Here is a 57,671-nt window from a genome sequence, read left to right as displayed (position 1 = left end):
TTTGTGACCTGGCTGATATCAAGAAACGCCACGACGTGTTCATTTTCGTATACTTTTGAAGACGGAATGTCACCGGCAATGATTTTGCAGAAAATACAATCGTCCGCTTTGTGCATAGATAGTTTTCCTCCCTGAAAAGAAATATATGTATATTCTCATCGTACCACAAAAACGGCCAAAACAAAAAACAGGATGAACGGCTGCGCGTTCACCCTGATGCAGAAGTACGAGCTTTATCACAGAAAATTGAATATGCCTTTTGTAAGCACCTCATTTGTTTTTAAAATGAAGACTTATGGGTCTGCTTAATCATTCCTGGGACAAACACCTCATTTGATTATTTCATCATGAATGAAGAACATCATCAAAGCAGTGTGTGAAGAAATTGTAAGCACAGGACATGTTGATTTTCATCCAACTGTTCTAAGACGTCTTTTATAAACACCTCATTTTCAGTTGATTAAAGCTGTTTCCTTCTACATACATTATGATGTCCGCCAAAACGATAACTATGCACACTTTTCACGTGAGAAAAAAAGGGAATCGTTTCAAATCAGACTTTATTTTTGGTACTATGAAGAAAAACGAATCAGAAGGGGAGAAATTATGTCTCTGCTATCGGTAAAAGACTTAACCGGCGGTTATACGAGAAACCCGGTCTTAAAAAATGTTTCATTCACCCTTGAGCCGAACCAGATTGTCGGACTCATCGGATTAAACGGCGCGGGCAAAAGCACGACGATCCGGCATATTATCGGATTAATGGACCCGCATAAAGGCTCGATCGAGCTGAACGGCAAGACGTTTTCGGAGGATAAGGAAAGCTACCGCTCGCAATTTACGTACATCCCCGAAACGCCGGTGCTGTATGAAGAACTGACGCTCAAAGAGCATCTGGAGCTGACGGCCATGGCGTACGGCCTTTCCAAAGAAACGCTTGAAAAAAGGCTTCCTCCGCTTTTGAAAGAATTCAGAATGGAAAAAAGGCTGAAATGGTTTCCCGCTCACTTTTCCAAAGGAATGAAGCAGAAGGTCATGATCATGTGCGCGTTTCTCGCGGAGCCCTCGCTTTATATCATTGACGAGCCGTTTCTCGGCCTTGACCCGCTTGCGATCAATGCATTGCTGGAGCGGATGGACGCCGCGAAAAAAGCCGGATCAAGCGTGCTGATGTCAACACATATCCTGGCTACGGCAGAGCGCTACTGTGACGCTTTCATTATTTTACATAACGGCGAAGTGCGGGCAAGCGGCACACTGGAAGAACTGAGAGAGCAGTTCGGCATGAAAGACGCAGCTCTAGATGACTTGTATATTGAACTGACGAAGGAAGACGCCGGCCATGAATAATATGTCTACTATTTGGCAGTCCCGGCTTGAAGAGCATATAAAGGAAACCAGAATGTATATGAAATATATGCTCAATGATCATCTCGTCATTGTGCTGATCTTTTTTATTGCCGGCGCGGCGAGCTGGTACAGCAAGTGGGTCAAAGACATCCCCGTTCATTTTCCCTCTTTTTGGGTGATGGCGGTGCTCTTTTCATTTGTGCTGACCGGTTCATACGTCCGGACGCTGTTAAAGGAAGCGGACCTCGTGTTTCTGCTGCCGCTTGAACCGAAAATGGGGACATACTTTAAGCATTCATTTAAGTACAGCTATCTGTCACAGCTGTTTCCGCTTATTGCTCTGTCGCTTGTATGCATGCCTCTGTTTTTCGCTGTAAGTCCGGGGGCGTCGCTTGCGTCGTATGCCGCCGTATTTATTCAGATGCTGGCGGTAAAAGCGTGGAATCAGGCCATGGAGTGGCGGATGACGTTTATGAATGACAGAAGCATGAAAATGATGGATGCGGTCATACGCTTTATCTGCAATATGCTGCTTTTATACTTCGTCTTACAGTCGTTTTATGTGTACGCTGCCGCCGTCTACATTGTGATGGCCGGTCTTTATGTGTATTTCACATCGGCCGCAAAACATAAATCATTAAAATGGGAAGCTCATATTGAATATGAATTAAGAAGGAAGCAGCGGTTTTACAGAATCGCCAATCTGTTTACCGATGTGCCTCACCTGAAAAAACAGGCAAAACGCCGGGCGTATCTCGACTTTTTGCTCAGAATGATTCCGTTTGAGCAGCGGAAAACGTTCTCCTATATGTATGCGCGGGCCTTTCTGCGTTCAAATGATTATCTCGGCATTCAGGTCAGGCTCACGATTATTTTTATCCTGATTATTATGCTCGTTTCCGCCAATCCGTGGATCACGGCGGCGTTAACCGTATTTACCGTCTTTATTACGGGAATACAGCTTCTTCCGCTGTTCGGGCATTTTCATCATCTTTCTCTGCAGGAGCTTTACCCGGTCAATCAGAAAGCGAAGCTGCAAAGTTTCTTTTCGCTGATGAAATCGTCATTAACCGTGCAGGCGCTGCTGTTCTGCGCAGCGTCAGCCTATGCCGCGGGAGTCAGCGGGGCGCTGTATGCGGCCGTTGCTTCAGCCGTTCTGATTTTTGTGATCATGCCATCGTATATGGGCGGAAGATTGAAAAAGTACGGCAAGCTGTAATCAATCGGGTTTTTGAAACCTCAATGAAAGAAGGAGACACAGATGACCGACGATCAGCAGCTGGTACAGGAAGCACTGCAATGGAAAGCGCGTTTTTTGCGCAAAGATTCCATGCTTGAACGCTTTTCTAAAGGAATGCAGGCGAAAATAAATGAGCGGATTCCCGAAAAAATTCATGCCGTCATCACAGAAAGCATTAAAAAAATGACCGAAGCAACAATGGCGGGTTCAAATCTGGTGAAAAGCAAGCGGGATACAAACGGTATGACGCTTGCTGAAAAAGATGCTCTCGCCAGACAAACCATCGCATCGTACCAAAAGGTCGCGGCAGCTGAAGGTATCGGTACGGGGGCCGGCGGAATTTTTTTAGGAATGGCTGATTTTCCTTTGCTGCTATCCATTAAAATGAAATGTCTGTTCGATCTTGCCTCCATTTACGGCTATGATGTGAAAGACAGGGATGAGCGATTGTTTTTGCTGTTTATTTTTCAGCTGGCTTTCTCAAGCGGTGAACAGCGGAAACGCATATACTCAATGATTGAACAGTGGGATTCGAAAAAGCATGATGTCGATTGGAGAGTTTTTCAGCAGGAATATCGCGATTATCTGGACGTGGTGAAATTGTTTCAGCTTTTGCCGGTCGTCGGAGCCGCCGTGGGCGGAGCGGCCAATTATAAACTGCTGTCACAGCTCGGTGAGACGGCAAGGCACGTTTTTCATTTAAGAATTACAACAGCCGGTACGTAATGTACCGGCTGTTTTTTTTTATGTCAGCGGGGGTAGCTTACCGCGGCGCCGATAAGCACCTTGGCGGCCGTCAGCATCGCTTTTTCATTAAAATCAAATTTCGGGTGGTGATGAGGATAAACGGTTTCCGCGTTTTCTAAAGCGGCGCCCGTAAAGAAAAAAGCGCCTTTTGTATGCTGCAGATAATAGGAAAAATCCTCTCCCGCCATCTGCGGCTCTCCTTCAACGACTTTCGTAACGCCGTCTGTTTCCGCTGCGGCTGCCGCCGCGTGCGCCGCTTCCTCAGGATGATTAACGACGGCGGGATAACCGCGCTTGAAACGATATTCATAGGAAGCGGAGTGCATGGAACAGATTCCTTTTACGACGGCTTCTATTTCTGCTTCGAGCAGGCGGCGCACACTTTCGTCAAACGAGCGGACGGTGCCTGAAATGACTGCCTGATCGGCAATCGCATTAAACGGATTTTCAGCGGTGAACGAGCCGGCTGAGATGACGGCCGGCTGCACCGGATTTACCCGCCGGCTGACGATATGCTGAAGAGCCGTGACGATTTGTGAGCCGATTAAAACGGCGTCCTTCGTATCGTGAGGGATCGCACCGTGACCGCCTTTGCCGATGACTTTAATCGTAAAGCCGTCAGCGGCGGCCATTACTGGGCCCGGGCGGCATAAGACCGTTCCGACGGGTTCAGTCGCCCATAGGTGTGTGCCGAAAATGGCATCGACATGTTCGAGGCAGCCGTCCTCAATCATTGCTTTTGCTCCGCCGGGAGATAATTCCTCAGCGTGCTGGTGGATCATCACAAATGACCCTTTCAGTTTTTCCCGGTTGCGGTACAGCACTTTTCCGGCCGCGAGCAGAGCCGCCGTATGGCCGTCATGCCCGCAGGCGTGCATGACGCCGGGAATTTGTGAAGCATAGGGCACATCTTTTTCATCCTGTATCGGCAAAGCGTCAAAATCAGCTCTGAGTGCCACGACCGGTCCCGGTTCACCGCCTTCAATACAGGCTGTGACACCGTTGCCCCCGACATTCGTCCGGATGGGGACGCCGAGCTTTTCATAAAATGAGGCGATGAACGCCGGTGTTTTTTTCTCCTTAAAGGATGGCTCGGGATTCATGTGAAGGTGACGCCTGATTTCAACCATTTCCTCATACAGCCCGTCAAGCTGAGCGTTTAAGCTTTTTTGAAGTGTCGTTAACGTCAAAAGCGATGCCCCCTCGTCTGCTTTTCCCATGATTGTATAGAAAATGTCAGAAGATTTCAATCTTTTTGCTACGGGAGAATGATGATGGCGGCGATGGTCGTGATGATAAGTCCGGCCGCAACAGGGATAAAGTTTTTCCTGGCAAGCTCAAACGGGTCAACTTTACAAATAGCCGCAGCGGGAATCAGTGCCCAAGGGACCAATGTTCCGCCCCCGACCCAGATCGCTGAAATCTGGCCCAGCGCCGTTAAAACGGCCGGGTCCGTATGAAGCGCGGCAGAAAACAGCTTTGCCATCGAGCCTGCAAGAGATATACCGGAAAACCCTGACCCGTCGAGCCCGGTAATCGCACCGACTGCGGCCAGGGCGATGCCGGCGAATTCTCCGGACATCGGAAAAGAATGGGACAGGGCCAGTCCGAGGTCATTGACGATTCCCGCAGACCCTTTCGGCAGCGGGGTGTTCAAAATACTTTTAAACCCCGCGTCACCGAGATAAAAGAAGGCCGCGATCGGAATGACGGGGCCGAATACTTTAAAGCCGAATTGAAAACCGCCGATAAAATACTCGGTGATCTTTTCTAAATGCCGCTCTTTATATACAATGAAATGAATGATCAGGAGAATGCCGATCGCGGTTCCTCCGACGAGTGCCGTCGCATCGTTTCCTTGGAGGCGGTATACGATCATGCAGATAATATCGGCGAGAAAAACAAGCGGAATGAAAACCGCCAGGATCACCCTGAGTTTTTTCGGCAGATACATACTTGTGTCCAAAGAACCGGAGCTGTCCAAGGAGAGGGGGGCCTTCGTTTTTTTTCGATCCCGCATGATGAGGAAGAAAGCGGTGATTGTCGTCGTTAACCCCATGATCAAAACGAGCGGAATACTTGCCTGCATGACATCGCTCACTGGGATGCCCGCGGCATCGGCCGTTAATTTCGGGGCCGCCTGAATGACGTAATCGCCCGATAAAGCGAATCCGTGGCCGAACAGGTTCATCGCCATAGCCGCAGCGATCGGAGAAAGGCCCGCCCGGATCGCTGCGGGAAGCAGCACAGCGCCGATCAGCGCCACCCCGGGTGACGGCCAGAAAAAAAGAGAGATGGCAAACATCAGACAGCCGATAACCCAATACGCGACAGCCGGCCCTTTCATCAGCTTTGCAAACGGAGAAATCATCGCTTCATTAATACCGGTTTTGGTCAAAAGGCCGCTCATCGCCACGATAAAACAAATGATAAAAATCGTCGGCAGCAATTCTCCGGCGGCATACGTAAAGCTGTGAAACAGGCTGCTGACCGAAGCGGAGAATGAATGCGTCGTCCATAGCGCAATCACAAAAATGCCGGCGAGTGAAATAAAGGTTGTATCTTTTCTGAGAAGCATAAAAACGATAATGGCCGCGATAAAAGCAACATAAAGCAGATGTACCGAGTAGACGCCGATCCCCAATTGAACCACTCCGTTTATAAATAGGATTGCTACAGGGTATTCATAGGCGGGCGGAAGGTGCAAAGAAGGATGCGTAAAATCAGGACATCAAAAAAGCCGGAGAATCTCCGGCGGTTTTCAGTCTATTGCGTAATAAGCGGTTACATAAGACGGACGGGAAAAAATAGACGTCGTGTCGATACCGGCAGATGTTCCGCGTTTTTTATGAGCTTCCTGATAAGAGTTTGACTGCTGCCAATCCTGAAAGGCTTTTTCCTCTTCCCACAGGGTCAAAATGACATACGTATCGCCTTCGAGCGGTCTTAATACACGGATGGCTTTAAAACCGGGTTCATTTTCCACTTTGCCGGCGCGGTTTTTAAACCGGTTTTCAAACAGCGGACGGCCTTCCTGGGTAACGGCGATGTTGTTGAGGACGGCGTAGCCCGGATTTTTGATTTCCCCGACGCTGTCGATGCTTTCATAGGAATGGGGCGCCTGAAAAACGGTTTCTCCATTTGTTTCATGAATTAAAACCGCATTATCCTCCCCTTGCATCAGCACCATATTCTCACTCGGGTGTTTCTTGGCAATCGTCTTTAAAAAATCGGCTGTCCCGTATGTAATATAAACCTTCATATCAGCCACCTCCTGCTTGCTAGTATATCAAAAGAGTGGTATAAGTTTCTATTGGCGACTCATTCTGACATAATTCGAAACAATATTTCCCATACTACAAGTTAAGAAAGGCGAGGTGACTTATGCTGAAAAAGAAAAAAAGATTCTTTATTCCGGCTGTAATTGCGGCGGCAACCGCTTTTCTCGCGTTAATCGGATACATTATCATTATATTTCTCGGCCATTATGTCATCGATGAAAAGAAATTAATACTGCACGCATCTTCAAAAATCGTCGATCAAGACGGTGATGAAATCGCGAGCCTCTATACGGAAAATCGTGAGCCGGTATCCATTCAGCAGGTTCCGGAAGATGTGAGAGATGCCTTTATCGCCGTTGAAGATAAACGGTTTTACGAACATCACGGCATTGATGTGAAGTCTGTCGGCCGGGCGGTGTTCCGGGATGTTTTAGCAGGCGGCAAGGTGGAGGGCGGAAGCACGATCACCCAGCAGCTGGCGAAAAACATTTTTCTGACTCATGATAAAACATTTTTGCGCAAGACGAAGGAAGTCATTATCGCCATCAATCTTGAGCGTGATTACAGCAAGGACAAGCTGCTTGAAATGTACCTGAACCAGCTTTATTTCGGCCATGGCGTTTACGGCATTCAAGCCGCGTCCCACTACTACTTTAATAAAGAAGTAAAAGATTTAACCGTTGCAGAAGGAGCCGTTCTGGCAGCGATTCCGAAGGCGCCATCTCTTTATTCGCCGATTCAGCATCCGGATAAAAATAAAGAACGGCGCGATACGATTCTTGCAATGATGAACGATCAAGGCTATATCAGCGCCAAGGAAGCCGTCAGAGCCCAGGGCCGGACATTGGGGCTTAATGTCAAGAAAACATCAGAAACGCCTTGGTTTGACAGTTATATCGATCTTGTCATCAAGGAGGCGGAAGACCGTTATTCGATGTCAGGAGAACAGCTGCTTCAAGGCGGCTATACGATCCGGACGTCACTTGATTCCAAGCTGCAGAAAACGGCATATACCCTCATGAAGGAAAGCGGCTATTTTCCGGGGACGGATCAGGCGGCAGAGGGAAGCGCCGTCTTTATTGATAATAAAACCGGAGGCGTGCGCGCGGCGGTCGGCGGGCGCGACTACGTGACAAAAGGATACAACAGGGTTACGGCGAAGCGGCAGCCGGGCTCAACGTTTAAGCCGATTGCCGTATACGGGCCCGCCATGCAGGAAGACAAGTTCAAACCGTATTCGCTTCTCCAAGACAAACTGACGTCCTACGACGGGTATGAACCGAAAAATTATGACGGACAGTACAAGGGGGAAGTGACGATGCAGGATGCGATCACTTACAGCATAAATGCGCCCGCTGTCTGGACATTGAAGCAGATCGGCGTGGATACGGGAAAATCGTATCTTGAGAAAAACGGCATGAACATTTCTGACAACGGACTCGCGATTGCGCTGGGCGGTCTGTCTGAAGGCGTCACTCCGCTTCAGCTTGCCGGAGCTTATCATACCTTTGCGGCAAACGGAATGTATACGAAGCCATTTTTTATAGAGAACATCACGGACGAAGACGGAGAAACGCTATCCGGGCCTAAAAACGGCAAAACGCGCGTCTTCAGCGGACAGACGGCATGGAATATGACGAGAATGCTTCAGCAGGTCGTAAAAGAAGGAACTGCTTCACAAGGCAGCTATCAAGGTGACCTGGCGGGGAAAACCGGCACGACCACATTTACCGGCATCCCCGGCGCGACAAAGGACGCCTGGTTTGCGGGATACACTCCCGGACTGACGGGAGCCGTCTGGATGGGCTATGACAAAACGGATAAAACCCATTACCTGAAAGGCGGAAGCCAGTACCCGGTCAGACTCTTTAAAGATATCGTCACAAAAGCGGGGGAAAACGGCCGGACATTCAAAAAGCCTGAAAATGTGAAGGAACTGGGCAGCCCGATTGAGCTGGAAGCGGTAAAATCCCTGTCGGCCCGTTATACATTTAAGGCGATGGGACTGATTACGGTTCAATTAAAATGGGATATTCAAAAGGATGATCGGGTTGTTTACCGAATATATGAGAAGAAAGACGGAAAAGACAAGCTTCTGGATTCGGTGAAAGGAAAAGGCAGCTTTGACATACCGTACGCCAATCTGTTTTCAGGGGCTTCATACAAAGTCGTTCCATTTAATTCGCAGACGAATCAAGAAGGAGAGGGAACGGAATACGTTCAGCCGAAGCTTTTTTCTTCTTAATCATGAATTCGGCGATTTTTTGAACATTAAGCCTCAATTCTATACCATTCAGAAAAAACAAGGTATAGTGTAATGGGCGAAGAACACGAACGTATGGTTGCAGGAGGAAAGGTGGAAATTCAGATGAGTAAACGAGAAGCGTTTAATGATACGTTTTTAAAAGCGGCACGGGGAGAAAAAACAAATCACGTCCCTGTCTGGTACATGAGACAGGCGGGGAGGTCTCAGCCGGAATACCGCAAGCTGAAAGAAAAGTACGGCTTAGTCGAAATTACGCATCAGCCCGAGCTGTGCGCGTATGTGACGAGGCTCCCGGTCGAGCAGTACGGAGTGGACGCTGCCATTTTATATAAAGATATTATGACGCCTCTTCCTTATATCGGAGTGGATGTTGAAATAAAAAACGGAATCGGCCCGGTGATCGATCAGCCGGTGCGCTCTGCTGCGGATATTGAAAAGCTCGGCGAACTGAATCCCGAACAGGATGTTCCTTACGTGCTGGAAACGATCCGATTACTCGTAAACGAACAGCTGAATGTTCCGCTCATCGGTTTTTCGGGAGCGCCTTTTACGCTGGCCAGTTATATGATTGAAGGCGGGCCTTCTAAAAATTACAACAAAACAAAAGCGTTTATGCACAGTATGCCGCAAGCGTGGCAAATGCTGATGGACAAGCTCGCGGACATGATTATCGTTTATGTAAAAGCGCAGATTAATGCCGGCGCAAAAGCCATTCAGATTTTTGATTCATGGGTCGGCGCGCTGAACCGCGAAGATTACCGGCAGTTTATAAAACCGGTGATGGACAGAATATTCCGGGAGCTTTCAGCAGAGCAAGTTCCGCTGATCATGTTCGGCGTAGGCGCAAGCCACCTGGCCGGGGATTGGCATGACCTTCCTCTTGATGTCGTCGGTCTTGATTGGAGACTCGGCATAGATGACGCCAGAAAACAAGGCATTACAAAAACGGTTCAGGGCAATCTTGATCCGTCGCTTCTTCTTGCGCCTTGGGAAGTCATCGAGAAAAAAGCGAAAGCGATACTTGATCAAGGCATGAAAACGGACGGGTTTATTTTCAATTTAGGTCACGGCGTATTCCCTGATGTCAATCCGGCAACGCTGAAAAAGCTGACGGCGTTTGTACATGAATATTCCGCGGCCAAAAAAACGGAACAATCTTCCTGAGCAGATCGTTGGTTATAAGAAGATTTTCCTGTCAAAATCAAGGTAGACAGACCATCAAAAGAGGTGTTTAACAAAATGAGCAGCAAAAAGAAAATGGGACTTCTCGTCATGGCTTACGGAACGCCTTACAAAGAAGAGGACATAGAACGTTATTATACACATATCAGACGCGGAAGAAAGCCGGAGCCGCACATGCTTCAAGACTTAAAAGACAGATATGAAGCGATCGGAGGCATTTCTCCGCTGGCAAAAATCACGCAGGAGCAGGCGGAGAAGCTCGCACAGCGTTTAAATGAAATCCAGGACGACGTAACATTCAAAGTGTACATCGGATTAAAACATATTGAACCGTTTATTGAAGACGCGGTGGCGGACATGCATAAAGACGGCATTACAGAAGCTGTCAGCCTTGTGCTCGCCCCTCATTTTTCAACATTCAGCGTCCAGTCATACAACAAACGCGCGAAAGAAGAAGCGGAGAAGCTCGGCGGTTTGACCATCAAGTCTGTTGAAAGCTGGTATGATGAACCGAAATTCGTTGATTATTGGGTCGGCCAGGTGAAGAAAACGTATGAATCAATGCCGAAAGAAGAACGGGATGACGCGATGCTGATCGTCTCAGCGCACAGCCTTCCTGAAAAAATTAAAGAATACGGCGATCCGTATCCTGACCAGCTGGAGGAATCCGCAAAACTGATTGCCGAAGGCGCCGGAATTACCGATTACGCAGTCGGCTGGCAAAGCGAAGGGAACACCCCTGATCCGTGGCTCGGGCCGGATGTGCAGGATCTCACGCGCGAGCTGTATCAAAAGCATCCTTATAAAGCATTTGTATACGTGCCCGCAGGCTTCGTTGCCGATCATTTAGAGGTGCTTTACGATAATGATTATGAATGCAAAGCTGTGACCGAAGAAGTCGGCGCAAGCTACTATCGTCCGGCCATGCCGAACGCACAGCCTGAATTTATCGACGCGCTTGCAGCGGTCGTGCTGAAAGAGCTGGACAAGTAGAATTAAACGGTAAAGAAGGCGATAAAAATGAGTGGCGATAAAAAACATCTGGTCATCATCGGCGGCGGCATAACGGGATTAGCCGCCGCCTTCTACATGGAAAAAGAAATCAAGGAAAAACAGCTGCCGCTTGAGGTCACCCTGATCGAAGCGGGCCCGAGAGCGGGCGGTAAAATTCAGACGGCGCATAAAGACGGCTACATTATTGAGCGGGGGCCGGATTCTTTTTTGGAAAGGAAAAAAAGCGCGCCGCAGCTCGTTAAGGATTTGGGGCTTGAGCATCTGCTCGTCAACAATGCGACCGGCCAGTCTTACGTGCTCGTCAATGAGACGCTTCATCCGATGCCGAAGGGCGCGGTGATGGGCATTCCGACCAAAATCGCTCCGTTCATCTCCACCGGTTTATTTTCTGTACCCGGAAAAGCGCGGGCGGCGCTTGACTTTGTCCTGCCTGCGAGCAAACCGAAGGAAGATCAGTCTCTGGGTGAATTTTTCCGCAGACGCGTCGGTGACGAAGTCGTTGAGAATTTAATAGAACCGCTATTATCAGGGATTTATGCCGGAGATATTGATAAGCTGAGCCTCATGTCCACGTTTCCGCAATTCTATCAGACTGAGCAAAAGCACAGAAGCCTGATTCTCGGTATGAAAAAATCACGTCCGCAGCCTTCGGGACAGCAGCTGACGGCCAAAAAGCAGGGCCAGTTTTTAACGCTGACGACAGGACTTCAAACGTTGGTGGAGGAGCTGGAAAAGCAGCTTACGCTGACAAAGGTGATGAAAGGAACGAAAGTCACCCATATCGGCCGCGAGGAGAAAGGATATTCCGTGACGCTTGATAATGGCAAAGTGCTCTATGCGGAAGGATGCATAGTGACAGCCCCGCATAAAGCCGCGGCGAAAATGCTTTCTGATCTGCCGGCGGTTTCATGTCTCAAAGATATGCATTCTACGTCCGTTGCCAACGTCGCCTTAGGTTTTCCTGAGGGAGCCGTCAAAATGGAGCATGAAGGTACGGGATTCGTTATCTCAAGAAACAGCGATTTCTCCATCACGGCCTGCACATGGACGAATAAAAAATGGCCGCACGCGGCGCCGGAGGGCAAAACACTTCTCAGGGCGTACGTCGGAAAGGCCGGAGATGAATCCATCGTAGATCTTTCAGATAACGAGATCATTAAAATCGTAATGGAAGATTTGAAAAAAGTAATGAAAATAAATGGCGAACCGGAAATGACCTGTGTGACCCGCTGGAACGAAAGCATGCCGCAATACCATGTCGGCCATAAGGAGCGCATCAAAGAGTTCAGAGATGCGCTGAAAGCTTCCTATCCGGGCGTATACGCGACGGGCGCGTCTTTCGAAGGGGTGGGCATCCCCGACTGTATCGACCAGGGAAAAGCCGCCGTATATGATTCACTCGCTTATTTATTTGAAACGTACCAGCCTCCGTTATCGTAAAACGGAGGTTTTTTGCATGTTCCCGTTCTGTAAAGGGAACACCAATAAAGAGAAAAAACATTTGAATCTTCTTTGCGACTGTGATAAGTTATCTTATGTACAAAATGACTAAAACGTTCAAACGGTCAATTTAACGAGGTGGGAAACATGTCCGTCGATCGGAAAAAGCTCATTCTGGAAGCGGCAACGAAGTCTTTTACACAATTCGGCTACAAAGCAACGACAATGGATCTGGTGGCAAAGCTTGCAAATGTGGGGAAGGGAACCATCTACACGTTTTTCAAAAACAAAGAAGAACTGTTTGATGATATTTTCACCACTATTTTAAGAGAAATGAAGGAACACGCAGACGAAGCGATGAAACCGGAGCTTTCATTTCACGAAAATGTTCACCGGGCGCTTGTCGCGATTTTGGAATTCAGAAAAACACACCAGCTGACTATTAAAATTTTTCAGGAGAACGCCGAGATTGGTACAATAGCCGTTCAGGATGTCATTGCGAAAATGGAGCGGGCCATTCTGTCATACATTAAAGAAAAGATAGAAACAGCCATTGAAAACGGAAGCATTAAACCGTGTGATCCGGAACTGACCGCTTTTGTGATGCTCAAGCTCTACATCGCGCTGATATTTGACTGGGAAAAAAACCATCCGCCTCTTGAAAAAGAGACGATCGCCGAATTGCTGGAAATGTATGTTGGTCAAGGATTATCTAAATAATAGATGATCCTTCACTTTTTAGGTGCCGTGACCGTTTTGTCAAATGAGTCAGTTTGCGGAAGGAGGCAACAGGGTTGAATACAATAAAAAGCCAGTGGAAAGACATTGTAACGAACAAGAAACTGTTAATCCCCATCATTGCCATATTATTCGTTCCGCTGATCTACAGCGGAGTGTTTTTGAAGGCGTACTGGGACCCGTACGGCACGGTGGATCAGCTGCCGGTTGTCGTTGTCAACCAGGATAAAGGGGCGGACTACGAAGGGAAACATCTTCAGATCGGTGACGATCTTGTGAAAGAGTTAAAGAAAAATGATAATTTTGATTGGCATTTTTCAAACGATCTTGATCAATCGTTAAAGGACTTATTAAATGCTAAATATTATTTATTGGTCGAGATTCCTGAAGATTTTTCTAAAAACGCCAGCACGGTAATGGATAAAAATCCGAAGAAGCTGGATCTGAAATATCATACGAATGCCGGATCAAACTATGTCGGCGCGACAATCGGCGAAAAGGCGATCGACAAGCTGAAAGCCTCCGTGTCGAAAGAAGTGACGGAGCAATACGCAAAAGTCATTTTTGACAATTTTAAAGATATTGCCAAAGGACTCGGCAAAGCCAGCAGCGGCGCCAAGAAAATAGACGACGGCACGAAAAACGCGAAAGACGGCAGCGCCAAGCTGAAGGAAAATTTAGCGAAGCTTACTGAAAGCACCGCCACCATCGGCGATAAAACGCAGCAGCTTGCAGACGGAGCGGCGAAAGTGACAAGCGGAATTCAAACGCTTGACAGCTCTATCGCAAAACTTCAGAGCGCAAGCGCCGAAATTCAAGATAAATCAGGGCAGATTGCTTCAGGAGGAGGCCAAGTGGCCAGCGGGCTGAAAACGAGCCTTGACGCACAAAAGCAGCTCCAGCAAAAGCTTCCGGATTTAACGAATGGATTAAGCGCGTTAAACAGCAAGGCGCAGGAAGTGTCGCAAAAAGCGGCGGCATTTGAAGATGCGATCAATTCAGTCAACCTCTCAGATATTGAAAAAGCGGTTGGGGAGCTTGAGCAGACTGAAAAGGAATTGCAGCAGTTTAAGAAAAAGCTTTCTGATCTGAAAAACAGCCTGGATGCCCGGGATGACGCGGTCAAAAAGGTGATTAAGGACAGTGATTTCTTAACGGATGAGCAAAAAGCGAAACTTGTTCAGCTTCTGAATGAGAAGCTTCCGAAGGCCGACCTTCCGGATTTAGACAATATCGTCAGCCAGCTTCCGTCCGGCGGAGATATCCAGCTTCCGGATATGTCAGTCATAAAAAGCGCGCTGGCAGATGTAAAAGCGAAGGCTGATCAGCTGAAAGCACTGCCTCAGTCCACATCGAAACTGTATAACGGCGCGGCGGCGGTACAAGACGCGATTAACCAGCTGACGGCTGGAACTGATAAATTGTACAGCGGAGCGCAGACCGTCTTTGAAAGCCAAAACAAATTGACGGCCGGTATCGGCGAATACAACAGCAAGTTCGGACAGCTCAAATCAGGATCAGAAGCGTTAGTGTCAGGGAGCGGCCAGGTGTCTGGCGGCTTAACGAAACTGCTGGACGCGCAAAACAAAATCCATGACGGCTCGTCCAAAATTGAGCAGGGTCAAGCGTCTCTCGGCACCGGTTTAAGCAAGCTTTTAGACGGCACCGGACAATTGTCCAGCCAGCTGAAAGATGCGGCTGATCAAACCGGGGACATTAAGACAGATGACAAAACGTACAGCATGTTTGCCGATCCGGTAAAAACGGACGATAACGCGATTCATTCCGTGCCTAACTACGGTACCGGACTGACGCCTTATATTCTCTCTATGGGCTTGTATGTCGGCGGATTGATGCTGACGGTCGTATTCCCTCTGAGTGAAGCTTCAGGGCGTCCGAGAAACGGTTTTGAATGGTTCCTCAGCAAATTCAGCGTCATTCTGCTCGTCGGACTGATTCAATCCGTTATAGTCGCCACGGTTCTGTTAAAAGGAATCGGGCTTGATGTGGAAAGCACTTGGAGATTCTATCTCTTTACGATGATTACCAGCATCGCGTTCCTGTCGATGATTCAATTATTGGCGACAACGATGGGAAATCCGGGACGCTTTATCGCTGTCATCATTCTGGTGCTCCAGCTTGGGGCAAGCGGAGGAACCTTCCCGCTTGAACTCCTGCCGGGATTCTATCAAGTGATTCACGGGGCACTGCCGATGACTTACAGCATCAACGGGTTCCGTGCCGTCATTTCAAATGGCGATTACGGCTATATGTGGCAGCAGGCATCCATTCTGTTGGGCATCGCCGTTGTCATGATCGCGCTGACCATCGTGTATTTTACGGTGCAAAGCAAAAAAGAACACAAAACGGAAGAAGAAATAACAGCATAAGAAAAAGAGGCGCTGAGCAGATGCTCAGGGCCTCTTTTTTTTGATTTCGATTAAAATCCCCATCTCACCAAAAGTCCGGTATACGTCAATCCGCCGCCGAACCCGAACAATACCAGCGTCTGGCCTTCCGACAGTTTTTTTGCTTTCACAGCTTCATCCAAAGCGAGAATAATAGAAACCGATGAAGTGTTGCCGTAATATTCAACGCTTGTCAATGTCCGTTCAAGCGGGAAGGGCAGTTTTTCACAGATGGATTCGATCATCCGCATGTTGGCGCTGTGAGGAACGAACCAATCCAGATCGTCTTTTGAAAAGCCGGCTTTTTCTAAAAGGGCATTGCATTCCTCAGGCACGGTTCTGGCCGCCCATTTATATACTTCGCGCCCGTTTTGCACCATATTTCCTCCGCCTTTAAGCGGCTCGCCGTTTAATTCTGCGCTCAGTCCCGTGCGATACAGCACGTCCGCGCTTCCTCCCGCTGTTCCTTGCACGGCTGCCAAAAAGCCCGGCGCTGATTCGTCGCGTTCCACCAATAGGGCGCCTGCAGCATCTCCGAAAAGAACGCAGGTCGTCCGGTCAGTATAATCCGTTACCTTTGATAATGTTTCACCGGCAATGACAATCACTTTTTGATGGGAACCGGCGGTAATTAATGCGTCTGCGAGCTGAAGGCCGTAAGTGAGTCCGGCGCATGTGGCGTTAATATCAAGCGCTCCCGTGTGCGGCCAGCCGAAGTAAGCCTGCACGCGTGCCGCGGTGCTTGGAAACGCATAGTCCGCCGTCGTTGTGGCGACAAGAATCATATCGACATCATCAAGAGTTCCGCTGTATCGTTCTGCAAGGTTTTTCACCGCTTCCACACACAAATCCGATGTGAATTCATGTTCGCCGGCAATGCGTCTTTCCTTCATACCGGTGCGCTGGACGATCCATTCATCAGATGTATCGACGATGCGCTCTAAATCCGCGTTTGTTAATCGGCGTGCCGGAGCATATGTACCGATTGCTGTAATTTTAGATTTTGACATGAAAAAATCACTCCTTTATATCAGATTATAACACCTGATATTATTACTTGGTACTAATTTTAATAAAAAAACCCAAGCAGCATCCGCTGTTTGGGGAGCATGAGAATTTTATTTGTAAAACGGGCTTGTGTGAACGATTACCAATGACGGCAGCAGCGGCGGCATGAATGATGATGCTTCTTTTTGTCTTTCTTCTTTTTGTCTTTCTTCTTTTTACAAGGGTCTTCTTTTTTCTTTTTACAGTGATCTTTTTCTTTTTTACAGCACCAGAAGGCTGCACCAGACCAATCATCCTCAAACCAATCCTCAAACCAATCATTATGAAACCTTTTCCGCTTGTGCGGTTTACGGCTGATCATACATTTCCCTCCTATGCTCATGCTCCCTTCATTCTATGAAAAAAGAGCAGGAAAAGATTGGACGGGTTATGGATCAAAAGAGTATATTTTAAGAAGAATAAAATTGATAGGAGGAATGACCTGTGGAAAATATGAAACATACGATGGAACTGATTAAAGAACTGGTGTCGATTCCGAGTCCGACGGGCAATACATACGAGGTTGTCGCCTATACAGAAAGTCTTTTAAAAGAATGGGGCGTCTCCTCTTACAGAAACCGCAAAGGCGGTCTTTTTGTCACAATTCCCGGCCGTGATGACAAGAAACACAGATTGCTGACGGCGCATGTCGATACGCTCGGCGCGATGGTAAAGGAAATAAAGTCGGACGGCCGGCTGAAGATTGACTTGATCGGCGGCTTCCGATATCACTCGATTGAAGGGGAATATTGCGAGATCCAAACTTCTTCCGGCAAAACCTATACAGGCACCATCTTAATGCATCAGACTTCAGTGCACGTCTACAAGGACGCCGGCAAGGCAGAGCGGAATCAGGAGAATATGGAAGTCCGCCTTGATGAGCCTGTCCGGACGAAGGAAGAGACGTCCGATCTCGGCATCAGGGTCGGCGATTTCATCTCATTTGACCCGCGCGTGCAGATTACGCCGAGCGGCTTTATTAAGTCCCGGCATCTTGATGACAAAGCGAGCGTGGCTCTGCTCTTGAATTTAATCCGCCGCATCACGGAAGAGAAAATCGAACTTCCGTATACGACGCATTTTCTGATTTCTAATAATGAAGAAATCGGCTACGGCGGCAATTCCAACATTCCTCCTGAGACCGTCGAATACTTGGCTGTTGATATGGGAGCGATCGGCGACGGCCAGTCTACGGATGAATATACCGTCTCCATTTGCGTGAAGGATGCGAGCGGACCGTACCATTATCAGCTCAGAAAACATCTGGCCGGGCTTGCGGAGCGCTATGGCATTGATTATCAGCTTGATATTTATCCGTATTACGGTTCTGATGCCTCAGCAGCCATCCGTTCGGGCCATGACATCGTTCACGGGCTGATCGGCCCGGGAATTGACGCTTCACACGCTTTTGAACGCACGCATGAATTATCGCTTCTTAATACGGCGAAGCTTTTGCACCGGTACGTTCTATCGCCGATGGCATAAAAAACCCTGCGCGGAAATCATTCCGTGCAGGGTTTTCATTTTAACCTGAAATGGTTGTGTTTTGTTCTGTTTTGGCGAGGCTCATGACCTTCGCGCCTTTAACGGGATCATACTGGCCTTCCCATTTTGACATCACAACGGATGCCAGCGCGTTTCCGGTCAGATTGACGACCGTGCGGGCCATGTCCATAATCCGGTCAACACCGGCGATGAATGCAAGGCCTTCTGCAGGAATGTTGAATGCGCCTAATGTCGCAAGCAGGACGACGAAAGAAGTCCCGGGCACGGCAGCCATTCCTTTGGAAGTGACCATCAAGACAAGCACAAGGGTAATCTGCTGCCAAATGGACAAGTCAATGTGGTATACCTGAGCGAGGAATAAAGCGGCGATAGATTGGTACAGCACAGATCCGTCTAAGTTAAAGGTATATCCGATCGGCACAACAAAGGAAACAATACCTTTCGGACAGCCGATCTTCTCCATTTTTTCCATAACGCGGGGGAGTACGGTTTCGGAGCTTGACGTACTGAACGCTAATAAAATTTCATCCTTCATATAGGCGAGGAATTTGAAAATGTTTACTCCGGCAAGCTTTCCGACGATTCCGAATACAACAATGAGAAAGAAAGCCAAAGCTACATACACTAAACCGACCAGTTTACCGAGTGAAAGCAGGGAACTGAGCCCAAATTTGGAAACGGTAACACCAATCAACGCAAAAACACCAAACGGCGCAACTTTCATGACGAGGTTCACAACATGGAACATCGCATGAGAAACACCTTCAAAGAAGGCCAAGACAGGCTTTCCTTTTTCACCGATTGCCGAGATGCCGAGTGCAAACAGCACGGTAAAGCAGATGATGGCAAGCAGATCTCCTTCGGCTAATGATTGGAAGAAGTTTGTCGGTACGATATGCAGGAATGTGTCTGCGATAGATTTGTTATTTTGTTCTTTTTCTGTTTCAACATATTGACTGATATCTGTCTTTTGAGCTTCATGTATATTAACGCCTGTTCCCGGATGAAACAGATTCGCCAAAGCCAGCCCGAGAATAATGGCAAAAGTGGTAATGATCTCAAAATACAAAATCGTTTTGAAGCCTAATTTTCCGACTTGTTTTCCGCTTCCCGCGCCGGCAACGCCGATGATTAAGCTGGAGACGACAATTGGAATCACTATCATTTTGATTAAGCGTAAAAACAAATCGCCGATAGGCTGTAAATATGTTGGAATGGCGGGATTGCCGTACCAGATGACACCGACTACAACCCCTAGTATGAGTCCGACGAAAATTTGCGTCGCTAGTCCAAAGCGTAATTTTTTCATAGATTACCTCCCGAAGAAAAAAGTGCAATAAGTATCTAAAAAGATAGCTATTAGAACAAATTATAATAGAAAAGAAAACAATCCGTCTATAGAAAAATATAGATTGAAAATACTGAATCTTTTAAAACGTACAGATAATTGCTAATAATGGTGAATAACGCCCTATTCAGAAAGTATAATGACGGCCGAAAAAACAGGCGCCGCACAACTTAGAATTGTGCGGCGCCCTATTGTCACATATCCTTAATTTTCAAGCAGTCATTGCACAGATTAATGTGACACTCATACTGCTCAACAATCTCATTTCCGCATTCTTCGCATTTCTTACCGGGTAAATTTCTGAAAAAATCCGACATCTTTTCCAACATACCCATCCCTCTTTCATTGTTTTGTCTCTACATTGTATTATAACAGTTTTGGAAAATCAACGGCTGTTTTGGCACAATGTTTAAAACATGCAATTTGTACGAAAAATAGGTATATTGGAGGAAAGGATCTTTTTATCCTAAACATTCGGAGGATCATATGAAAATTACAGTCATTGGATGCTGCGGCGGATTTCCGGCCGCAAACGAAGCAACTTCAGGCTATCTGTTTCAGTCCGGCGGCTATTCTCTGCTCGTCGATTGCGGAAGCGCCGTATTATCAAAGCTGTTTGCCTATGTTCCGGCAGAAGAGCTTGATGCCGTCATTTTGTCCCATTATCACCATGATCATATCGCTGATATCGGGCCGCTTCAATTTGCCAAACAGGTCGGCTCCTTTCTCGGAAAAGGGACGCATGCACTGCCGATTTACGGGCATGATGCTGATATAGAACAGTTTGAGCGTCTTACATATAAAACGCATACAAAAGGAGTGGCCTATCAGCCGGACCGCCCGCTTTCTGCCGGGCCGTTCACCATTACCTTTCTGAAAACGGTGCATCCGGTCACTTGTTATGCGATGCGGATTACTGACGGTTCAGCTTCTGTTGTGTATACGGCTGATTCAAGCTACCAGAACGCGTTTATCCCGTTTGCGGAAAATGCCGATCTGCTGATCTGCGAGTGCAATTTTTACGCAGACCAGGACGGCACGTCAGCCGGCCATATGAACAGTTTGGAAGCCGGACGTATCGCGAAGGAGGCCGGAGCGGGGGAGCTGATTCTCACGCATCTGCCTCATTTCGGCGAGCACCGGAAGCTGAAAGAAGAAGCGGAATCCGTGTTCGGGGGCGAAGTGACAATCGCCGCTTCCGGATTGAAGTGGGAGAAATAAAGGAGGAGCACCATGTTATTTATCGACAACCAAAACATAACCGACCCGAGGATCAACCTCGCGATCGAGGAATATTGCGTGAAGCATCTCGACCCTGAACAGACATACCTGCTGTTTTATGTCAATCAGCCGTCGATTATCATCGGGAAGAACCAAAACACAATAGAAGAAATCAATACGAAATACGTAGAAGATAACGGAATCATCGTCGTCCGCAGGCTGTCAGGAGGCGGTGCGGTTTACCATGACCTCGGGAATCTGAATTTCAGTTTTATCACCAAGGATGACGGCGACAGCTTTCACAATTTCAAAAAATTCACCGAACCCGTTATTCAGGCGCTGCGCCAGCTCGGTGTGGAAGCTGAATTAAGCGGCCGAAACGACATCGTCGCAGACGGCAGAAAAATTTCCGGCAACGCTCAATTTTCGACGAAAGGGCGTATTTTCAGCCACGGAACATTAATGCTGGATTCCGCCATTGACCATGTTGTGTCAGCCTTGAAAGTGAAAAAAGACAAAATCGAATCAAAAGGCATTAAGTCAATCAGAAGCCGTGTCGCCAACATCAGCGAGTTTCTTGATGACAAAATGACGGCGGACGAATTCAAAAAGCATCTGCTTCACCATATTTTTAATACAAATGATCTTTCCGAAGTGCCGGAATATAAACTGACCGATGAAGACTGGAAAGCGATCCGGAAGATTTCCGAAGAGCGCTATCAAAACTGGGACTGGAATTTCGGCAGGTCGCCCGCATTTAATCTTCAGCATTCGAAACGTTATCCGGTCGGATCGATTGATCTGCGTCTTGAAGTGAAAAAAGGAATCATTCAGGACTGCAAAATTTTCGGTGATTTCTTCGGTGCGAAAGATGTGAGTGAAGTCGAACAGGCGCTGACCGGAAAACAGTATGACAGAACCGCTATCAGGGAGGTGCTGGCCGGAATCGATCTGAAACAGTATTTCGGCAAAATAGAGCTGGAAGATTTCCTCGAGCTGATTTATTAGAACATTTGCCGAACGCATGATTTGAATCAGCGCCCGTTTTTGTGAAATGATAGAACCATAATGAATGGGGAGGGATCATGATGAAAGTATTTCTCATCGGAGCAAACGGACAGATCGGACAGCGGCTGACCGGGCTGTTTCAAAAAGACGGCACGCATACGCTGCGGGCGATGGTCCGGAAACAAGAGCAGAAAGAAGCGCTTCAAGCCGCGGGAACAGAAGCCGTTCTTGCAGATTTGGAAGGAAGCACGGAAGACATCGCGAAAGCCGCTGAAGGCTGTGACGCGATTGTGTTTACCGCCGGATCAGGGGGAAGCACCGGATACGATAAGACGCTTTTGATTGATCTTGACGGAGCGGCGAAAGCGATAGAAGCGGCAAAGAAAGCCGGCATCAAGCGGTTCATTATGGTAAGCGCCCTGCAGGCTCATAACCGCGGCAATTGGAATGAAGCGCTGAAGCCGTATTACGCCGCAAAGCATTATGCGGATAAAATTCTTGAAGCGAGCGGTCTGACGTATACGATTATCCGGCCGGGCGGGTTATTAAATGATCCCGGCACGGGAAATATCAAAGCCGCGGCCGATTTAGAAAGAGGCTCCATTTCAAGAGACGATGTCGCCAAGACCGTTATCGCATCCCTTGATGAACCGAATACGTATGAAAAAGCGTTCGATCTGACAGCGGGCAGCACGCCGGTCAGTGAAGCGCTGAAACAATTATAGTTTCCGGTTTTACGGCACTCGGGGCTTTTTGCCCTTGAGTGTTTTTCTATATTTTTCTATAATAAAAGTGAACGTTTATTCCGGATAAATGAATGACTATTCATTCATTACTTTTTTAAAGGGGTGGGAAAATGAATCTGGTTTCCAAATTGGAAGAAACGGCATCGCAGAAACCGGAAAAACCAGCTTGTCTGTTTCAAGATCAGTACATGACGTATGAGGAGCTGGCAGGTAAAATCAAAGCATTTGCAAACGGCTTGGAGGACAGGGGACTGAAAAAAGGGGATCATCTCGCGCTGCTGCTCGGAAATACGCCTGATTTTGTTATTGCGTTTTTCGGCGCGTTAAAAGCGGGAATTGTCGTCATACCTGTTAATCCGGCATATACACCTTCAGAAATCGCATACATGCTGAAAAACGGCGATGTCAAAGCGATCGCCGGCATCGACCTTTTAATTCCCGTATTTGAAAGCCTGCACGGCTCGCTGCCGCTGCTGGAGCATATCATGATCAGCCAGACAGCAGAGAACGCTCCATCGACAGAAGACCCTCAATTGCGCTTAAAAATGACAACGTTTACAAAAATGCTCCGCCCGGCGGAGCGCAACAGAACTTATCCGACATTGTCCAAAGATGATACTGCCGTCATTTTATACACCTCAGGGACGACCGGAAAACCGAAAGGCGCCATGCTCACCCATCAGAATCTTTTCTCCAATGCAAATGATGTCGCCGGATACTTAGGAATGAATGAGAAAGACAAAATTGTGGCGGCATTGCCGATGTTTCACGTTTTTTGTTTAACCGTTTGTATGAATGCGCCTCTGATGAGCGGAGCGTGTGTCTTAATCGAGCCGCAATTCAGCCCGGCTTCTGTGTTTAAACTGATTAAAAGCCGTCAGGCAACCATTTTTGCCGGCGTACCGACGATGTATAACTATCTGTATCAATACGAGCACGGCAAGGCGGAGGATTTTGCGTCCGTCAGACTGTGCATTTCAGGCGGGGCCTCCATGCCGGTCGCTCTGTTGCAGACGTTTGAACAAACCTTTGACGTCACCATTCTGGAGGGGTACGGACTTTCTGAAGCGTCGCCGGTTACTTGTTTTAATCCGTTTGACCGGGGGAGAAAGCCCGGCTCGATCGGGACGAATATTTTACATGTCGAAAATAAAGTCGTCGATACACTCGGACGCGAATTGCCCGACCATCAAGTGGGAGAATTGATCGTGAAAGGGCCGAATGTAATGAAAGGCTATTACAAGATGCCCGAGGAAACGGAGCACGCGCTGAAAGACGGCTGGCTGTACACGGGTGATTTGGCGAAGCGCGACGAAGACGGTTATTTTTATATCGTCGACAGAAAAAAAGATATGATTCTCGTCGGCGGATACAACGTCTATCCGCGCGAAGTAGAAGAAGTGCTCTACAGCCATGAGGGCATTAAAGAAGCCGTGGTCATCGGCGTTCCTGACGCCAAAACGGGGGAAGCGGTGCATGCTTATATAGTGCCTGGGGACGGTGAGCTGACAGAGCAGGCGGTTTTTGATTACTGTGAAACACATTTGGCAAAATATAAACGGCCGGCGGAAGTGGTTTTTCTTGATGAGATTCCGAAGAACGCGACCGGGAAGCTGCTGAGACGGGCGGTCCGGGACATGCTTCCGAAATGACGGACGAAAAGCGAAGCCGGGGGGCTTCGCTTTTACATGCTGATCCGGTCAGCTCTGTGATTCTTCCTTAATGATGCTTTGCACAAGCTTCGTATCATGCCGGGTCAGTTTGTAATACGTGTTTTTATACTTGTACATCATATAATTGCCGCTTTCGAGCCACATGCTGAATGAATCAAAACGGTCTTCATGGTATTTGACCGTTCCGTCGTAATCGGGAGATACGCTTTTGGTCAGTTTGACTTGTTTTCCTTGGTTCAAGATATCGAGCATATCTTTTACATTCTGCCTGTCTTTAATTTTGATTTCTTTTTTTCCGTGCTCAGACAGAATAATCAGATCTGCGTTGCTTGATGGAAACACATCGCCGGTCCGGCTGTATACATAGAAGAAAGCAATAACCAAAAGGGCGATTACTACAATAAACGCGATTATTTTTTTCATATTCATCACTCCGTCTTTTAGTCTTTCCCGCTTCCTGTTGTTCCATTCTTTTCTGTTGTGAAAAGATTAACATCCGTTTCGGAGGCTTGGTTCTATTTATTTGCATTTATGCTTACAATAGGAGTAAGTCATAAGGCTAAGGAGGGAGACTTCCATGCGCAAATGGATAGCGGCAGCGGGACTTGCCTATGTGCTGTACGGCCTTTTTTTCTATTGGTATTTCTTTATGACAGGAGACTCCGCCGTCCCGGAGGCCGTAAAGGGAACGAAAGCCGATCCGTCCTCGTTTATGGACCCGGGCCGCCTGGCAGCCGCTGAAAACTTTTCAAATGTAAAGGATTTTTTATTCTTCATCGGAGCGCCGTTAGATTGGTTTTTATTTTTTCTGCTGCTCATTACGGGGCTTGCCAAAAAAATAAAGCACTGGCTCGAAGCAGCGGTGCGCTTTCGGGTGCTGCAAATTGTAAGCTTCGTATTTGTGATTTCACTCATCGTTACGGCGGCTTCGCTTCCGCTTGAGTGGATCGGATATCGGGTTTCGCTTGCGTATCATATTTCGACGCAGACAGCAGCAAGCTGGATAAGAGACCATGTCATTGATTTCTGGATCAGTTTTCCGCTGTTTGCCGTGTGTGTGCTTGTGTTTTACTGGCTGATCACAAAGCATACAAAAAAATGGTGGTTTTACGCTTGGTGTCTTACTGTGCCGTTTACCCTGTTTTTGTTTTTCCTGCAGCCGGTCGTGATTGATCCTTTATACAATGATTTTTATCCGCTGAAAGACAAGGAGCTGGAAAGCAAAATTTTGTCGCTTGCCGACAAGGCCGACATTCCGGCCAGCCATGTTTATGAAGTAAATATGTCGGAGAAAACGAATGCGCTGAATGCGTATGTGACGGGGATCGGTTCGAATAAGCGGATCGTTTTGTGGGATACGACGCTTAACAAACTGAAGGATCGGGAAATTTTGTTCATTATGGGGCATGAGATGGGGCACTATGTGATGAAGCACGTGTACATCGGACTGGCCGGGTATCTGCTGCTGTCATTAGCCGGGTTCTATATCATTGACAAGCTTTATAAGCGGCTGTCCAAATTCTTCGGCCGAATGCTTCATATAAAGGGGCCTGAAGATCTGGCTGCCCTCCCGCTGTTATTGCTGCTCATATCCGTTCTCAGTTTTGCTTCTGATCCGATTACGAATGCCGTCTCCAGATATCAGGAAAACGCCGCCGACCGCTACGGCATTGAGCTGACCGGAAACCGGGAAGCGGCGATTGAGACGTTTCAGGACTTGGCCGATACGGGACTGAGCCGGGTCAACCCGCCGTTTCTCGTCAAAATTTTCAGAGGGAGCCACCCATCGATCATGGAGCGGATTGAACATGCGGAGGAAGAAAAATAATAAAAAAACCGGCGGGGCCATGCCCGACGCCGGTTTTTTTATGTTTTACTGAGCTGCCGCCTGTACGTTGATCAGCCCTTTTCCGTAGTAGAAAGCATCACCAAGTTTTGTAGTGGTGTTTTCTAAACTGCTGCGGACTTGAGTGTTTGTCCAGTTCGGGTGCTTAGAAAGAATCAAAGCAGCCGCTCCGGCAACGTGCGGAGATGCCATTGACGTACCATTGTACGCGCCGTATTTGTTTCCAGGAAGCGTGCTTTGGATAGAGACGCCTGGTGCCATGACATCAAGCTCAGAACCTACGCTTGAGAAAGATGCTCTTTGGTTGCTGCTGTTAACAGCGCCTACCGCGATGACAGAAGGATATTTACCAGGGTAGCCCACTGTGCTTGAGCCGCCGGAAGTGCCTTCGTTACCGGCTGCCGCAACCACTACGACGCCGGAAGCAACGGCTTTGTCAACTGCCGCTTTTAACGCTGCAGAACCAGAAGGTCCGCCGAGGCTCATGTTAATAACGTCCATATTGTTTGCGATCGCCCACTCAATTCCGTTAATGATCCAGCTGTACTGGCCGGAACCGTCAGCGCCGAGAACTTTTACAGCGTAAAGAGATGCGCTTGGCGCAACGCCTAATACACCGATTGAGTTATTAAGAGCCGCAACTGTACCGGCAACGTGAGTTCCGTGGGAGTTGTTGTCTTGGAAAGGATTTGTTTCAGAAGGTACCATGCTGGCTCCGCCTGCTACCTTTAAATCAGAATGAGAAGAATCGATACCGCTGTCGATAACCGCTACTTTAACATTTGATCCGGTGAAGCCTTGAGAGTGCAGAGCAGGGGCTTTAATTTGTGATACGCCGTAAGGCACGGACTGCGCGTACGCTTTTGCAACGTGATCTTCTTCAACGTAAGCGACGCTAGGGTCTTTTTTCAGCTCTTTTACAGCTTTTTCACTTAATGTAGCTGAAGCTGCGTCTACATATTTGAATTGCTTTTGCACTTTCCCGCCTTTTTCAGAAATGACATCTTTTTTCTTGGCGGCGCTCATCGTGCTCATTGTCTGTTTAAATCCGACAATGTATTTCTTTTCCCCGTTTGATTTCCCTGCCGCCTGGGCAGGAGACGTGCTGCCGAACGCCATCGTAAAGATTAACGCTAAAGCAAACAGCAAACTGATCCATACCTTTTTGCCTCTCACTCTTTATCCACTCCTTTTTTCTTTTGCAGAACAACCAATAGACAGATTATTCTGTGGATTAATTGTATAGCATGGAATAATATTTTAGTAGACCCAATTTTTTTCAGTTTGTTTTATTTCTATTTAGGTATATCATCTCTCTTTCGTTTAATAGGAACCCGAAATATTTAAATTTTAATGGAAAAAACCGATGGAAGGACATGAGTATTTGTACACAGCCGCAATCGCTCTCTTGTTTGCTGGGTCGAACGGTTTGATTCCATTTTTGGAAGCTGAGGCAAAAACAGGATAAATGTCACCTTTTGTTGAATGCAGAAGTCTGATGGAAACGAAAGCGGAATGAAATAAAGCGGCCGGCATGAATCAGTCTTCGGCTTTCTTGACAGAGAAAAGCTGTGAAACCATTTTATAAAAATAATGATAATGAATATCATTGATACTTATATTGTCAATGATATAATTGCGGAAAAACGAAAGAGGGGGAACAGATGAAACCAATTTTCAGTATGCTGATGATCGTATCTTTTCTCTTCATAACGGGATGCTCAGAACAGAAACATGAAATCGCCGTCAGGCACGATCTGGGGACCGCGCATGTGACTGCGCACCCGCAGCGCATCGCCGTATTGAATGAGGGCTTTATTGACACCCTCCATGATCTCGGCATAAAGCCGGCGGCCGCCGCGGATAACCGGACGGAGCGAAACGACGGCAGTCCGTCCGTCGGGCCCCCGTCATATCCCGATTTGAAAAAGATCACTTCGTTAAAACCCGATCTCATCATTGCAGACTCAAGCCTTCACAGGGGGATATACCGAAAACTGACAAAGATCGCTCCGACAATCGCTTTAAAAAATGAAGCTGCGGATTATCAGCATGCGGTTGACGCTGCCCTTACTATTGAAAAGGCGGTCGGTAAAGAGGGCATCATAGAGAAACAATTGTCGGCTCAGGAAGAAAAGCTGAATGACATCAAAAGAAAGCTGGATGCAGAAGGCGGCACGATTTTATTAATTGACGCTGCAAATGACAGCATTTCCGTAAAGGATGACCGGTTTTTCACATCCCGGCTTTTGACGCTTGCAGGGTTTACATATGCCGTCCAGACGGATTCCGGCGGGAAATCAGACTCTATCAAAATGACGCCCGGGCAGCTTTTGCATATCGATCCTGATTACATCGTACTGTTGGACGGTGAGAAAGAACTCGAAAAAAATCACCTCTGGAAACAGCTGACGGCCGTAAAAAACGGACACGTTTACCGCGCGGACAGGGCGGTATGGACGGAGCGCCGGAGCATTGACGGTGCGGACGCCATATTACATGATCTGCAGAAAAAAATGCTCGCCAAAAAGGCCCAAAACTGAATTCGGGCCTTTTTGTTATGATTCTGACAGGTGGCTGCTTACATTGTAATCTTTGACGCGCCACTTATTTTCAATTCGTTCGATATTGCTCAGGCACGCATTGACAAGCTTAGCGTTTTGTATGTCGGTATCACCGTCTGAAATGGCGGACAAGAGGGCGTGAATGGCTGCGCCGTGAGCGACGATCAGTACTTTTTGCTCAGGAAACCGCTCCTGAACTTTCACTAAACCGGCAAGCATTCTGTCTGTCAGCTCTTCTGCTGTTTCCATGTTCGGGTAGTTTTTATCCGGGTAGCGCTTTGACCGTTCCGGTAAAGACATTCCTTCCGCATCACCGTAGCTCCGTTCTCTGAAATCTTCCATGACGACAATGGGAAGATTCAAAAACCCGTTAATAATGTCAGCTGTTTTTCTGGCCCGTTTCATCGGGCTTGAGACGATGACATCCCATTCGGACCCCTTTAAGTACTCTCCAGTTTCTTTCGCCTGACGCTCTCCCGTCGCATTTAACGGAATATCCGATTTGCCTTGAAGTTTCTTTTGGGCGTTCCAATCAGTCTCTCCATGTCTTACTAAACAAACGGCAGTCATAAAGTCTCCACTCCGATCAATTTTTTATCGATATCATCTATTATACTGCCGTTACGTTAACACTTCAAAGAGAAGCGCCAGTCCGACTCCCCCTCCGCTGCCGATTGCTGCTGCTGCGTAGCGGGCATCCGGGCGTCTTTTTGCTTCGTAAAAAAGCCGGGTGACAAGCGCCGCCCCGGAAGCCCCGTACGGATGCCCGACCGCCAGAGCGCCGCCCCGGACATTTATTTTAGAATACGGCACTTGAAGCTGCTGTGAAAAAACGCATATTTTGACGGCAAACGCCTCGTTGATTTCGTATATATCAATATCATCCGGTGACAGGTCCCGTTCCTTCAAAAGCTTTTTGACGGCATACACCGGAGCTGCTGACGGATAATGCGGATGGACGCCGCTTACCGCGCTTCCGATAAAACGCAATCCCGGCTTTAAACCGAGAGACCGCGCTTTTTGTTCTTCCATCACACAAACTGCCGCCGCCCCGTCAGAAATTCCGCAGCAGTTGGCGGCGGTGACAGAGCCTCCGGACTGAAAGACGGGTTTGGCGCGGGAGATGAGAGGCTCCATGTTCCGCTTTTTCAGCATGTTTTCGTCAGCGGCGAATCCGTGACAGGGAAGAATTTCCCGGCGGTACAAGCCGTCTTCGTGCGCTTTGACGCTCCGTTCATAGCTGAGAAGGGCATATTCGTCCTGCATCTTTCTCGTTACGCCGTAAGCCTGTGCCGTATACTCGGCCGCTATGCCCATATCAGGATCGCCGATGTGTTCAGGAGAAAAGCGCGCCCGGGATGAGAAAGGGGAACGGCTGCTGCTTTCCGCTCCTCCCGCGATGTACGTGCTCCCCGCGCCGGCTTTGACAAAGTGGCACGCGACCCTCACGGCGTCCAGTCCGGAGCCGCACTGCCTGTCGATGGTCGTACCGGACACGCTCAAAGGAAGTCCGGCGGCCAAGGCTGACAGCCGGGCGAGATTCCCGCCGCGGCCCGTCGCGTTTCCGATCAGGACTTCATCAATGTCTTCGGGCATGTTCCGGCTCAAATGGCGGATCAGCGGAGCTGCCAAATCTTCTGGGAGACAGTCTTTTAACAGGCCGTTTTCCCGGGCGAAAATCGTCCGTTTCGCATCCGTAATTACAGCTTCCATTCCATCATGTCCTTTGCCTGCTTTTGTACGGCGGCACGGGCGATCTTTCCGCCGGCTGTTTCCGGTATTTCTGAAAACAGCCATTTTTTCGGGATTTTATATGCCGCCAGCTGCTCGCGGCACTGTTTCTTCAGTTCCTTTACATTTGCATGTCCGTCGATCACCGCAACGGCGATGCTGCCCCAATAATCATCAGGAATGCCGATGACGGCCGCTTTTCTGACGCCCGGACAGCGGTTGAGCACACGTTCTATCTCTTCAGGGAATACATTCAGGCCGCCTGATACGATCATCCCGTTTTCACGTCCTTCGATATAAAGATAGCCTTCACGATCGATATATCCCATGTCATCAACCGTCATCCAGCCGGAATCATCAGGTTTTGCGCCATTGATGTATCCGGAAAATTTCATCGGGCTGTTCACAAAAATCTTCCCCGTTTCGCCCGGCATGCAGCGTTCTCCTCCGGGGCGGCGGATTTCGATTGTAACATTTTCAAACGGACGGCCCGCCGCGTCAGGCTTTCGGGCGCTGTCTTCAGGCGATAAGAACGCCACGAAACTCAGCTCAGACGTTCCGTAAAAATCGTACAACTGCAAATGGGGATAGCGCTCTGACAGCGCTTGTTTTGATGAAGCGGGCCAGTCTGCACCGGAAGAAATCACCTTGAGCGGTGTATCGGGAAACGCCTCTAGTGAGAGCAGGGCGTCCGTCATTGTCGGAACGGTATATAGAACGTCAGCTTGTCTGAGCCGGTCTTTCATTCCAGCCGGATTGAATTTTCTTTGAAGGATGACGGTTCCGCCGATAAACAAAGTGCTGACGGCGCCGTATAAAAAGTGTGACGAGCGAAGCGTGCCCGGTACCAGCACTTTGTCATCAGGGGAAATGCCGAATTCACGTTTCGTACAAGAAAAGCTCTCCAGCCACGAACGGTGAGAGCGGGTGAAGGCTTTCGGCTTACCGGTCGATCCCGAGGTGAATCCGATAAAAAAGGGCAGGCCGGCGTTTTTGATCAAAGCGCCTTCCGTTTTTTCCGCCTCGATCAAAGGCCTGCATTCATCCCACAGGATGACAGGCGTTTTGACGCCGTCCAGTCTGCCGCTCAGCCGGCGGTCACAGATGACGAGGTCGGTTTTGCTGATGTTCAGCTGATCCGCGAGTTCCGCCGCTGCCGAGCGGGGATCTAACGGAACCGCCGTGCAGCCGGCATGCGCCGCCCCTGCGAAAAGTTGTAAAAAAGGGATGCCGTTCGGCAGTAATATTGCAATGTTTTCCGGCTTACCTGAAAGGCTGCCAAGCCAGTTTGCGGTTTGGTTTACCAGCCTGTTCCAAGTTTGATAGGTGATCTGTTCTGTTTCTGTCTGAATTGCGATCTGTTCCGGCGCTTGTCCGGCTGTATCTGAATATGATGATGTAATCATGATGACTAAAATCAGCTTCCTTTCGTCGGCAAAAGCCGGCTTGCTTGAAGAGTTTTTCTGATTCTTACGGCTGCGAATGAGGCTGCGGCCGCTTTAAGCAGATCTCCGGGCACATAGATGAGGCTGAGCTTTACGGCAGTCAAGATATCAATGTGCATCATAAAAGCCTGAACGGGAATGCCGATGACATACAAAAACAGCACGCCGAACAAGAACTGTCTGATAAACAAATGGGGGACAGCAGCTGAGCGAAGGCCTTGGATGCTGAGGCTCAGCAGTAATGCCGCCAGCGGATATGCGATGAGATATCCGGCGCTCGGCCCGAAAAAAACCCCGAACCCGCCTCTGCCGCCTGAAAGGAGAGGCGCTCCGCATGCCACAATCAGCAAAAACAGCAATTGGCTTAAAAACGCCGCTTTCGGTTTTAGGATGCTTCCCGATAAGAGCACACCGATCGTCTGGAGCGTAATCGGAACCGGCGTAAAGGATAAGAAAAGCGGCGGGAGCAGCCCCAAAAGTCCCATAATGGCGGTAAACACGGCAATATGCATCATTTCTGTCAATTTCATTATGTATTCCTCCAGCTTATCAAAATATGTTTATACAATAAAGCGAGTCTTTATATATGTCAACTCTATTATATTTTGGGTTAACATTAAAAAGACCGGCCCTTTATGAAAAAGGCCGGTCGGTTTATCTTTATTCTTCTGTAAGGATAACAAGTGAATCAACGGAAGATGCAACGTGGGAAACGGCGCGGCTGACTTCTTGAAGGCCGCCGAGAAAGGCCTGCAAATCAACGTCGATTTTGCCTGTCTGGTCTTTGCTCGTTTTCATGCTTTGCACGATGTCATCAAACAGACGGTTGATCTGCGCCATTTTTTCTTTCGTTTCACTTACAAGTCCGTTTACATCTTTAATATGTTTGGACACGATGTCGATTTGTGTATTGGTATTGTTCACGAGCTCTGATACGGTGGAAACGGTTTTTTTCGTATCCTCTGAAAGCTTTCTTACCTCCGTCGCGACAACGGCGAACCCTTTGCCGTGCTCACCGGCTCTCGCAGATTCTATTGAAGCGTTGAGTGACAGGAGATTCGTTTGCTCGGCGATCCCCGTCACGATGCCGAAGATTTTTTCGATCTGCTGGGCGATGTCATTCAGCTTGTCCATTTCTTCTTCAATCTGCAGAAGGCTGGCGTCGATTTTATTCATCTGCTTCTGCTGGCTTTCAAGCTCTTTTTTCCCGCCGATTGATTTTTCTTCGACATGTACGGAAGTGACGGTGCCGGCTTTTGACGCCTCGGAAATGCCCTCGGATTTATCGACCAGCTCCTGCACGGCTCTGCTCGTTTCTGAAAACAAATCAGCGAGTGATCCGGATGTTTCCTGGATTTTTTGATGAAGACGGGCTTTCTTTTCCTCTTGTTCGTCACGCTGGCAGTTATATTCGCTCTGAAATGCTTCAAGGACGAGCTGCTGTTCAAGATTCAATATTTTCGTCGTCGCTTTGATCGCTTTTAAAAGCTCATGCAAATCCGGGATTGCTGCTTCATATATGTTCATCATCGACAGAAGCAGATCCTGAAACGCTCCCATATACCATTTCGGTTCAAGGCCGATCCGCAAGTGGATGGAAGCGATGCGCTGTCTTTTTTCAATGAATTCATCATCAATCGTGCCGGCAAACATCTCATGGATATGACGCCGTAATGTTTTTTTCAGGCGCTCGACCGTGCTGTGGTCATTAATGATCGTCATTAATGATTTTTCGTGATCTAGATTTCGGTAAAAGGAATCGACGATTGTTGAGATATGTTCTTTAATTAACGGCTGCAGCTCTTCAAGCACATGAAGTTCTTCGTTTCCAAGCCTGACCATTTTCAGCTGTTTTTGGACATCTGCATATTGATTTGAAAGCGCGATGCGTTTTTTTTCATCGGCTTCTGAAAAATAAGCTGTTTCTTTTTTGCGGTCTTTTTTAAATAACAATATAAGTTCCCCCAGATATTCTCTTTTTCTTTTTATCGGTATGGAAGGAACTTGAATGAAGGAATCTGATAAAAATATTTTAATGCAGAAAAAATAAAACCATTCGTACAGAATGGTTTAGTCAATCTTGGGTGAGGCGTTTCAGCGGCTTGATGGCGGGACCTTCGGCAACCCCGCCGTCGGGTGTGAACCGGGACCCGTGACAAGGACAGTCCCACGTCCGTTCGCCGTCATTCCATTCAACCTCACAGCCCAAATGGGTGCATGTCGTATCGACAAGATGCAGACAGCCTTTTTCATCTTTATAGGCGCCGGCCCGTTTGCCGTTTACCGTTACGATTTTTCCCTCCCCGGGCCGAAGAGTCTCAGGTGAAGCGTCCGGCCTCTCAAGTTTGCCTGAGATAAGGTGTTTGGCCACGTCGGCATTATAAGAAATCAGTTTTTTCAGTCCCGGATCTGCGTGGAAGCGTGACGGAATAAACAGGCCGGAAAACGGGTTCTTTTTGTTTTGAATATGATCAGCCAAAAGCTTCGCGGCGAGCGCTGAGCTTGTCATGCCCCATTTTTTAAAACCGGTCGCCGCCAAAATATGTTCTTCATCGCCTGAGATGGGACCGATGAACGGAATTTTGTCAATGGTGACAAGGTCTTGTGCAGACCAATGATATGGGATGCTTTCAACCCCGATTGTGTTTTCCGCAAATTGTTTCAGCGCTTCGTAATGCTCGGACATTTCTTTTCCTTGGCCTGTTTTGTGGCTTTCGCCGCCGACAAGAACCAGTTTTTCACCGTTCAAATCGGTGTATCGCAGTGATCTGGACGGCTTGTCTATGCTGAGATACATCCCGTCCGGATACGCTTGTTTCGGTTTTACCGCGAGTACGTAGGATCTGCTGGCATACATTCTGGCGGCGTAAAGCCCGCCTCCGTCATAAAAAGGAAAGTGGGAAGAGCAGACAATGTAGCTGCACTTGATGCCGTGTCTGTTTTTCGTGACCACTTCCGGCTGCGGTTCTTTTTTTATGTCGATCGCAGCCGTCTGTTCAAAAATCCGCGCCCCGTTTTTAACGATCTCTTTGACGAGCGCCGCGCCATATAAAAGCGGATGGAATTGCGCCTGATTCTTCATGGCGAGACCGAGCCTGCAATCAACGGGGACGGGAAGTTCTTTCACAAGCTCGTGTTCAATACCGAGCTTGGTATAAGCTTCCTGCTCGCTGCGGATTTTTTTGACGCCTGATTCTGTATTGGTGTAAAGATATGCGTCTTGTTCAGCCAGTCTGCATTCAATCGAAAGGTCCTGCATAATCTGCTTCATGTCTTCCATGGCGCGGAGATGGGCTTCGAAATACAGCCTTGCGCTGGTCAGGCCGATCTGCTGAATAAGATCGGCATAGATGAAATCATGCTGGGCGGTGATTTTTGCGGTCGTGCCCGCGGTCGTCCCGTTTAAAATCCGGTCTGCTTCAATGACAGCGACACGGAAACCTCTTTTCGTCAGTTCGTATGCCGTTGTCAGGCCCGTAATTCCTCCGCCGATAACCGCAACGTCACATTCCGTATCTTCAGTGAGGGCGGGAAAGGTAGGAATGTCAGCTGTTGCTTTCCAATAGGAAGCCGGTTCCTCGTTTGAAAAAGTAGTCAATTCAGATTTACCTCCTCTGTTGTATATTCTTAATTTTTCCAATAAGACTCTATTCATACATGAAATTCGTATAAGATGCTCAAATTACTCATAATATAGTAATTAATGTAAAGGAGTGATCAAAATGGCTAATCAGAAGAAGAAAACCTTGCCGCCGCAGCATCAAAACCGGCAGCCGGGCTTTGAATATGTAATGGACCCGCGCCCCGTTTTTGACAAACCGAAAGCGGCGAAAAAACTTGAAGGGAAAACGGCGATCATCACGGGCGGAGACAGCGGGATCGGCCGCGCCGTATCCGTTTTATTCGCGAAGGAAGGCGCTAATGTGGTCATTGTTTACTTTGATGAGCATCAGGATGCCGAAGAGACGAAGCAATATGTAGAAAAAGAGGGGGCGAAGTGTCTGCTGATCGCAGGGGATGTCGGCGACGAAGCCTTTTGCAACGATGTCATCCGCCAGGCGGGCCAAGCCTTTCCTTCCATTGACATCCTGGTCAACAACGCGGGTGAGCAGCACGTACAGCCGGGGATTGAGAAAATCACGAGCCACCAGCTCATCAGAACGTTTCAGACGAATATTTTTTCAATGTTTTACTTAACGAAAGCCGCGCTCCCTCACCTGAAAAAAGGAAGTTCAATCATTAATACGGCCTCCATTACCGCCTATAAAGGCCACAAAACATTGATTGACTATTCAGCGACAAAAGGGGCGATCGTCACGTTTACAAGATCTCTTTCCCAATCTCTTGTCACTCAGGGCATCAGGGTAAACGCAGTGGCGCCGGGGCCGATCTGGACGCCGCTGATCCCGGCGAGCTTCTCGGCGAAGGAAGTGGAAGTCTTCGGCTCAGACGTGCCGATGCAGCGCCCGGGAGAACCTGTTGAAGTGGCGCCGAGCTATTTGTACTTAGCAAGCGATGATTCTTCCTATGTCACGGGACAGACGATTCATGTGAACGGCGGCACCATCGTAAACGGATAATGTAAAAAAAGCCAATCCATATGGATTGGCTTATTCACTCTGTTTGAGTGCTGCATATTCTTTTGAAAGCGTGAGGAACGCTTCTTTATTTTTATCATCAAGCGCCTTATTAATCTGCATTGTCAGCATGGCGATCCGGCGTTTATACAAGGATTCATCAAGCACCATTTGAATGTAAATATCGGCCATTGTCACATCGAATTCGTTTGCTTTTTGCGTGTTGCGGGACTTCATGAGCTCAGTGTACGACTTTTTCTCTTTCATAAAGAATCCCCCCAATGCCTTTTTTATAGTATATGGATAACGGCCGGAAAAATCAATTAATTTTTATAATCTTTAGACAACTAATACTTGGAAATATATCGACATATCCTGCAAATTGACGAAAAAACGAAAATGATCATTGTATAAATGAGGTGAAATGAAAAAGAAAAATAATATTTAAATAGTAATTTAAGACTAAATTACAGCTTTAAAAGGTGATTTTTAGCTATATTCAAAAAAAACCTGTCGTTTTCTAATGACAGATGATAGATTATTAGTATAAATTTTCAAGAAAAGGATTGGAGGCTGCACATCATGTGCCAGAAAACACACGCACCCTTAGAAAGCTATGAAGTAAATCGTTCAACCATCGCTGTTTTGCCTGAGGAAATAGACGGTAAAATGGGGTCGAAGGTCATTGAAAAAGACTGCATTCTGTATGTCAACATGAAGCCGATTCACATCATCGACAGAAGCTGCCGCTACTTTGGCTCCAGCTATGCCGGGAGAAAAGCGGGAACATATGAAGCGATTAAAATTTCTCACAAGCCGCCGATTATGGTGGACCCTTCAAATCACATCTTTTTATTCCCTACACTTTCTTCTGCAAGGCCTCAATGCGGCTGGATATCGCATGTGCACGTTAAAGATTTTCAACCGACGGCATTTGATGACACAGCGGTCACGTTCTCAAACGGCAAAACGATGGAACTGGAAGTATCCTATCATTCTTTTGAAAATCAGGTTTACAGAACCGCCTATCTCAGAACCACTTTTCAGGACAGGATGGGCAGTCATATCCCGAAGCGGCAGGAATTCATGCTGTATCCGAAAGAAGAGCGGACAAGAATGATCTACGACTTTATTTTGCGGGAGCTGGGGGAGAGATATTAGAGAAAGCTGTGATGTGAAGGGACGGGTCCTCTCCTTTTGGGGAGGGCTTTTTTCGATTTACATGCCCGGGCAGAGTTGTATCGTGTCCGTCTGTTGGCTATGATGATGTAAAGAGTAATGATATTTCATTTTAGGAGAGATGGGCATGGATGTGTTTGCAAAATATGTATCAGGAATCGATAACCCGGATCACCGTCTCAAAGCAGAGGAAATTTTGTCGTGGACGGCTGGCCAATTTCCGAATTTAGAAGCGCAGATCAAGTGGAACAAACCGACATTTACCGATCACGGCACCTATATCATTATGTTTGCCGCGGCAAAAAATCATTTGAGCATTTTGCCTGAAAAAGAGACGATGGAGCATTTTGCCGATGACATCGCTCAAGCCGGGTACAGCGCTTCTTCGCGCCTGTTCAGAATTCGATGGACTGATCCGGTGCACTATGATCTGCTTAAGAAGATCATCGAATTTAACATCAAGGAAAAAGCTGAAAATCCGGGGTTTTGGCGCTAGCGGACGTGATGTTGAAGGAGGAAGACATGGACGTTTTCAAAGACTATTTATCAAGTATCGACAGCCCTGATCATCGTCTGCGAATGGAGGAAATCCTGTCGTGGACGGCTGACCAATTTCCGAACTTAGAAGCGCAGATCAAGTGGAACACGCCAATGTTTACCGATCACGGCACCTTTATTATCGGCTTTGCGGCAGCAAAGCATCATGTAAGTGTTTCCCCCGAAGAAGCGGGAATTGCGCATTTTGCCGACGACATTGCCCGTGCCGGCTACAGCGCCACTTCCCGTTTGTTCAGAATTCAATGGACTGAACCGGTGCATTATGAGCTGCTTGAACGCATGATTCAATTCAATATTCAGGATAAGGCGGACTGCTCAGTATTTTGGCGGAAATAATGAAAGAAATGTTAAAAAACAACCCTGAGGAGGGCTGTTTTTTTATTGGAAACACATGATCAGCCCATTTTAATCAAGAAGCAATGGATGACGTACTATAAAAAATAAGGAGTACGAAGCAGTGAATGAATTTTATAAGGCGTTAACATATGTAAATAAAATTTTTTATGAACCAAATCACTTAACGATACATGATATTCAAGAAGAAGCTCAAAACTCAGAGTATGGGGCCGGTATGTTTCAACTGAATTCAACATCAGTTCGATTCAGAGTCGCAAAAATAACGCCAAACAAGATAGGACAGTTTGTTGCTTTTTGGGAAAAAGACGGAGATGGTAAAAACCAAGCCTTTTCATATGAAAAAGCTGCTGATTTATTGGTTATCAATACTTTTGCCAGTAATCATCATTTTGGACAATTTGTTTTTCCAAAAGAAGTTCTTGTAAAGCAAAATATCCTTAAAACAGCCGCTGCAAAAGGGAAAATGGCAATTAGAGTATACCCTGAATGGGAAAATCCCACCAGCAAACAAGCTATCGAAACACAAAAATGGCAGTTGGCATATTTTGTTGAGGCGAACGATGCAGATCGTTTTCCGGCACAAGACCTGTTAAAGCTATATTCTAACTAAAATTGGACAGCCCTGAGCCGGCTGACAGTATGTGAAGTTAACCGGTGCGTGAGTTGGAGAATAACGGGGAACCTCAGCAAATGAGGTTCCTCTAATTGTTATATAGAAATCGACATTTTGAATGTAACAGAGTTTGTTTATTAAACGTCATCCGAAAAATAAGGGATTTGCGTATCCGGCAGACCCTCACGAAACGCACGATGTCAGAAATCGTGCGTTCAACATTCTTTATTTGACGACAGACATGCTGACGCTGCTGCCTGACACTGTCAATTTGGCAAAATCCTGTGTATCAATCACAGGTGTGACTGCTTTATTGTCGATCGTGATGTTCGTAAAGGCTGTTGAGAAGTTTGATTTGATGTAAGGGCGCTGATCCTCTGATGTGACCGCGACGGTGGCGAGCGCTTTCCATTTTGAGACAGAGCCTACATTTGTTTGGGCGAGTTCTGAGATGATGCGGCCGGTGTATCCGTCATTATTCGTGCCCCAATATGTGGCGCGGGTATTGCCGTTCAGATTTTTGTAAATGGTCAGCTGTACGGTGCTGCCGGGCCGGAAGCCTTTCGTATAGGTGAATTGGCTTTCTCCTTCCAGATACCGGACCTGGCCTTGTCCCTTTGAACCGACTTTCATGATCGGTTTCCATACATGATAGGTGTCACTGTACTGAAGTCCGATATCAGCCTCTGTGCCTCCGGTAAATCCTGAGTAAATATAGGCTGTCCCATTTGACACCTGAATCGAGCTTGGAAGCTGAATTTTCGTGACGAGAACTGAGCCCGTGCTGTTCAGGTAGGCCCTTCCGCCGATTCCTTTGCTGAGCTGGGACGCCGCTTCCGCCGTATTGGGACTGATCAACCCCGGAATATCCGCCGTACATGCGCCGAATAGAACGGCTGAAGTGAGAACACCCGCAAGAAGCCCTTTTTTCATCATCATTTCTCCTCCTATCATCATAGTCAGATAGCGCTATCAATTCATATTATAAAAGGTTTTGGGGAAAATTCCATAAAAGATATACGGGCGGACGTAAATTAAAACTATTTTCCTATTTATCTTGTAAATGGAGATTATTTGAACTATGATATGTTCAGCAATACAGCATGATTCAGGAAAGGGGATAGGATAGAAATGAAAAAGACGGCAGCTGTGCTTTTGTCTTTCGGTCTGGTGTTCGGTTGTTCATACGGAGCGGGGCAGACGGCAGAAGCGAAAACAAAGGTAAAAACGTATCAAAACTGCAAGGCGCTGAATAAGGTGTATAAGGGCGGCGTGGCCAAATCGTCGAAAGTGAAAAACAAGGGCGGCAGAACAAAGTACAAGCCGTATGTATCAAAAGCGCTTTACAATGCAAATAAAAGACTTGACCGAGATAAAGACTATATCGCATGTGAGAAATAAAAAAACAAGCCTCTTTAAAGAGGCTTGTTTTTTTAAATGGATTCGGCGGTGACGGCGGTTCCGTATCCGATTAATTCGGATGTGTTCTGTCCTGCGGTCAGTTCGAACCGCAGGCCGACGATGGCGTTCGCTCCGAGCTGTTCCGCCTCTCTGATCAGCCGCTCTTTCACCGCTTTTTTGGAGTCTTCCAGCATTTCAGTATAGCTTTTCAATTCGCCGCCGACGACAGATTTTAAGCCTGCAAGCAAGTCTTTGCCGATGTGTCTGGACTGGACGATACTGCTTGTCACCAAGCCTTTCACTTCCGTAATCTGTTTTCCGGCAACGGTTTCGGTCGTTGTCATGATCATGCGTTTTTCCCCTTTCGTGTATCTTACCGCTATCTTACCATTTAAGCCGCCTTTTCGGCTGCGCCGATTTGTTTTTTTCTGACTGCGGCGCTGACTGCAAACATGACGGCAATGTTCAGAACCAGTGCGATGATGCCTGTATTCATATCCTTAACGATCTGCGGAAGAAACGGAAAGAGGGTTCCGATGGTTGATTCGGTCAGTGTAATGAAGGCCACCGTTCCGACCCCGGCCGTTATGCCGGCAAAAGCGCCGTGGCTTGTGATGAAACGCCGCTTCGGCAGGCTGAATAAGAGGGCGGGGAAAAGCTGGGTGACAAGGCTGTAGCCCATTAAAAGCAAGGTGACGATGGTATTTCCGCCTTTCAGCGTAAAATATACAGATATCAGCGCGATGACGGGTACGGCGTATTTTGCGAGCCGTGAGACTTTTTCGTCAGTCGTGCCGGGCAGAATGGCTTTGTACACATTTTTGGCGAACAGCGTGCTTGAGGCCATTAATATCATTGAACCGGGTACAAGCGCCGTCAGAATGCCCGCCGATCCGATCAGTCCGACAAACCAGGGATCAAAGGTTTTCACAGACAGCTTTAATAAGGCGAGATCCGTGTCCGCCCCTTTTAAACCGGGCACCTGCAGAATCGCCGCAAATCCGGTAAAGATGACAAACAGCAGGACGAGCTGATAAAGAGGCATGATGATCGCGTTTTTCCGAAACACCCGCGGATGCTCCGCCGAATAGGAAGCGGCAAATGTATGGGGCCACATATAAAAGCCGAGGGCGGTCAGCAAAACCGTTGAGCTGAACCAGGAAACGCTCTGTCCGGTTTCCGGCAGCGTGAGAAAACCGGGTTTTGCGGCGTCAATTTGTTTGAACATCTCCGTAAACCCGCCATAGTAATGAATGGGCAGATAAATGCCTAAATACAGGACGATGCCTAAAATCATGATATCTTTAACGACTGATATCCACGCTGAACCGTGGATTCCTGATATCATCACATAAATCGTGATGGAGACAGCGCCGATCCAGACAGCGGCTGAGGGCGGAATCTGTCCGTATGACGTTGCTGAAACAATTAATCCGAGTCCTTTCAGCTGCAGGACGAGATAGGGGATGAGGGATGCGATGCCGACGAGCGATACGAGAATGCCGAGGAGCGGGCTGTTGTATTTTGAAATGAAAAAATCTGATTGCGACATCAGTTTGTGTTGTTTGGCGTAAGTCCACACCGCTGGCAGAAGCCAATATGACAAAATGTAGGCAAGGCAGCCGTACGCGATAATATAAAAGGCGGGGCCTCCTTTTCCGTAAGCCCATCCGCTTCCGCCGAGGAATGTAAAGGTCGTGTATATTTCTCCCGCCATTAATAAAAAGACAAACATCGTGCCGAAGCCGCGTCCGCCCACCGTCCATTGTTCAAGGTCCATATTTTTTCCTTTTCGGGCCCGGATTCCGAGATATACACAAAACAGGAGCACGGCGGCCATTACGGGAAATGCTGCGTTCATTCCGCCTCACCCGCCTTGTTTTCTTTGTCCAATTTGTAAACGGCGGCCATCAGAACGGAAGTCAGCACCGCCCAGATGACGACATACGCGAGAATGAAAGGCATTCCGAAAACATAAGGCGTCACCCGGTTGGCAAATGGAATGCCGGCGAGAATTCCGAAAAAGGGCAGGGCGGCGAGAACATGAATCAGTTTCATAACATTCCTCCTTTTCATTGAAAACAGCGTGTCCCGATTATAAAGAAAATCATGTCGAATGTATAGTGTGAATAGTCTGAAATTTATCGACTGAAAAGGAAAAGCAGTCCCGGCTGCTTTTTAAATGGTCGCAAGAGACAGGTAGTATTCCAATAAGGCGGTTACCTGTTCCCGTATTCTCGGGTTGAAATAACGGTGTTTTTCTTCATAGCCGTTAATGGTGCATATATAAAGGGTAAATGCTTCGTCTCTTTCCGCTTCGTATATTTTAATTTTACGCTTTCTTAACTCTTTTCGAACATCACTCAAATCCTTTTGTGCTAATTTTAAAGAGCAGCCGATAAGCTGTTTATAGGGTTGTTTTAATTTGAACGGGCACGAATCAAGCGCTTCGAGGTCCCGGTTCAGGATGGCAGCCGCCATGGGCAGAAACAGCCCTTTTTCGATGAGATCGCGGGTGCCGCTCCGGATGTCAGGCATAAATACTCCTTCTTTCTTAAAAAAAGAGAACGTTTGTTCTTATTTTATACTCGCTTGCACGATATTTCAAGTCGGAAAATCTCGTAAACATTTTCGTTTTTTGGAGATAATGTGTAGAATAAGGATAGACAAACTCGTTAAGGAGTATAAACGTTGGAGCAATTTTTATCATATTTGACTGAGGAACAGCTGACGGAATGGTTCCAAAGCTATAGAGCTTTCGGCCCGGCGGCTGCGGCTGTACTGCCTTTTATTGAAGCGTTTCTTCCGTTTTTGCCGCTCGTTGTATTTGTGGTGGCGAATACGAATGCATTTGGTTTGTGGGAAGGTTTTTTTCTGTCATGGCTCGGGTCTGCGGCAGGATCGATGCTGATGTTTTATGCCGTCCGCCGTTTCGGACAGAAAAGAGCTTTCAGTTTCATCCGCAGGCATCAGACCATAAGGCGGATGATGCTCTGGGTTGAGCGGCACGGTTTCGGTCCGCTGTTTATTTTACTTTGCTTCCCCTTTACGCCGTCCGCTGCGGTTCATATCGTTGCCGGTCTGTCACGGGTGGGGGCGCTGCAGTTTATATCAGCAGCCGCCATGGGGAAAATGGTCATGATCTTTATGATCAGCTTTATCGGGTATGATCTTCACGCACTCATAACACAGCCTTTCAGGATGGCGGGCGCCATAACGGTGATCGGGGTGCTGTGGTATGCCGGAAAGCATATCGAACGGCGTTTACAGACGAGAATCAGTCAGCATGAGAAAGACGGAGGGAGACAGGAATCTTGAAAAAACGATTTTGGTTTATAGCCGGCGTGCTTATCGTTGTTTTGGCCATACAATTAAAGAATGCCATTTTTATTGATTATAAAGTCGAAGGAATCAGCATGAATCCGACCTTTAAACAAGGAAATGAGCTGCTGGTCAACAAGTTTTCCCATCGTTACAAAAAGATCCGCCGTTTCGATATTGTCCTGTTTAAAGGCCCGCATCGCAAAGTGCTGATCAAACGAGTTATCGGGCTCCCAGGCGAGTCAATCGCATACAGGGAGGATCAGCTGTATGTGAATGGAAAACGGGTGGCGGAACCGTTTTTAAAACCGTTAAAGTCATCATTGTCCGCCGGGAGCCATGTGACCGGTGATTATACGCTGAAGGAAACGACCGGTCGCAAAAGCATACCGAAGGGACAATACTTTGTTATTGGCGACAACCGCATATACAGCCTCGACAGCCGTCATTTCGGTCCGATTAAGGATAAAGATATTGTCGGAGTCATCAGTGAATCAGACGCCAAGTGAACGGCGTCTTTTTTTTCAGAAATGATTGTCAAAAAGCAGAGGAAAGACTATAATGAAAATTGTTACGCGCGAAACAAAAAAGAGGCGTTTATTTTTTAGTGATTTTGTTACGTTCGTAACAAAAATATGAAAGAGGGCTGATGAGATGAAAACACAGGCTGCCATTATCGGGGGAGGTCCGGTCGGGCTTATGCTTGCATCAGAACTGGCGCTGGCCGGAGTGAAAACGACTGTCATTGAACGATTGAAGAAGACGGTGCCATATTCCAAAGCGCTTATCATGCATCCGCGCACACTTGAGCTTTTAGCCATGAGAGGCATATTGGAACGCTTTTTGGAAAAAGGGACGAAGGTGTCTTCCGGCCATTTTTCCATGCTGGATACACGGCTGGATTTTTCTCGGCTGGATACGAAGCAGAATTATTCGTTAATGCTGCCTCAGGCAGAAACGGAGCGGATTTTGGAGGAGTATGCATCAAGTCTCGGCGCAGACATCATCCGCGGGGCGGAAGCGGTGGCTGTCACCCAGACGGATGACGGAGTGGAGACGGTGTTCCGGGACGAAAGCGGTATCCGCACTCTTCACAGCTTTTATGCCGCGGGTACAGACGGAGCGGGGAGCATTGTCCGGAAACAGGCGGGCATCGCTTTTTCGGGCACTGATGCCGACTTAACAGGAGCCCTCTGTGATGCCGCTTTGAAACATCCGCCCGAATCTTCCTTTTTTTCAACGTGCCGCCTGGAGGGATCGGTTGTGATTGTCCCTCTTACGGATGGACTTTTCCGCGTCCTCATCGTTTCTCCGCACGCCCCGCAAAAGCGTAAGGAAGAGCCGGTCACCGAAAATGAGCTGAAAGAAGACCTGCAGCGGATATGCGGCACTGATTTCGGATTGAGTGATCCGGTATGGATGTCGCGGTTCGGCAATGCCGAGCGTCAGGCTGAGCAGTACCGCTCCGGCCGGGTTTTTGTGGCCGGGGATGCGGCGCACATTCATTTTCCCGCAGGCGGCCAAGGCCTGAACACGGGGCTTCAGGATGCCTTCAACCTCGGCTGGAAGCTGGCGGCGCAAATGAAGGGGAAAGCGGCGCCTCACCTTCTGGACAGCTATCATCAGGAAAGGCACAGCACAGGAAAAGAAGTGCTGCACAATATCAAAACGCAGATAAAGCTCATGGATTTTACCGAGTCGGGGATGGCATTAAGAGAAACGATGACCGATTTGCTGGATGTTCAGGAGTCCAACCGTTTATTGGCGGGAAAAGTATCCGCGCTTGATCTGCATTATGAACCGGATGCGGAGCTGCCGCCGCATACCCTGAACGGAAAACGTCTGCCGGATATCGAATTGACCCTTCATGATGGGCGGCCGGCCCGGCTGTATGATTTTCTTCATAAGGGCGCCTTTGTGCTTCTGTCATTAAGAGGGAGCATTCCCGCCGGTATTGATACGGACAGTGTGGCAGCTGTCAAGGCGGAGCTTGCTGAAACACGTGCCGATTGGGATGACGTCCACACCGTTTTAATCCGGCCGGACGGACACGCGGCATGGGCAGCCGGCGGCTCGGGACGCGAAGCGGAAGAAGCCGTTCTGGCCGGTTTGGAGAGATGGGGATTCATCTGATACCCTTTTATGCGCCTGTGTGATTGTTTCTTCTGTAACAAAACGTTATAGTAAAAGAAACAATCAATACGGAAGGGTGACTCAGCAGTTGGACAGAAGACAGCCAGACCATGCAAAACACATGATTCTTGAAGGGCTGACAGATATTTTTCAGGAGCAGGAGAGGTGTCAGGAGGACATCAGGGCATCGTTGGCCGGACGGATGGACGAACTCCGTGAAGAAAAAGGGAAAAAATTACAGCTGACCTTGACGGAAATTCACATTTTGTCGTGTATCGGAGATCATGAACCGATCAATGTCACGTCAATAGCGGAAAAAATGAAGACGACAAAGCCGACCGTGTCGAGAAGCTGCGCGAAGTTTTTGGAAGCCGGCTTTCTGCGCAGGACCCGGCTGAGCGACAATAAAAAAGAAGTCTATTTCCGGCTGACTCCTGCCGGGAAAGAGCTGCATTCCCTTCATCATGAATATCATGAATTGATAAAAAAGCGGCTCTTGGCGTTTTTAGACCGCTATACAGATGAAGAACTGTTATTTGCTGAACGGCTGTTCCGTGATCTTTCAGCAAACTGGCGGTCTGTAAATGGCGGCGGAGAGCTGTTCAAATAAAAAACACGCATATGGATGCGTGTTTTTTATTCAGATCATGTTCCTCTTTCTGCCCGGCCTCTTTCGCCGTGTGCCCGTTTCAGCTGAGAAAGGTGGTGCAGCAGCCGATAGAAAGGCGGAAGCATGGCGATGACGAGAACGATCCGGATGACCTGAACCGCGACGACGAAAGTCGAGTCTTCGTGCAGGGTGATCGAAGTCGCCGCCATCTCGGCGATTCCGCCGGGAGAAAAGGCGAGAACAGATGTAATCATGGAGATGCCCGTTAATTTAGAAACCGCAACCGCGCTCAGAATCATGGCGGCGATTAATCCGACGGAAGAAATAAATCCGACGGTCAGCACTCTCGTCACGCCGGTGAACATGCTTTTGTACATTTTTGATCCGATTGTGGTGCCGAGAAAAATTTGTGACAGCTGGTTCGCTTCCGGCGGCCACCAGGCCAGCATGTCTTTGCCCGCCAAGGCGGACACGCCGATTTCCGCAGCAGCAACGCCGATCATGCTGCCGAGCAGCCAAGGGGCGGGGAATTTCAGCCGTTTTGCGCCTTTGCTTGCAAGCCAGGCAGCCAAAATAAATCCGGCCGTTAACAAGACGGGAGTAAGGCCCGGATGTGAAGCTCCTGCCGAAACGGCTCCGGCTGATGTCTGAGCCGCACCGTTTTGTTTGGTAAATAAGAAAATGACGAGAAACGGTATTGTCATGACGACCAAAAGGACGCGCGTCAGTTGAATAAGGCTTACAATCGCGGTGTTTGCGCCGACTTCCTGGGCGATACCCGGCATGGCGGATAAACCGCCCGGCGCCGTGCCTACAAAGCTTGTCATCATGTCCGTCCGGCTGAACCGAAAGAGCACATATCCGGAAACAAGGGCCATCACGATAGAGAAAATCAGCATGAAGCCTACTGGAAGCCAATGCTCCCGTAAAACCGACAGAACGGACAGGTTCAGTTTCTGGCCGAGTTCGATGCCGAGGATCATTTGTCCCGCCGCAAGCCATCTGCGGTGAATCCCTCTTCTGTCAGGCGCCATGAACAGCCAGCGGGGCCTCGTCATGGAGAGGATGCAGCCGGCGGCCAGCGTTCCGAGCATCCAGGCGATCGACATCCCTGTAAGCGAAAGAAGAAACCCCCCTGCCGCACTGATGAGAATAAACCAGATATCCGTAAGGAGATGTTTGTCTTTCTTCAATGAAAACCCTTCTTCCTGAAACATTCATATTAAATTGTTAAGCTCGTTAACCTTACTATTACTATAGTATAGATTTTGAGATAAATAAATAATGAATTATTTCTCATAATCCATTCATTTTTCTTATCACAAACATAAAAAAAGCTCCGGAGATGGGTGAGTGCACCCTACTCCGAAACCTCGCCCGCTTTTCCTTTCCACATAAAGGTCAATCCCAGACCGAGAAATAAAACCACACCTGCGAACAGAAACGGGAAATGAATATTCATATCAAATAAAATACCGCCCAGAGCCGGGCCGAAAATGGTGCCCAAACTCGTGTATGTTGAGTTCATACCGGCAACAAACCCTTGCTGGTTTCCTGCGATTTTCGATAGATAAGTAGTCAGTGCCGGGCGCAGTAAATCAAACGCAAGGAAAATGATGCAAGTGACAGCGAGCACGGGCAAAAATCCTGACATCACCGTAGAAACGAAAGCCAGCACAGCGCCGATGACCAGACAAAGCTGGATGACTTTTTTCTCCCCGAGGAAGTTGACAAGTCTGCCGAACGCGAGCACTTGAATGAGGACCGCCACAATGGAGCTGAACGTAATAATAATGGCGATATCCTTTGGCGTGAAGCCGAATTTATGGTTTGTAAATAAGCTGAATACCGTTTCGTACGCCGACAGTCCGAATGCCAAAACAAAAACGATGATAAAGGCGATCAAGTAGTTTGGATGAATCGACTTTTTCAAATCTTTTAAGAAGGTTGATTCTTTGACGCTTTCCAGCTGCTTTGCGCGTTCTTCTTTAGTTAACGGCTCTTTCAGCATAAAGACAGAGGAAATCACTGCGATAAATGCAATTCCCGCCGCAAAGAAAAACGGCATACGAACGCCGTGATCGGCAATAAATCCTCCTATGCCGGGCCCGATGATAAACCCTGTGCTGATGGCGGCAGATACATAGCCCATCGCCTTCGATCTTTCCTGCACCGTCGTAATATCTGCGACATACGCTGTAACAGCGGGCATGATAAAAGCGGCACTGATGCCCCCCAGCACCCTTGCGAAATATAAAATGGAGACATGTGTGCCCAATCCGAAGGTCAGTTCGGATAATGCGAATAAAAACAGTCCGACGAGAATCATGATTTTTCTGCCGAAGCGGTCAACCCATCTCCCCGCCATGGGGGATGCAATTAATTGCGCGACGGCGAAGGCAGCGACAAGGTATCCCATTGTGCTGCCCGTCAAGTGCATCACATTCATAAACAGCGGCATAACGGGAATGATCAATCCGATGCCTAAAAACGCAATAAATATGTTGCTTAATAAGATGATGAGTACAGCCTTTTGTTCTCTGATCGGTTTTTGCATGTTGTTTCTCCTTTGTCAGCTGTCTTGATTCTGTTGATCAGCATTGATGACTCCGTGAATAAACACAGAGATGGCTTCTTTTTGCAATTCGATTCTTTGCTGAATGGTATCGTTTTTATATAACACATCTAAACCGTAAAAGACGGATAGCAGGATTTTCACTTTTGATTCGACATGATGAATGGACCAGCTGCCGTCTTGATTTCCCTCTTCTAAGATCTCTCTCATCACATCGTCATATTCAATATCAATTTTGTTGAGCCGCTTTACGACCTCCTCTGACGTAAACGCACTCGCATAAAACTCTTCGCTTGCTCTCATAAGCGGGTAATTAATGCTCATCCCGCTGAGCAGCTCCGCAAAGCCCGTCAGCTTTTCGGCAGCATCTTTCAGATCAGCTTCCATTTCCCTCCACGTCTCAATCATCACGCGGTGATCCTCTTCCATGATATGAAGAAACAGAAACTCTTTTCCTTTAAAATGGTGATATAGATTGCCTTTACTGATCTCGGCCGCCTCTAAAATATCCCGAATCGATGTTTCTGAATATCCTTTTTTTGCAAATAAGTCACGCGAAGCGGATACGAGCCTGTTCTTCGTCTTTTCGCTCTTTCCGGCACCGCCTTTTGTATTTGTCACTTCACACAGATCCTTTCCGCCAAATGAGGTTCGGCTCCTTAAAAACCGACCGGTTGGTTTATTTTATTATAAAGGGTTTTTGCTGATTATACAATGAAGAAGTTATCCATTGTTTGGAGGGAGTATAAAAACGGCTCGAAAAGTAAACCCCATTCTCTCATTTTGAAAGAACGGGGTTTGTCTGCGGTCTGAAGACTCCCGGCGGGGGAGCGTGATCTGCCTGAACCGTTATTTTCCGGTATTTACCTCGGTGTAGCTTGTATTCGGCGCGTTTGATACCGTTCCCCCTGTATGTTGGAAAGGAGAGTGGGCCATATCGTATAAAAACCAGACGGCGTGACGCTGCTCGTCAAATGCCGTGCGGGCAAATAACCGCTTCGCTTCCGGATGCACCGCTCTATCGGATGCCTGCAAATAAAAATCATTCGTTTTCTGCTCATCATAAAACGCCGCCCTCAGTCCTTCTCTGTATGTGTGCGGACAATGCTCCGTCTGTTTCGGCGTCAACTGTTTTCCGGTAATTGACGTATACAGAGAAGAAAAAGCGTGCAGGTGGCGCACTTCTTCTTCTCTGATATGTTCGATTCGTCTTCTGATTTCTGCGGTCGGCGCTTTTTCGGCTAATATTGAGTAGCAAATCACAGCGCTGTATTCACCGTTTATGGATTTTACCAGATCCTTGATAAGCACAGAATCGTCACTGCAGATGGCTGTATAATGAAAAAAATTCTCGTGCATTGGACTCACCCCCGGATGTTTATAGGGTATTATACGGCGGCAGCCCGTGACATGTGCGGATGTCATTTTTATTCTTGATCTAGCGGCGATGTAATATGGTCGTCGTATGTGTCGACAAAAAGCCGGCCGTTGCTTCCGCGAACAGCGTATACGACGTCTTCCGGTTTGAGGTTTCTCTTGTCCAATTCTTCTCTCAGCCATTTTTCCGATACGTGGTTTTCCTCCAGGTTTTTCACCACCAGCCGGCCGTCCATAATCAGCTCAACGGCAAAGTTCTTTTCATGTCCGGCAAAGATGCCGAGATCCTGTCTTGTAACGGGCGCAAATTCCGGTTTGACCTCCACTGACATGCTGCCGTTTGTTTCAATGATGGCAGTCTGAACCTGAGAAATGTCAAATACGTCATTTACACGCAGCTGCTGGTTCAAGTAGTCGATGGTATAACGCATCGTTTTCATATTATGCTCAAGTATTTTACCGTTTTGAATGATAATGGTCGGTTTGCCTGCAAAGAAACCCCTAAGAACCCTGTTTTTCATAGAAAGATATGCGACAAGGTAAATGATTGCCACGAAAATAATGTAGGCAATGACATTATAATGAATCGGCAGCTTTGTATTAAACGACAGATTTGCCGTGATGGCGCCGAGCGAGATGGCCGCAATGAAATCAAAAAGCGTCATCTGTGAAATGGTTTGTTTACCGAGTATCCGGGCGCCGATAAACAGAATGCTGAACGACAGAGCCGTCCGTACAATTACTTCGGGATATTCTGACATCATCATTAGTCCTTTTTTCTTTATTTTGGTCAAAAACGAAATTTTTTAAAACAGTCATCCCGTTTTTACCAGCAGATGAGATTGGTCATTTTCGTCAACTTTCGATAAAATGTAGAAAGATAAAAAGAGAGGGGTCTTTTAATTTGGGTGTTGAGTTTTTAGTAGGCAGATCGGGGAGTGGGAAAACGAGGCTGATTATCGACAGCATTCAAGATGAACTGCGCCGGGAGCCGTTCGGGAAACCGATCATTTTTCTAGTCCCGGATCAAATGACGTTTTTAATGGAATATGAGCTTGCTAAAACGCCGGATATCGGCGGCATGATACGCGCTCAAGTGTTCAGTTTTTCGCGTTTGGCGTGGCGCGTGCTTCAGCATACCGGGGGCATGAACCGCCCGTTTGTGACGACGACGGGTGTGCAGATGCTTTTAAGGAAACTGATTGAAGAACATAAGCACGAGTTTAAAGTGTATCAAAAAGCGAGTGACAAAACCGGGTTCACTGAGCAGGTGGAACGGATGCTGACAGAGTTTAAGCGGTACTGTATTGAGCCTGAAGACGTCCGCCGCATGGCGGAAAGCGGAACGGCGTCAGAATATCGCGGAGAGCGGATGCTGTCTGAAAAACTTCATGATTTAGGCATTTTATATCAGCAGATGGAAAGAAGCCTCGCCGGACACTATTTGCATTCAGAGGATTATTTGACGCTGCTCGCTCAGCAGATTCCTTTGGCGGACGTTGTAAAAGGCGCCCGTGTTTACGTCGACGGATTCTATCAATTTACGCCGCAGGAATTAAGGGTGCTGGAGCAGCTGATCATGCATGCTGAACATGTCACATTCTCGCTGACGGCGGACAGCCCTTCGGCGGAACAGGCACCGGATGAACTCGATCTGTTCAGAATGACGGGAAGCACATACTATAAGCTTTATCAGACGGCAAAGGAATTGAATGCTGATATTTCCTGCAAGGAACTGCATGGCACGAAGCGGCATCAGCATGCGCCGGAGCTTGCCTGTATAGAGTCGCAGTACGATGTGCGTCCCGCCGCGGCGTATACCGGCGGACAGGAAGCTTTTACCGTCATGCAGGCGCAAAACAGAAGAGCTGAGCTTGAAGGTATTGCCCGGGAAATTCAATCGCTTGTCCGGGACGGAGGATACCGGTACAAAGATATGGCGATTCTCATCCGTCAGCCGGAAGATTATAAAGATTTGCTGAAGGAAGTGTTTGCCGATTACGGGCTTCCTTATTTTATTGACGGAAAAGCTTCTATGCAGCATCACCCGCTTATTGAATTCATCCGTTCAAGCCTCGATGTCGTGAAGGGGAACTGGAGATATGAAGCGGTGTTCCGCTGTGCGAAAACCGAACTGTTATTCCCGCTTGATCAGCCGGAGCAGAAAATAAGAGAGCAGGTCGATCAGCTTGAAAATTACTGTATCGCCTACGGCGTTAAAGGGGAGCGCTGGACGAGCGGCGAGCGGTTTGTATACAGGCGCTTCGTATCGCTCGATGAGGATTTCGCGCAGACGGATCAGGAAATAGAGATGGAACACATGCTGAATGAGACGAGAGAGTGGATGGCCGCGCCCCTTGTCCGGCTTCAAAACCGGATGAAAAAAGCGAAAACGGTTCAAAGCATGGCGGAGGCTCTTTATCTCTTTTTGGAAGATACCGATGTTCCCCTGAAGCTGGACCGGAAAAGGCAGCGGGCCGAAGAGGCCGGAAACATGATCGAAGCGCAGCAGCACGGCCAGGCGTGGGATGCCGTTATCCAGCTTCTCGAGGAGTTTGCCGGCATGATGGGTGAAGATAAAATATCTTTGGAGCTGTTCCAGCAAATGCTTGAAACGGGAACGGAATCGCTTCATTTTTCTTTAATTCCTCCTGCGCTTGACCAAGTATTTGTAGGGAATATGGATCTCTCAAGAATGTACGGCACGTCCTGCACATTCGTCATCGGGGCCAATGACGGCGTTCTTCCGGCGCGCCCGGATGAAAACGGCGTGCTGTCTGATGATGACCGGGAGTGGCTGAAAGCGGTCGGAGTGGAGCTGTCTTCCGCGGGGCGTGAGCGGCTCCTTGATGAGCATTTTCTCATCTATATGGCGCTGTCGAGTCCGTCTGACCGTCTTTATGTGTCATACCCGATTGCCGATGCGGAAGGAAAAACGCTCCTGCCGTCAATCGTTGTAAACAGGCTTGGCGAGCTGTTTCCCGATCATCAGGAAAAGCTGTCAGCGGCTGATCCCGAGCAGGTAAGCGAAGAAGAGCAGCTTCAGTATCTCGTCAATAAACAGGTGGCTCAGACATATACGGCAAGTCAGCTCAGGCTGTGGACAAGAGAGTACGAGATCAGTGACGTATGGTGGAGCGCATACAATGTGCTGATGAAAGAGTCTGATCAACAGCGCGCGAAAAAGCTGTTTTCAAGCCTGTTTTTCCGTAATGAGGCGAAGCGTCTTGAACGCCCTGTTTCGCGCCAGCTTTACGGCGAGCATATTAAAGGAAGCGTCTCCCGGATGGAGGCGTTTAATGCCTGCCAGTTCTCTCATTTTGCATCTCACGGGCTTCAATTAAAAGAGCGGCAGTTTTTCAAGCTGGAAGCGCCGGATATCGGCCAGCTGTTTCACTCCAGCCTGAAGCTGATTTCAGACCGGCTTCGTGAGCAGAAGCTGGAATGGCGCGATCTGACGAAAGATCAGTGCCGGAATTTCTCCTATGAAGCGGTGGAACGGCTTGCGCCAAAGCTGCAAAAAGAGATTCTGCTCAGCTCAAACAGACACTTTTACGTGAAGGAAAAACTGCAGAAGATCGTCACGCGTGTTTCTGGCATATTAAGCGAGCATGCGAAGGCGAGCGGTTTCGTCCCGGTCGGTCTTGAACTCGGTTTCGGCGGAAGCGGGCCGCTGCCTCCGCTCACTTTCACGCTGGAAAACGGCTGTACGATGGAACTCGTCGGACGGATCGACCGCGTGGATAAAGCGGAAAGTTCAAAAGGCCTGCTGCTGAGAATCGTTGATTATAAATCAAGCGACAGGGGGCTTGATCTAGCTGAGGTGTATTACGGGCTCGCTCTGCAAATGCTCACATACCTTGACTTATCGATTACACATTCCGCGGATTGGCTCGGCATGAAAGCGACCCCGGCAGGCGTTTTGTATTTCCATATCCATGATCCGATGGTTCAGGCCAGTCTGCCGATGGGGCTTGATGAAATCGAGCAGGAAATTTTCAAGAAATTTAAGATGAAAGGCCTTCTCCTCGGTGACCGGGAGGCGATCAGCCTGATGGACACGACCTTGGAGGAAGGGCGTTCAAATATCGTCAATGCCGGTTTGAAAAAGGACGGGTCTTTAAGATCCGACTCAGCCGCGGTCAGTGAACAGGACTTTCATCTGCTGACAGACCATGTGCGGCGGACATTTGAACAGGCGGGCGAAGCGATAACGGACGGGCTTGTGTCCATTACCCCGTATAAGCTGAAAGATAAGACGCCTTGTACGTACTGTGCGTTTAAATCGGTGTGCCAGTTTGATGAGTCGCTTAAGGAAAATGAATACCGCAGCCTGAAAGCGGAAAAAGACGGCACCATACTGGATTGGCTGAAGAAGGAGGCGGATGATGATGCAAATTCCTAAACCGAAAGACAGCATATGGACGGATGACCAATGGAACGCCATCGTTTCTTCCGGCCGCGATATTTTGGTCGCTGCCGCAGCCGGATCAGGTAAAACGGCCGTGCTTGTGGAACGGATGATCAGAAAGATAACTGCGGAAGAAGATCCGGTTGATGTTGACAGGCTCCTTGTGGTGACCTTTACAAACGCCTCAGCAGCGGAGATGAAGCATCGGATCGCGGAAGCATTAGAAAAAGAGCTCGCCAAAAATCCGGGATCTCTGCATATCAGACGGCAGCTCTCTCTATTAAATCGGGCGAGCATTTCGACGCTTCACTCTTTCTGTCTGCAAGTGCTTAAAAAATATTATTATATGATTGATCTTGACCCCGGTTTTCGGATGGCTGACCAGACGGAAGGCGAATTGCTCGGAGACGAAGTGCTTGATGAGCTGTTTGAAGATGAATACGCAAAAGGGAATCAGGCGTTTTTTGAGCTTGCGGACAGGTATACGACAGACAGGCATGATCTGGATCTTCAAGACCTTGTCAAACGGGTGTACGAGTATTCCCGGTCGCATCCTGACCCGGAAGCGTGGCTGCAAAGCTTTGTCCGCCTGTATGACGTGACGGAAGAAAGCAAAATGGAAGAGCTTCCGTTTTACCAATATGTGAGAGAAGATGCTGAAATGGCGCTCTTCGGGGCAAAGCAAAAGCTTGAAAAGGCGCTTGAACTGACAAAAGCGCCCGGCGGGCCGGCCCCGCGCGCTGATAATTTTCTGGATGACCTTCAGCAGATAGAAGAGCTGATCAGCTGCCGGAATGACTTCGATGCGCTGTATGAACGGGTTCCCGCAGTCTCATTTAAGCGGGCGAAGGCGGTAAAGGGTGATGAATTTGACAAAGCGCTTTTGGACGAAGCGACCGATTTGCGAAACGGCGCGAAGAAACTGATCGAAAAGGTAAAGACAGATTACTTTACAAGAAGTCCGCAAGATCACTTAAAGAGTTTAGCAGATATGAAGCCTGTCATCGAAACGCTCGTTCAGCTCGTGATATCGTACGGAAAACGATTTGAAGCGGCGAAACAAGAAAAATCAATTATTGATTTCTCAGATTTGGAACATTACTGCCTGGCGATTTTAACTGCGGTTGATGAAGAAGGCCGGCGGGTGCCGAGCGAAGCGGCCGTTTATTATCAAGACCAGTTCCATGAAGTTCTGGTTGATGAATATCAAGATACGAACCTTGTGCAGGAGTCTATCCTGCAGCTTGTTAAAAGCGGGAATGAAGAGGCGGGAAATCTGTTTATGGTAGGCGACGTCAAACAATCGATCTACCGTTTCAGACTTGCTGAGCCGCTGCTGTTTCTCGGGAAATATAAAAGGTTTACAGAAAGCGGGGAAGGCGCGGGGCAGAAAATTGATCTGAACCAAAATTTCCGCAGCCGCTCCGATATTTTGGACAGTACGAATTTCTTGTTTAAGCAGCTGATGGGCGGAAAAATCGGCGAAGTGGACTACGATGAACAGGCGGCATTGAAGCTCGGCGCATCGTATCCGCCGAATGACGCGGCAAAAACGGAATTGCTGCTCATTGACAGCGCTGATGGCGCAGACAGCTCCGAGGATGCCGAAGACTTTGAAACCGTGCATTGGGAAGCGAAAGCGATAGCCGGGGAGATCCGAAAGCTTGTCTCATCTCCGTTTAAGGTATATGACGGCAAAACAAAAACACACCGGAATATCCAGTACCGGGATATCGTAATTTTGCTGCGCTCCATGCCGTGGGCGCCGCAATTAATGGAAGAGCTGAAAAACCAGGGCATTCCGGTGTACGCCAATTTGACGTCGGGTTACTTTGAAGCCGTGGAGGTGGCTGCGGCGCTTTCAGTCTTGAAGGTGATTGATAATCCGTATCAGGATATTCCGCTTGCTTCCGTGCTGCGCTCGCCCATCGTCGGATGTGACGAAAATGAACTTGCGCTGATACGCCTTGAAAAGAAAAAAGCGCCGTTTTATGAAGCGCTTAAAGCATATATAGCGAACGGTGACAGGCATGATGACCTGTATCAAAAACTGAGAACCTTTTATGACAGTCTGCAAAAGTGGCGGTCATTTTCGACGAATCATTCGGTGTCTGAGCTGATTTGGGAAGTATACCGCGATACCGGATATTTTGACTATGCAGGCGGCATGCCTGGCGGAAAGCAGCGCCAGGCCAATCTGCGCGTCTTGTATGACCGGGCGCGCTCGTACGAAGCGACGGCGTTCCGCGGGTTATTCCGCTTTTTGCGGTTCATTGAACGGATGCAGGAGCGCGGCGATGATCTGGGGACGGCCCGGGCGCTCAGCGAGCAGGAGGATGTCGTTCGGCTGATGACGATCCACAGCAGCAAAGGACTTGAATTCCCCGTCGTTTTCACCGCCGGACTCGGCAGAAGTTTTAATATGATGGATCTCAACAAATCATACCTGCTTGATAAAGAGCTCGGTTTCGGCACGAAGTACATTCATCCGGAACTCAGAATCAGCTATCCGACTCTTCCGCTTGTGGCGATGAAGAAAAAGATGCGCAGAGAGCTCTTATCCGAAGAATTGCGTGTATTGTATGTGGCGCTGACCAGAGCGAAGGAAAAGCTGTTTCTCGTCGGTTCCTGCAAAAACCGGGAAAAACAGCTGGCCAAATGGCAGGCGCAAGCAGACCGGGCTGATTGGCTTCTTTCTGAATTCGACCGCTATCAGGCGTCATCTTATTTGGACTTTATCGGGCCTGCGCTCATCCGC

At 48.1% G+C, this 57,671-nt stretch carries 55 protein-coding genes and 1 pseudogene (2 of these 56 cut by a window edge); 28 read left to right on the top strand and 28 right to left on the bottom strand.

What is annotated here, in order from left to right; genetic code table 11:
- On the bottom strand, positions 1 to 116 hold the 5' end (the start) of the coding sequence (locus tag HWY38_RS11710; RefSeq protein WP_007409220.1) for an HIT family protein. Its footprint begins 322 nt before the window's first position; 116 of the gene's 438 nt are visible here — the first part of the coding sequence; it begins with the start codon at positions 114 to 116; its stop codon lies off the left edge, out of view.
- Positions 117 to 606: 490 nt separating this feature from the next.
- Here HWY38_RS11710 and ecsA point away from each other — a divergent pair, with 490 nt between their 5' ends.
- The 3 genes from ecsA to HWY38_RS11695 are packed head-to-tail and all read left to right on the top strand — an operon-like array spanning position 607 to position 3,316.
- Complete coding sequence (gene ecsA, locus HWY38_RS11705; RefSeq protein WP_003155231.1) at positions 607 to 1,350, top strand: ABC transporter ATP-binding protein EcsA; 744 nt, start codon at positions 607 to 609, stop codon at positions 1,348 to 1,350.
- A complete protein-coding gene (locus tag HWY38_RS11700; RefSeq protein WP_014304729.1) occupies positions 1,343 to 2,569 on the top strand; it encodes an ABC transporter permease in 1,227 nt (408 codons plus the stop codon). Before ecsA ends, HWY38_RS11700 begins: the two co-directional genes overlap by 8 nt.
- Before the next feature lie 42 nt (positions 2,570 to 2,611).
- The gene (locus HWY38_RS11695) at positions 2,612 to 3,316 is read left to right on the top strand and encodes an EcsC family protein (RefSeq protein WP_003155229.1); all 705 of its coding nucleotides are present in this window, start codon (positions 2,612 to 2,614) and stop codon (positions 3,314 to 3,316) included.
- A 23-nt stretch (positions 3,317 to 3,339) separates the two neighbouring features.
- On the opposite strand, the gene HWY38_RS11690 is transcribed toward HWY38_RS11695, so the two are convergent.
- The 3 genes from HWY38_RS11690 to hmoB form a co-directional block, all read right to left on the bottom strand.
- On the bottom strand, positions 3,340 to 4,527 hold the full coding sequence (locus HWY38_RS11690) for a M20 family metallopeptidase (RefSeq protein ID WP_224181891.1): 1,188 nt from the start codon (positions 4,525 to 4,527) through the stop codon (positions 3,340 to 3,342).
- A gap of 68 nt (positions 4,528 to 4,595) precedes the next feature.
- A complete protein-coding gene (locus tag HWY38_RS11685) occupies positions 4,596 to 5,981 on the bottom strand; it encodes a hypothetical protein (protein ID WP_057080119.1) in 1,386 nt (461 codons plus the stop codon).
- A 117-nt stretch (positions 5,982 to 6,098) separates the two neighbouring features.
- The gene (gene hmoB / locus HWY38_RS11680; RefSeq protein ID WP_003155224.1) at positions 6,099 to 6,599 is read right to left on the bottom strand and encodes a heme-degrading oxygenase HmoB; all 501 of its coding nucleotides are present in this window, start codon (positions 6,597 to 6,599) and stop codon (positions 6,099 to 6,101) included.
- Positions 6,600 to 6,721: 122 nt separating this feature from the next.
- Here hmoB and HWY38_RS11675 point away from each other — a divergent pair, with 122 nt between their 5' ends.
- From HWY38_RS11675 to HWY38_RS11650, 6 genes are all read left to right on the top strand, one after another.
- Entirely contained in the window at positions 6,722 to 8,863 is a 2,142-nt protein-coding gene (locus HWY38_RS11675) for a transglycosylase domain-containing protein (RefSeq protein WP_069013597.1), read from the top strand.
- A 123-nt stretch (positions 8,864 to 8,986) separates the two neighbouring features.
- Positions 8,987 to 10,048, top strand: coding sequence for a uroporphyrinogen decarboxylase (gene hemE / locus HWY38_RS11670; protein ID WP_003155222.1), 1,062 nt, complete (start codon positions 8,987 to 8,989; stop codon positions 10,046 to 10,048).
- 75 nt (positions 10,049 to 10,123) lie between these two features.
- Positions 10,124 to 11,059 carry a ferrochelatase gene (hemH, locus tag HWY38_RS11665; RefSeq protein ID WP_003155221.1) on the top strand — a complete coding sequence of 312 codons (936 nt, stop codon included), beginning with the start codon at positions 10,124 to 10,126 and terminating at the stop codon, positions 11,057 to 11,059.
- 27 nt (positions 11,060 to 11,086) lie between these two features.
- Complete coding sequence (hemY, locus tag HWY38_RS11660) at positions 11,087 to 12,520, top strand: protoporphyrinogen oxidase (RefSeq protein ID WP_003155220.1); 1,434 nt, start codon at positions 11,087 to 11,089, stop codon at positions 12,518 to 12,520.
- Between the two features lie 147 nt (positions 12,521 to 12,667).
- On the top strand, positions 12,668 to 13,240 hold the full coding sequence (locus HWY38_RS11655) for a TetR/AcrR family transcriptional regulator (protein ID WP_003155219.1): 573 nt from the start codon (positions 12,668 to 12,670) through the stop codon (positions 13,238 to 13,240).
- Positions 13,241 to 13,314: 74 nt separating this feature from the next.
- Positions 13,315 to 15,648, top strand: coding sequence for a YhgE/Pip domain-containing protein (locus HWY38_RS11650; RefSeq protein ID WP_014304734.1), 2,334 nt, complete (start codon positions 13,315 to 13,317; stop codon positions 15,646 to 15,648).
- A 50-nt stretch (positions 15,649 to 15,698) separates the two neighbouring features.
- On the opposite strand, the gene fabHB is transcribed toward HWY38_RS11650, so the two are convergent.
- Both fabHB and HWY38_RS11640 read right to left on the bottom strand, forming a co-directional pair.
- On the bottom strand, positions 15,699 to 16,676 hold the full coding sequence (fabHB, locus tag HWY38_RS11645) for a beta-ketoacyl-ACP synthase III FabHB (RefSeq protein ID WP_003155217.1): 978 nt from the start codon (positions 16,674 to 16,676) through the stop codon (positions 15,699 to 15,701).
- 137 nt (positions 16,677 to 16,813) lie between these two features.
- Complete coding sequence (locus HWY38_RS11640) at positions 16,814 to 17,035, bottom strand: hypothetical protein (protein WP_003155215.1); 222 nt, start codon at positions 17,033 to 17,035, stop codon at positions 16,814 to 16,816.
- Positions 17,036 to 17,166: 131 nt separating this feature from the next.
- On the opposite strand from HWY38_RS11640, the gene HWY38_RS11635 reads away from it, so the two are divergent.
- The gene (locus HWY38_RS11635) at positions 17,167 to 18,198 is read left to right on the top strand and encodes a M42 family metallopeptidase (RefSeq protein WP_211484957.1); all 1,032 of its coding nucleotides are present in this window, start codon (positions 17,167 to 17,169) and stop codon (positions 18,196 to 18,198) included.
- A gap of 40 nt (positions 18,199 to 18,238) precedes the next feature.
- On the opposite strand, the gene HWY38_RS11630 is transcribed toward HWY38_RS11635, so the two are convergent.
- Together HWY38_RS11630 and yhfH are read right to left on the bottom strand one after the other, a co-directional pair.
- The gene (locus tag HWY38_RS11630; RefSeq protein ID WP_003155211.1) at positions 18,239 to 19,528 is read right to left on the bottom strand and encodes a cation:dicarboxylate symporter family transporter; all 1,290 of its coding nucleotides are present in this window, start codon (positions 19,526 to 19,528) and stop codon (positions 18,239 to 18,241) included.
- A gap of 233 nt (positions 19,529 to 19,761) precedes the next feature.
- Positions 19,762 to 19,884 carry a protein YhfH gene (gene yhfH / locus HWY38_RS11625; RefSeq protein ID WP_370465857.1) on the bottom strand — a complete coding sequence of 41 codons (123 nt, stop codon included), beginning with the start codon at positions 19,882 to 19,884 and terminating at the stop codon, positions 19,762 to 19,764.
- 169 nt (positions 19,885 to 20,053) lie between these two features.
- Here yhfH and HWY38_RS11620 point away from each other — a divergent pair, with 169 nt between their 5' ends.
- The 4 genes from HWY38_RS11620 (at position 20,054) to HWY38_RS11605 (ending at position 24,194) form a co-directional block, all read left to right on the top strand.
- The gene (locus HWY38_RS11620) at positions 20,054 to 20,788 is read left to right on the top strand and encodes an MBL fold metallo-hydrolase (protein WP_224181890.1); all 735 of its coding nucleotides are present in this window, start codon (positions 20,054 to 20,056) and stop codon (positions 20,786 to 20,788) included.
- Positions 20,789 to 20,800: 12 nt separating this feature from the next.
- Positions 20,801 to 21,796: a lipoate--protein ligase LplJ gene (gene lplJ / locus HWY38_RS11615; RefSeq protein WP_224181889.1), complete on the top strand. Its 996-nt coding sequence runs from the start codon at positions 20,801 to 20,803 to the stop codon at positions 21,794 to 21,796.
- 80 nt (positions 21,797 to 21,876) lie between these two features.
- Entirely contained in the window at positions 21,877 to 22,521 is a 645-nt protein-coding gene (locus HWY38_RS11610; RefSeq protein WP_032874359.1) for an SDR family oxidoreductase, read from the top strand.
- Between the two features lie 131 nt (positions 22,522 to 22,652).
- Positions 22,653 to 24,194 (top strand): fatty acid--CoA ligase family protein, encoded by a 1,542-nt coding sequence (locus HWY38_RS11605; RefSeq protein WP_224181888.1) that lies wholly within the window; start codon positions 22,653 to 22,655, stop codon positions 24,192 to 24,194.
- Positions 24,195 to 24,242: 48 nt separating this feature from the next.
- Here the strand turns inward: HWY38_RS11605 and HWY38_RS11600 are convergent, their stop codons facing one another.
- Positions 24,243 to 24,638 (bottom strand): hypothetical protein, encoded by a 396-nt coding sequence (locus HWY38_RS11600; protein ID WP_003155199.1) that lies wholly within the window; start codon positions 24,636 to 24,638, stop codon positions 24,243 to 24,245.
- A gap of 154 nt (positions 24,639 to 24,792) precedes the next feature.
- On the opposite strand from HWY38_RS11600, the gene HWY38_RS11595 reads away from it, so the two are divergent.
- Positions 24,793 to 26,043: a M48 family metallopeptidase gene (locus tag HWY38_RS11595; protein ID WP_003155197.1), complete on the top strand. Its 1,251-nt coding sequence runs from the start codon at positions 24,793 to 24,795 to the stop codon at positions 26,041 to 26,043.
- Positions 26,044 to 26,088: 45 nt separating this feature from the next.
- On the opposite strand, the gene HWY38_RS11590 is transcribed toward HWY38_RS11595, so the two are convergent.
- Positions 26,089 to 27,237 carry a S8 family peptidase gene (locus HWY38_RS11590; protein WP_224181887.1) on the bottom strand — a complete coding sequence of 383 codons (1,149 nt, stop codon included), beginning with the start codon at positions 27,235 to 27,237 and terminating at the stop codon, positions 26,089 to 26,091.
- A 488-nt stretch (positions 27,238 to 27,725) separates the two neighbouring features.
- On the opposite strand from HWY38_RS11590, the gene HWY38_RS11585 reads away from it, so the two are divergent.
- Positions 27,726 to 28,604 (top strand): ABC transporter substrate-binding protein, encoded by an 879-nt coding sequence (locus HWY38_RS11585; protein WP_224181886.1) that lies wholly within the window; start codon positions 27,726 to 27,728, stop codon positions 28,602 to 28,604.
- A gap of 15 nt (positions 28,605 to 28,619) precedes the next feature.
- On the opposite strand, the gene HWY38_RS11580 is transcribed toward HWY38_RS11585, so the two are convergent.
- The 7 genes and pseudogenes from HWY38_RS11580 to HWY38_RS11555 all read right to left on the bottom strand — a co-directional run bounded on the left by HWY38_RS11580 (position 28,620) and on the right by HWY38_RS11555 (position 35,399).
- Positions 28,620 to 29,195 (bottom strand): histidine phosphatase family protein, encoded by a 576-nt coding sequence (locus HWY38_RS11580; protein ID WP_007610462.1) that lies wholly within the window; start codon positions 29,193 to 29,195, stop codon positions 28,620 to 28,622.
- 51 nt (positions 29,196 to 29,246) lie between these two features.
- Positions 29,247 to 30,338: an acetyl-CoA C-acyltransferase gene (locus tag HWY38_RS11575; protein WP_224181885.1), complete on the bottom strand. Its 1,092-nt coding sequence runs from the start codon at positions 30,336 to 30,338 to the stop codon at positions 29,247 to 29,249.
- Positions 30,326 to 31,762, bottom strand: a complete 1,437-nt coding sequence (locus tag HWY38_RS11570) for an acyl-CoA synthetase (protein ID WP_224181884.1) — start codon at positions 31,760 to 31,762, stop codon at positions 30,326 to 30,328. The genes HWY38_RS11575 and HWY38_RS11570 overlap by 13 nt, the downstream gene beginning before the upstream one ends.
- A gap of 11 nt (positions 31,763 to 31,773) precedes the next feature.
- Entirely contained in the window at positions 31,774 to 32,331 is a 558-nt protein-coding gene (locus HWY38_RS11565; RefSeq protein ID WP_003155185.1) for a biotin transporter BioY, read from the bottom strand.
- Positions 32,332 to 32,461: 130 nt separating this feature from the next.
- Positions 32,462 to 33,259, bottom strand: a complete 798-nt coding sequence (locus tag HWY38_RS19275) for a methyl-accepting chemotaxis protein (RefSeq protein WP_374058408.1) — start codon at positions 33,257 to 33,259, stop codon at positions 32,462 to 32,464.
- Positions 33,260 to 33,268: 9 nt separating this feature from the next.
- Positions 33,269 to 33,643 (bottom strand): annotated as a pseudogene (locus tag HWY38_RS19270) (protoglobin domain-containing protein); the annotation flags it as partial.
- Positions 33,644 to 33,875: 232 nt separating this feature from the next.
- Positions 33,876 to 35,399 carry an FAD-dependent oxidoreductase gene (locus tag HWY38_RS11555; protein WP_105937903.1) on the bottom strand — a complete coding sequence of 508 codons (1,524 nt, stop codon included), beginning with the start codon at positions 35,397 to 35,399 and terminating at the stop codon, positions 33,876 to 33,878.
- 124 nt (positions 35,400 to 35,523) lie between these two features.
- On the opposite strand from HWY38_RS11555, the gene HWY38_RS11550 reads away from it, so the two are divergent.
- Complete coding sequence (locus HWY38_RS11550; RefSeq protein WP_007610477.1) at positions 35,524 to 36,381, top strand: SDR family oxidoreductase; 858 nt, start codon at positions 35,524 to 35,526, stop codon at positions 36,379 to 36,381.
- Between the two features lie 30 nt (positions 36,382 to 36,411).
- Here HWY38_RS11550 and HWY38_RS11545 read toward each other — a convergent pair whose 3' ends face one another.
- Positions 36,412 to 36,645 carry an IDEAL domain-containing protein gene (locus tag HWY38_RS11545; RefSeq protein WP_007610478.1) on the bottom strand — a complete coding sequence of 78 codons (234 nt, stop codon included), beginning with the start codon at positions 36,643 to 36,645 and terminating at the stop codon, positions 36,412 to 36,414.
- A gap of 315 nt (positions 36,646 to 36,960) precedes the next feature.
- Here HWY38_RS11545 and HWY38_RS11540 point away from each other — a divergent pair, with 315 nt between their 5' ends.
- From HWY38_RS11540 to HWY38_RS11525, 4 genes are all read left to right on the top strand, one after another.
- Positions 36,961 to 37,539 (top strand): competence protein ComK, encoded by a 579-nt coding sequence (locus HWY38_RS11540; RefSeq protein WP_224181882.1) that lies wholly within the window; start codon positions 36,961 to 36,963, stop codon positions 37,537 to 37,539.
- A 145-nt stretch (positions 37,540 to 37,684) separates the two neighbouring features.
- A complete protein-coding gene (locus tag HWY38_RS11535; protein WP_012117235.1) occupies positions 37,685 to 38,053 on the top strand; it encodes an iron chaperone in 369 nt (122 codons plus the stop codon).
- 26 nt (positions 38,054 to 38,079) lie between these two features.
- Positions 38,080 to 38,451: an iron chaperone gene (locus HWY38_RS11530; protein WP_044802770.1), complete on the top strand. Its 372-nt coding sequence runs from the start codon at positions 38,080 to 38,082 to the stop codon at positions 38,449 to 38,451.
- Between the two features lie 121 nt (positions 38,452 to 38,572).
- On the top strand, positions 38,573 to 39,082 hold the full coding sequence (locus tag HWY38_RS11525) for a MepB family protein (RefSeq protein ID WP_130571192.1): 510 nt from the start codon (positions 38,573 to 38,575) through the stop codon (positions 39,080 to 39,082).
- A 228-nt stretch (positions 39,083 to 39,310) separates the two neighbouring features.
- On the opposite strand, the gene HWY38_RS11520 is transcribed toward HWY38_RS11525, so the two are convergent.
- Positions 39,311 to 40,021: a YrpD family protein gene (locus HWY38_RS11520; protein WP_029325960.1), complete on the bottom strand. Its 711-nt coding sequence runs from the start codon at positions 40,019 to 40,021 to the stop codon at positions 39,311 to 39,313.
- Between the two features lie 195 nt (positions 40,022 to 40,216).
- Between HWY38_RS11520 and HWY38_RS11515 the strand changes: the two genes are divergently transcribed.
- Entirely contained in the window at positions 40,217 to 40,486 is a 270-nt protein-coding gene (locus tag HWY38_RS11515) for an excalibur calcium-binding domain-containing protein (RefSeq protein ID WP_003155168.1), read from the top strand.
- A gap of 32 nt (positions 40,487 to 40,518) precedes the next feature.
- Here the strand turns inward: HWY38_RS11515 and HWY38_RS11510 are convergent, their stop codons facing one another.
- The 4 genes from HWY38_RS11510 to HWY38_RS11495 form a co-directional block, all read right to left on the bottom strand.
- The gene (locus tag HWY38_RS11510) at positions 40,519 to 40,836 is read right to left on the bottom strand and encodes a YbjQ family protein (protein ID WP_003155166.1); all 318 of its coding nucleotides are present in this window, start codon (positions 40,834 to 40,836) and stop codon (positions 40,519 to 40,521) included.
- A gap of 41 nt (positions 40,837 to 40,877) precedes the next feature.
- Positions 40,878 to 42,347, bottom strand: coding sequence for a sodium:solute symporter (locus tag HWY38_RS11505; RefSeq protein ID WP_029325959.1), 1,470 nt, complete (start codon positions 42,345 to 42,347; stop codon positions 40,878 to 40,880).
- Complete coding sequence (locus HWY38_RS11500; RefSeq protein ID WP_007409181.1) at positions 42,344 to 42,544, bottom strand: DUF3311 domain-containing protein; 201 nt, start codon at positions 42,542 to 42,544, stop codon at positions 42,344 to 42,346. Before HWY38_RS11500 ends, HWY38_RS11505 begins: the two co-directional genes overlap by 4 nt.
- A 120-nt stretch (positions 42,545 to 42,664) precedes the next feature.
- Positions 42,665 to 43,024 (bottom strand): hypothetical protein, encoded by a 360-nt coding sequence (locus tag HWY38_RS11495; RefSeq protein ID WP_029325958.1) that lies wholly within the window; start codon positions 43,022 to 43,024, stop codon positions 42,665 to 42,667.
- Positions 43,025 to 43,177: 153 nt separating this feature from the next.
- Between HWY38_RS11495 and HWY38_RS11490 the strand changes: the two genes are divergently transcribed.
- The 4 genes from HWY38_RS11490 (at position 43,178) to HWY38_RS11475 (ending at position 46,550) form a co-directional block, all read left to right on the top strand.
- A complete protein-coding gene (locus tag HWY38_RS11490; RefSeq protein WP_224181881.1) occupies positions 43,178 to 43,804 on the top strand; it encodes a TVP38/TMEM64 family protein in 627 nt (208 codons plus the stop codon).
- The gene (gene lepB, locus HWY38_RS11485) at positions 43,801 to 44,316 is read left to right on the top strand and encodes a signal peptidase I (RefSeq protein ID WP_224181880.1); all 516 of its coding nucleotides are present in this window, start codon (positions 43,801 to 43,803) and stop codon (positions 44,314 to 44,316) included. Before HWY38_RS11490 ends, lepB begins: the two co-directional genes overlap by 4 nt.
- A gap of 145 nt (positions 44,317 to 44,461) precedes the next feature.
- Complete coding sequence (locus HWY38_RS11480) at positions 44,462 to 45,940, top strand: monooxygenase (RefSeq protein ID WP_224181879.1); 1,479 nt, start codon at positions 44,462 to 44,464, stop codon at positions 45,938 to 45,940.
- Between the two features lie 88 nt (positions 45,941 to 46,028).
- Complete coding sequence (locus HWY38_RS11475) at positions 46,029 to 46,550, top strand: MarR family transcriptional regulator (RefSeq protein ID WP_224181878.1); 522 nt, start codon at positions 46,029 to 46,031, stop codon at positions 46,548 to 46,550.
- 35 nt (positions 46,551 to 46,585) lie between these two features.
- Here HWY38_RS11475 and HWY38_RS11470 read toward each other — a convergent pair whose 3' ends face one another.
- From HWY38_RS11470 to HWY38_RS11450, 5 genes are all read right to left on the bottom strand, one after another.
- Complete coding sequence (locus tag HWY38_RS11470) at positions 46,586 to 47,743, bottom strand: AbrB family transcriptional regulator (protein ID WP_224181877.1); 1,158 nt, start codon at positions 47,741 to 47,743, stop codon at positions 46,586 to 46,588.
- A gap of 167 nt (positions 47,744 to 47,910) precedes the next feature.
- On the bottom strand, positions 47,911 to 49,107 hold the full coding sequence (locus HWY38_RS11465; protein ID WP_224181876.1) for an MFS transporter: 1,197 nt from the start codon (positions 49,105 to 49,107) through the stop codon (positions 47,911 to 47,913).
- Between the two features lie 15 nt (positions 49,108 to 49,122).
- Complete coding sequence (locus tag HWY38_RS11460) at positions 49,123 to 49,746, bottom strand: TetR/AcrR family transcriptional regulator (RefSeq protein WP_224181875.1); 624 nt, start codon at positions 49,744 to 49,746, stop codon at positions 49,123 to 49,125.
- A gap of 228 nt (positions 49,747 to 49,974) precedes the next feature.
- On the bottom strand, positions 49,975 to 50,484 hold the full coding sequence (locus HWY38_RS11455) for a ferritin-like domain-containing protein (protein WP_224181874.1): 510 nt from the start codon (positions 50,482 to 50,484) through the stop codon (positions 49,975 to 49,977).
- Positions 50,485 to 50,552: 68 nt separating this feature from the next.
- Entirely contained in the window at positions 50,553 to 51,266 is a 714-nt protein-coding gene (locus HWY38_RS11450; protein ID WP_007610502.1) for a DUF421 domain-containing protein, read from the bottom strand.
- A 140-nt stretch (positions 51,267 to 51,406) separates the two neighbouring features.
- Here HWY38_RS11450 and addB point away from each other — a divergent pair, with 140 nt between their 5' ends.
- Together addB and addA are read left to right on the top strand one after the other, a co-directional pair.
- Complete coding sequence (addB, locus tag HWY38_RS11445) at positions 51,407 to 54,907, top strand: helicase-exonuclease AddAB subunit AddB (protein ID WP_224181873.1); 3,501 nt, start codon at positions 51,407 to 51,409, stop codon at positions 54,905 to 54,907.
- Positions 54,894 to 57,671, top strand: partial view of a helicase-exonuclease AddAB subunit AddA gene (gene addA / locus HWY38_RS11440; RefSeq protein WP_224181943.1) — the 5' portion only. 927 nt of this gene lie beyond the right edge of the window; the window shows 2,778 of its 3,705 coding nt (coding positions 1-2,778); its start codon is at positions 54,894 to 54,896; its stop codon lies beyond the right edge, outside the window. Before addB ends, addA begins: the two co-directional genes overlap by 14 nt.

Source organism: Bacillus sp. KS1, from assembly GCF_020075515.1.
Lineage (GTDB): Bacteria > Bacillota > Bacilli > Bacillales > Bacillaceae > Bacillus > Bacillus velezensis.
The sequence above is the reverse complement of the archived record's forward strand: the minus strand, read 5'-3'. Positions and strand labels throughout refer to the sequence as shown.

What these genes read in the sequence shown, in the direction of transcription:
- ecsA (WP_003155231.1), top strand. Translation starts at nt 607, where the DNA reads ATGTCTCTGCTATCGGTAAAAGACTTAACCGGCGGTTATACGAGAAAC.
- HWY38_RS11700 (WP_014304729.1), top strand. Translation starts at nt 1,343, where the DNA reads ATGAATAATATGTCTACTATTTGGCAGTCCCGGCTTGAAGAGCATATA.
- HWY38_RS11695 (WP_003155229.1), top strand. Translation starts at nt 2,612, where the DNA reads ATGACCGACGATCAGCAGCTGGTACAGGAAGCACTGCAATGGAAAGCG.
- hmoB (WP_003155224.1), bottom strand. Translation starts at nt 6,599, where the DNA reads ATGAAGGTTTATATTACATACGGGACAGCCGATTTTTTAAAGACGATT.
- HWY38_RS11675 (WP_069013597.1), top strand. Translation starts at nt 6,722, where the DNA reads ATGCTGAAAAAGAAAAAAAGATTCTTTATTCCGGCTGTAATTGCGGCG.
- hemE (WP_003155222.1), top strand. Translation starts at nt 8,987, where the DNA reads ATGAGTAAACGAGAAGCGTTTAATGATACGTTTTTAAAAGCGGCACGG.
- hemH (WP_003155221.1), top strand. Translation starts at nt 10,124, where the DNA reads ATGAGCAGCAAAAAGAAAATGGGACTTCTCGTCATGGCTTACGGAACG.
- hemY (WP_003155220.1), top strand. Translation starts at nt 11,087, where the DNA reads ATGAGTGGCGATAAAAAACATCTGGTCATCATCGGCGGCGGCATAACG.
- HWY38_RS11655 (WP_003155219.1), top strand. Translation starts at nt 12,668, where the DNA reads ATGTCCGTCGATCGGAAAAAGCTCATTCTGGAAGCGGCAACGAAGTCT.
- fabHB (WP_003155217.1), bottom strand. Translation starts at nt 16,676, where the DNA reads ATGTCAAAATCTAAAATTACAGCAATCGGTACATATGCTCCGGCACGC.
- HWY38_RS11640 (WP_003155215.1), bottom strand. Translation starts at nt 17,035, where the DNA reads ATGATCAGCCGTAAACCGCACAAGCGGAAAAGGTTTCATAATGATTGG.
- HWY38_RS11635 (WP_211484957.1), top strand. Translation starts at nt 17,167, where the DNA reads ATGAAACATACGATGGAACTGATTAAAGAACTGGTGTCGATTCCGAGT.
- HWY38_RS11630 (WP_003155211.1), bottom strand. Translation starts at nt 19,528, where the DNA reads ATGAAAAAATTACGCTTTGGACTAGCGACGCAAATTTTCGTCGGACTC.
- yhfH (WP_370465857.1), bottom strand. Translation starts at nt 19,884, where the DNA reads ATGTCGGATTTTTTCAGAAATTTACCCGGTAAGAAATGCGAAGAATGC.
- HWY38_RS11620 (WP_224181890.1), top strand. Translation starts at nt 20,054, where the DNA reads ATGAAAATTACAGTCATTGGATGCTGCGGCGGATTTCCGGCCGCAAAC.
- lplJ (WP_224181889.1), top strand. Translation starts at nt 20,801, where the DNA reads ATGTTATTTATCGACAACCAAAACATAACCGACCCGAGGATCAACCTC.
- HWY38_RS11610 (WP_032874359.1), top strand. Translation starts at nt 21,877, where the DNA reads ATGAAAGTATTTCTCATCGGAGCAAACGGACAGATCGGACAGCGGCTG.
- HWY38_RS11605 (WP_224181888.1), top strand. Translation starts at nt 22,653, where the DNA reads ATGAATCTGGTTTCCAAATTGGAAGAAACGGCATCGCAGAAACCGGAA.
- HWY38_RS11600 (WP_003155199.1), bottom strand. Translation starts at nt 24,638, where the DNA reads ATGAAAAAAATAATCGCGTTTATTGTAGTAATCGCCCTTTTGGTTATT.
- HWY38_RS11595 (WP_003155197.1), top strand. Translation starts at nt 24,793, where the DNA reads ATGCGCAAATGGATAGCGGCAGCGGGACTTGCCTATGTGCTGTACGGC.
- HWY38_RS11585 (WP_224181886.1), top strand. Translation starts at nt 27,726, where the DNA reads ATGAAACCAATTTTCAGTATGCTGATGATCGTATCTTTTCTCTTCATA.
- HWY38_RS11580 (WP_007610462.1), bottom strand. Translation starts at nt 29,195, where the DNA reads ATGACTGCCGTTTGTTTAGTAAGACATGGAGAGACTGATTGGAACGCC.
- HWY38_RS11575 (WP_224181885.1), bottom strand. Translation starts at nt 30,338, where the DNA reads ATGGAAGCTGTAATTACGGATGCGAAACGGACGATTTTCGCCCGGGAA.
- HWY38_RS11570 (WP_224181884.1), bottom strand. Translation starts at nt 31,762, where the DNA reads ATGATTACATCATCATATTCAGATACAGCCGGACAAGCGCCGGAACAG.
- HWY38_RS11565 (WP_003155185.1), bottom strand. Translation starts at nt 32,331, where the DNA reads ATGAAATTGACAGAAATGATGCATATTGCCGTGTTTACCGCCATTATG.
- HWY38_RS11550 (WP_007610477.1), top strand. Translation starts at nt 35,524, where the DNA reads ATGGCTAATCAGAAGAAGAAAACCTTGCCGCCGCAGCATCAAAACCGG.
- HWY38_RS11545 (WP_007610478.1), bottom strand. Translation starts at nt 36,645, where the DNA reads ATGAAAGAGAAAAAGTCGTACACTGAGCTCATGAAGTCCCGCAACACG.
- HWY38_RS11540 (WP_224181882.1), top strand. Translation starts at nt 36,961, where the DNA reads ATGTGCCAGAAAACACACGCACCCTTAGAAAGCTATGAAGTAAATCGT.
- HWY38_RS11535 (WP_012117235.1), top strand. Translation starts at nt 37,685, where the DNA reads ATGGATGTGTTTGCAAAATATGTATCAGGAATCGATAACCCGGATCAC.
- HWY38_RS11530 (WP_044802770.1), top strand. Translation starts at nt 38,080, where the DNA reads ATGGACGTTTTCAAAGACTATTTATCAAGTATCGACAGCCCTGATCAT.
- HWY38_RS11520 (WP_029325960.1), bottom strand. Translation starts at nt 40,021, where the DNA reads ATGATGAAAAAAGGGCTTCTTGCGGGTGTTCTCACTTCAGCCGTTCTA.
- HWY38_RS11515 (WP_003155168.1), top strand. Translation starts at nt 40,217, where the DNA reads ATGAAAAAGACGGCAGCTGTGCTTTTGTCTTTCGGTCTGGTGTTCGGT.
- HWY38_RS11510 (WP_003155166.1), bottom strand. Translation starts at nt 40,836, where the DNA reads ATGATCATGACAACGACCGAAACCGTTGCCGGAAAACAGATTACGGAA.
- HWY38_RS11505 (WP_029325959.1), bottom strand. Translation starts at nt 42,347, where the DNA reads ATGAACGCAGCATTTCCCGTAATGGCCGCCGTGCTCCTGTTTTGTGTA.
- HWY38_RS11500 (WP_007409181.1), bottom strand. Translation starts at nt 42,544, where the DNA reads ATGAAACTGATTCATGTTCTCGCCGCCCTGCCCTTTTTCGGAATTCTC.
- HWY38_RS11495 (WP_029325958.1), bottom strand. Translation starts at nt 43,024, where the DNA reads ATGCCTGACATCCGGAGCGGCACCCGCGATCTCATCGAAAAAGGGCTG.
- HWY38_RS11480 (WP_224181879.1), top strand. Translation starts at nt 44,462, where the DNA reads ATGAAAACACAGGCTGCCATTATCGGGGGAGGTCCGGTCGGGCTTATG.
- HWY38_RS11465 (WP_224181876.1), bottom strand. Translation starts at nt 49,107, where the DNA reads ATGCAAAAACCGATCAGAGAACAAAAGGCTGTACTCATCATCTTATTA.
- HWY38_RS11455 (WP_224181874.1), bottom strand. Translation starts at nt 50,484, where the DNA reads ATGCACGAGAATTTTTTTCATTATACAGCCATCTGCAGTGACGATTCT.
- HWY38_RS11450 (WP_007610502.1), bottom strand. Translation starts at nt 51,266, where the DNA reads ATGATGTCAGAATATCCCGAAGTAATTGTACGGACGGCTCTGTCGTTC.